The organism is Streptomyces sp. NPDC001222, from assembly GCF_042896945.1.
GTDB lineage: Bacteria > Actinomycetota > Actinomycetes > Streptomycetales > Streptomycetaceae > Streptomyces > Streptomyces gibsoniae.
Map to the genome: position 1 here is coordinate 1 of NZ_JBIAXT010000044.1, position 53,833 is coordinate 53,833.

Below are 53,833 nucleotides of genomic sequence, written 5' to 3' on the forward strand. Positions count from 1 at the left end.
GGTTGTCTTCGATCCGGTCGCGCCACTCGGCTCCCCGGTGCTGGAACTGCACGCGGGTGGCGAGGACGTACCGGCCGTGCTTGCTGTTGGCCAAGTGGGCGAGCGGGGCGGGCAGCTTGATGCTGACCTCGCCGTCCGGCGTGACGCGGATGGTCTCGTTGCCGAAGCGTTTGCCGGACTCGCCGTCGGCGGCGAGGAACCACCGTTCGGCTTCCCACCGCTCACGCCACTGCTCGGCGGTGAGCTGGGCGGCTTGGAGGTTGTGACGGTTGTTGAGGAGGCGCCGGCCGCCGCGCGCGACGTGCACGACACCGGCCTCACGCTCAGCGCGGGCCACGTCCAGGCGGTGTTCCAGGGTCGTTAGACGGCGGGACTTGTGGAACCACTCGCCCCGACTGCGGTATCCGCCGGGTGCCCGCTTGGTGCCCTTCTCCCCGATCGGCTGGGAGAGGCGGTGCATCAGCGTCCGCACACCGGCCTCAAGCCCTTGGATGTGGGCGAGCTGGCAGCGGCGGGACAGCGCCCACTGATCGTGAGTGGCCTTCGTGATCGAACCGGCCCACCGGGACGAGGAGCCTGCCGTCAGGCCCTGTTTCCGGGCGGCCCACGTGTCGCTGGTGTGGTCCAGGCCGTCAGCGCAGCGGTTCTTGAGGTCCAGCGAGGCGAGGCGTCCGAGGTGTTCACCGACCAGCCGCAACACCTTGTCGTCCACGTCGGTGAGGTGCTTGAGGCGGTCGCGTATCGCCACCCCGGACGGCCCGAGCGCGACGAACGGCGCGTCGATGGTGCGGAGCTGCTTCTTCTTCGGCTCACTCATCGGCAGCCGCCGCTTCGAGAGCCTTCCTCGCCCGGTTCTTCGCTGACCGACGGCCGTACAGGCGGGCGCAGAACGACGTCAGCACCTCCACCATGTCTCGGACCAGGTCGTCTTCGGCTTCGCCGTCATCGAGGACGACGAGTTGGCGACCAGTCGCGGACAGGGCGGCCTCGATCAACTCCACGTTCATCCGGCCGAGGCGGTCTTTGTGTTCGACCACGACTGTGGTCACCGCCGGGTCGGCCAGCAGCCGCCTTGCCTTCGCGCGGCAGCCGTTCATGCCCGAGGCGATCTCGGATTCGATCCGCACGACCTTCTGCCCGGCCTTCGCCGCCCATGCCGACAGGCGAGCGGTCTGCCGCTCCAGGTCCGGCTTCTGATCGTGCGAGGAAACACGGGCATACAGACCTACACCACCGGTCACGGAGGGTGAGGTGTTCGCGTCGATGTTCACCAGGATCGTGCGCGGTCCCACGCGTTCCGCAGGTACCGGCAATGTGCCCTCACGGAACCATCGATACGCGGTACGCGGGGCAATTCCCTGCGCACGTGCCCATTCCGTCAGGTTCATGCACAAGATCGTACAACACTCATGACATCTAAAAGACACTCATGGACACTTACCCGAGAGCAGGTTCTGACCCCCTCCCGGGCCCTCCTGGGGGCGTCCGTCCAGGGCTCGTTGCGCACGTGCCAGGGCCCGTCACCACACCCGGTTCATGGGCGCCGGCCTGGGATTACACCCCCGGTCAAGAGGCGCTCCAGTCCCCTCAAGACGCGCTCAAGGCCTGCGCCCATCCCCGTGTCCGAGGGTTGCTGCGAAGGCCCCGAAGCGACAGGGCAGGACAGAGAGGGACCGCAATGGCTCTTCCGGACGCTCCCCAGGCCGTGCTGCCTGACCTCGACGAGACCGACCCCGAGATCACGGCACCGGTGCGCACCGCGACGATGACGGATCTGACCGACGAGCTCACCGCCCGCCGGGCGGAGGCCCACTTCGGCCACGACCCGGAGGCCGACGCCCGTCATCTCTCCAAGGGCAAGCTGCTGGCCCGTCAGCGCATCGACACGCTGCTCGACCCGGGCACGTTCACCGAACTCGGCCTGTTCGCCGAGCACCGGGCGACGGGCTTCGGCATGGAGGACTCCCACCCCGAGGGCGACGGAGTGATCACGGGCTGGGGCGAGGTCGACGGCCGCACGGTCTTCGTCTTCGCCCATGACGCCCGGGTACGCGGCGGCGCGCTGGGCGCGACGTTCGCCGCGAAGATCCACCAGCTCCTTGACCTCGCCGACTCCGTCGGCGCCCCGGTCATCGGGCTCAACGACGGCGGCGGCGCCCGCATCCAGGAGGGCATCGACGCCCTGGCGGGCTTCGGCAAGCTCTTCGCCCGCAACGTCCGCGCCTCGGGCGTGGTGCCGCAGATCAGCGTCGTGCTCGGCTCCTGCGCGGGTGGCGCGGTCTACTCCCCCGCGCTCACCGACTACACGTTCATGGTCGAGGGCATGGCCAACATGTTCATCACCGGGCCCGACGTGGTGCAGGCCGTGACGGGCGAGAAGATCACGCATGAGGAGCTCGGCGGCGCCTACACCCACGGCACGCGAACCGGCGTGGCGAGCTTCGTGGCCCCGGACGAGGAGTCCTGTTTCGAGGGCGTCAGGGAACTGCTCTCCTACCTGCCGTCGAACAACTCCGAGACGGCGCCGTACACGAGGCCCCTGGACGAACCGGAGCGGCGCTGCGAGGAACTGCTGCGCCTGGTGCCGGTCGACGACCGCACGCCGTACGACATCAGGACGGTCATCGGCCACGTCGTCGACGACGGCGACTACCTGGAGGTCCAGGAGAGGTGGGCGCCGAACATCGTGTGCGCCCTGGCCCGCCTGGACGGCCACACGGTGGGCATCGTCGGCAACCAGCCCGCCGCCATGGCGGGGGTGCTCGACATCGACTCCTCGGAGAAGGCCGCACGGTTCGTGCGCACCTGCGACGCGTTCAACATCCCGCTCGTGACGTTGGTCGACGTGCCGGGGTTCATGCCCGGGACCGAGCAGGAGCACAACGCGATCATCCGGCGCGGCGCGAAGCTGCTGTACGCGTACTGCGAGGCGACGGTGCCGCGCGTGCAGGTCATCCTGCGCAAGGCGTTCGGCGGCGCGTACATCGTCATGGACTCCAAGTCGATCGGCTCCGACCTGTCGTTCGCCTGGCCGTCCAACCAGACGGCCGTGATGGGCGCCGACGGCGCGGCCAACATCATCTTCCGCCGGCAGATCAACGCAGCGGCCGAACCTGACAAGGAGAAGGTGCGCCGCGAGCTGGTCGCCGAGTACACCCAGCAGCTGATGAACCCCTTCGTCGCCGCCCGGCGCGGTCATGTGGACGACGTCATCGACCCGGCGGACACCCGGCGGGTGCTGATCAAGTCCCTGGACATGCTGCGCACCAAGCGGTCCAGGCAGCCGCTGCGCAAGCACGGGAACGAGCCGCTGTGAGCACGCCACCGGCCACCCCGCTGTCGGTGCTGCGGGGCAATCCGACGCCGGAGGAACTGGCCGCGGTGCTGGTCGTGCTCACCGCGATGCGCCGTGCCCCCGACCCGCAGGAGACGCCGCAGGCCGCCGGTCGCGGCTGGGGCAGGCCGGCCGCCTGGAACCGCCCCGAGCCGGCCACCGCACCCGACGCGGTCGGCTGGCAGCGCACCCCCGCACCGACTCACGGAAGGAGTACCTGATGACCGGTCGGACCGGCTTCGACGGTCACGGCACGCAGACCGGCTGCCTGGCCATGTTCCCCGGACAGGGCTCGCAACGGCCCGGCATGGCCGCGCACCTGCTCGACGCCTATCCCTCGGCCCGGCAGCTGTTCGCCCGTGCCGACGAGATCCTGGGCCTGCCGCTGTCGCAGATCTGTGTGACCGCAGGCGCCGCGGAACTCGCCCGCACCGAGATCACCCAGCCCGCGATCGCCACGACCAGCCTCGCCGTGTGGGAACTGCTGCGGACGGCCGGCTACCGGCCCGGGGCGACCGCGGGCCACAGCCTCGGCGAGTACCCGGCCCTGGTGGCCGCGGGGGTGCTGTCCCTGGAATCGGCCCTGGAACTGGTGCAGTTGCGTGGCCGGCTGATGGGCGAGGCGGCCGCTGAAGTGCCCGGCGCGATGGCGGCCGTCCTCGGCCTGCCTGCGGACAAGGTGCTGGCCGCCTGCGCCGACGCCGACGGCTTCGGCCTGGTGCAGGTCGCGAACTACAACGAGCCGCTGCAGACCGTCATCTCGGGGCACGCCCGCGCCGTCGAGGAGGCCGGCCGGGTCGCGCTGGACGCCGGCGCCGAGCGGGTCGTGCCGCTGAAGGTGAGCGCCCCCTTCCACTGCTCGCTGATGCGGGCGGTGGAGGAGGAGTTCACCGAGGCGCTCGCCGCCCAGCCGTTCGCCGATCCGGTCCTGCCGGTGATCAGCTCGGTCTCCGGCACCTACGTCCGCTCGGGCGAAGAGGCCAGGGAACTGCTGCGGCGCCAGCTCACCGGCCCCGTCCGCTGGGTCGACGTGCTGCGCACGGCCGCACGGCACCCGGTGAGCGCGTACACCGAGATCGGCCCCGGCCGGGTGCTCAGCGGGCTCGCCCGGCAGACGCTCGAGGAGGTCCGCACCCGCTCCAGCGGGGACCCGCGCCGCCTGACAGCGCTCTTCTCCTCCCTGACCTCGGACACCTGGCAGGAGCCGTTGGCGTCTTGACGCCTCGACAGCCGCCGGCCCGCCTTTCCATCCCTGCCCGCCTATCAGCAACAACTGTTCACGAAGGGTAAGAACACATGTCGTACGAGGGGAAAGACTTCTCCACCATCGTCCAGGACGCCGTCGCCGACGCGCTGGGCATCGACATCGAGGAGGTCGTACCCGAGGCCACCCTGCTGGGTGACCTGGACGCCGAGTCCATCGACCTGCTCGACGTCCTGTTCCGCATCGAGCGGGCCTCGGACGTGAAGATCAAGGTCGCGGACATCGCCGAACTGCTCCAGGGCGGCATACCCGACGAGGAGTTCGCCGACGAGGACGACATCATCAACGAGGTCGGCCTGGCGCAGCTGAAGAAGTCCCTGCCGCAGATCGACGTGCAGGAACTGGCCGGCAAGCTCACGGCGGACGAGGTACTGACCCTGTTCACCGTGCAGAACCTGACGGACCTGGTGGCCGAGCGTGCCTCGCTCGCCGCAGCCGCTGCGTGAGCCGGGCGCGGGGCGGTCACCCGGCCGCCCCGACCCGCCACCCCTGCAGGTGCGGACCGGTATGGACCTGACCGAGGTGGGCCGGGTCGAGGAGCTGATGGCCTCGCAACCCGGTCTGCGGGAGCAGGTGTTCACCCCCCGCGAGCTGGCCTACTGCGACCGCCGTAAACGGGCCGGGGAACACCTCGCGGGCCGCTGGGCCGTCAAGGAGGCCGTCATCAAGTGCCTCGGGACCGGGATGACCCCGCGCATGGAGTGGAGGGACATCGAGGTCGTCAACGACCGCAGCGGACGCCCCCGGGTACGGCTGCACGGCGAGGTGGAGTCCGTCGCCCAGGCCCTCGGCATGCACCACATCGACATCTCCCTGAGCCACAGCGGAGGTTTCGCCGTGGCCCACGCCGTCCTGGTGTGCCTGCCCGACCCGCCCGACCCGGCCCCCGGCTCCCAGCCGCCCCCCCGCACGACGCCGGACACGGCACCCCACAGCACGCACACGGCAGAAGGAGACGATCGGCATGAGGCTTGACGGCCGGACCCCGCAGCTCGGCCTGGGGCGGTTCACCACCGAGGGAGGCCGATGATGCGGTCCCACCTGATCGACCGCTCCGGCAGCCGGCCGGGGGCGGAGGGGCTCCCGATGAACCGCAGAGTGGTCGTCACCGGCATGGGCGCCGTCACGCCACTTGGCAACGACGCCGAGAGCACCTGGCGGGGCCTGGCCAAAGGACGCAGCGGTGTCGGGCAGTTGACCTCGATCGACACCACCGGCCACGACGTGACCATCGCCGGCGAGGTCAAGGACTTCGACCTCGCCGACGCCGTGCCCGCCTGGGTCGGTCTGCGCCATCTGCTGCGGCCGGGCACCTTCGGCGTGGGCGCGGCCTGGGAGGCGCTGCGCAACGCGGGCGTCGGCAAGGACACCTACGACGGCGCGGAGACGGGCGTGGCCATGGGCGGCAGCGTGGACCGCCCGAACCTCCAGTGGCTGGTGGACGTCGGGGCGCTGCGCGAGGAGAGCGGCCGCAGCGACGCGTTCTTCCCGTACGCGCCCTCGGACTCGCTGTCCTACAGCCAGAGCATCCCCACCGCCGCGATGGCCAGGATGCTGGACGCGACCGGCCCGATGCTGGGCGTGTCCACCGCCTGCTCGGGCTCCGCGCACGCCATCGGAGAGGCCTTCCGCACCCTTCAGGAGGGTGACGCAACACTCATGCTCGCGGGCGGCTACGACTCGTTGACGTCCTGGCTCGACCTGGTGGGCTTCAGCCTGCTGGGGGCGCTGACCAAGGAGTACAACGACGACCCCACCCGGGCCAGCCGCCCCTTCGACGCGAAGCGGTCCGGGTTCGTCCTCGGGGAGGGCGGCGTCGCCTTCGTCCTGGAGGACCTGGAGGCGGCCCGCGCCCGCGGGGCGCACATCTTCGCCGAGATCCTGGGCTACGGCACCAGCCTCAACGCCTGGCGGGTCACCGACTCGCCGCCGGACGGCAGCGGGGCCATCGAGTCCATGCAGGCAGCGATCGCGGACGCCGGTCTCCAGCCGGCCGACATCGACTACGTCGCGGCACACGGCACCAGCACCCATGGAAACGACCTGTCGGAGACCACGGCGATCAAGAAGGTGTTCGGCGACCACGCCTACCGGCTGCTGGTCAGCTCGCCCAAGTCGATGGCCGGTCACCTCACCTCGGCGGGCGCCGCGTTGAGCGTGTTCGCCGCGATCGGGGCGATCAACCACGGTCTTGTGCCGCCGACCATCAACCAGGAGGTCCCCGACCGCAAGCTCGGCCTCGACTACGTACCCAACACGGCGCGCAAGCAGGAGGTGCGGCACGCCCTCATCAACGCCTTCGCCTTCGGCGGCACCAACGTCGGGCTGGTCGTGGGGCGTTACCAGGACGAAGCCGCCGAGAAGGCAGAGCGATGACGACCCCACGAGCAGACGGAGGAGCACCGATGAGCGGCACCGGACGCCAGGTCGTCGTCAGCGGCATCGGCCTGCTGACCGCCCTGGGGGAAGGCCCCGAGGCCAACTGGAAGGCGATGGTGGCGGGCGAGTGCGGGATCGGCCCGATCCGGGCCTACGACCCGTCGCCGCTGCAGACCCGGCTGGGCGGCGAGATCCCCGACTTCGACGCCACCCGGTTCGCCAGCAGGCGCCAGCTGCGCACCGTCAACCGCGGCGACCGCCTCGCGCTGGCCGCCGCCCGGCTCGCCCTCGACGACGCGGGCCTGCCGCACAACCAGGCCCAGGGCGAGGAGCTCGGCCACCGGGCCGGCCTCTACCTCGGGGGCAACAAGTCGATCGGCCGCATGGACCAGCTGATCGAGGAACTGAAGGTCATCCGCCGCCCGGACGGCCGGGCCGACCTGGCGCGCCTCGGCCGGCACGCGGACGTCATCATGCCGCCGCTGTTCTTCGTCGAAGGGCTGCAGCCCGGCGCGGTGTTCAACATCTCGCAGACGTACGGCATCCGGGGCGCCAGCGCGTTCTTCGCGGGCGGCGCCGACGCGGGGGCCACCGCGATCGGCCGGGGCATGCGCGCGGTGCGCCGCGGGGACGCGGACGTGGTGATCGCGGGCGGCTACGAGGACGCCACCGACTGGTGGGCGATGACGCTGCTCGACCGGCTCGGCGTGCTGACCACGCGCAACGACCGCGGTCAGGCGGCCTACCGGCCCTTCGACCGGGAGCGCAGCGGAGCGGTCCCCGGCGAGGGTGCCGCGCTGCTGGTACTGGAGGAGAAGCAGGCGGCGCTGCGCCGCGGCGCCCGCATCTACGCCGAGCTGACCGGCTACGGCGCCGGCCACGACTGCGGTACGCCGCCGGCGCCGGACGCCCGGGGCCGGGGCCTGTCCCGGGCGGTGCGGCACGCGCTGCGGGACGCCCGGCTGTCCGCCGACGACCTCGGCTACATCGCCGCCGACGGCTCGGGCACCCGGCTCGGTGACGCCTCGGAGAGCGCAGGACTGCGCACCGCGCTGGGCACGGCCGCCGCGTCCGTGCCGGTGAGCACCGTGAAGCCGCAGACGGGTCACCTCGTCGGCGGCGGCGGTGCGCTGAACGCCGCCGTGTGCGCGCTGGCCCTGCACAACGGGGCGCTGCCCGCGACGCTCAACCTCGACGACCCCGACCCGGCGTGCGCACTGGACCATGTCCGCGGCAGCGCCCGGGAGGCCAGGCCCGCACACGCGATGGCGCTGGCCCGGGGCATCGAGGGCCAGGCCGTGGCCCTCAGCCTGTCCAGGCCCGCGTGAGCGGCCGGACCGGCCTGTCCAGAAAGGGAAGCAGACGCATGAGTGACGTTGCGGACCAGTCCGTCCGCGTCGTGATCGCCGCCGTGGGCGCGATCACCTCGCAGGGCGGTTCTGCCGAGGCCCTGTGGGAGGGGGTACGCGCGGGGCGGGTCGCGATCTCGCCCGTGCGCGGTCTGCCCATGGACGGCTACCAGACCACCGTGGGCGGCGAGATCACCGAACGCCCCTCCCCCGCCTACGACTACGCCCCGGGCTCCGCCGTCCGCGACTCCTGCGTGGACTTCGCGCTGACCGCCGCCGAGGAGGCCATGGCCGCCTCGGGCCTGAAGGTCGGCGCGGACATCCCGGCCGAACGCTGGGGCGTCGCGTACGGCACCTGCCACGGCGGCTGGCGCAGCGCCGAACTCGCCCTGCGCGAGGTGCAGGAGGGCCGCACTCCCGACTGGCACCGGTACACGTTCGTACCGCCGCAGGCCGCCGCGGAGGCGCTGTCGGCCGCCTTCGGCCTCAAGGGTCCGGTGCTCAGCGCCAACACGGCCTGCGCCTCCAGCGCGCACGCGCTCGCCCACGCCCTGGACGTGATCAGGGCGGGCCGCGCGGACGCGATGCTCGTGGGCGGCAGCGACGCCTTCACCGAGTCGGCGTTCGCCGGGTTCAGCAGCCTGGAGTCGCTCTCCGTGCAGCCTGCGGCCCCTTACTCCAAGGGCCGGTCGGGCCTGTCGCTGGGCGAGGGCAGCGGCATGCTCGTGCTGCTGTCGCAGGCGGCGGCCGAGCGGACCGGCGCCCCGGTCGTCGCCGAGGTGCTGGGCTACGGCCTGTCCGCGGACGGCCACCACCCGACGGCGCCGCACCCCGAGGGGGAGGGCGCGGCGCGGGCGATGCGCGCGGCCCTGTCCTCCTCGGGCCTGACCCCCGACGACGTCCGGTACGTCAACGGGCACGGCACCGGCACGCAGAAGAACGACGCGGCGGAGAGCAACGCGGTGCGTGCCGCGTTCGGCGACGCCGCCGAGAAGACCTCACTGTCCAGCACCAAGTCGCTGATCGGCCATCTGCTCGGCGGGGCCGGGGCGGTGGAGGGCATCGTGACGGTGCTGGCGCTGCGCGACCAGGTGGCGCCGCCCACCGCCTCCTTCGCCGGGGAGGATCCGCAGTGCGGTCTCGACCCGGTGGCGGGGACGGGCCGCCCGATGGCGCTGGACACCGCGCTGTCCAACAACTTCGGGTTCGCCGGGGCCAACGCCACGGTCGCCTTCGCCCGCCCCGGCGGCCTCGGTGTGCCGGCTGCGGACTGCGGTCCTGACGACGTCGTGGTCACCGGGTTCGGTGTGATCACCTCGGCGGGCGAGGGCGCCGAGGCGCTCTGGAACGCGTACGCGGCCGGGCGGCGGCAGGGTGTTGTCGAGGACGGACTGCGCCTGGCCCGGGTCGAGTTCGACCCCTCGGCCGCGGGCACCGCCCGGGAGCGCCGGCGCATGGACCGGGTCTCCCAGCTCGCCGTCGCCGCCTGCCGGGCCGCCCTGGGGCACGCGGACGCGCACGGCGACGCGGCTGCCACGGCTGCGACCGGCGTGGTGCTCGGCACCGGGATCGGTCCGATGGAGAGCAGCGAGCGGTTCACCGCCCCGGTGCTGTCCGCGGGCGCGCAGGCCGCGAACCCGGCCGTGTTCCCGGCCACCGTGTACAACGGTGCGGCCGGTCAGGTCGCCATGGCCCTCGGTACCAAGGGACCGACGTCGACGCTGACTTCGGGCCACGCGGCGGGCGCCGCCGCCCTGGGCGCCGCGTACGACATGCTGCGCACCGGTCGCGCCGAGCGCCTGCTGGTGCCCGCGGTGGAGGCCTTCTCGCCGGGCGCGCTGGACGCGTACCGCAGCATCCCGCTGTTCGGTACGGCGGCCGGGCGCCGGTACACGCTCGCCGAGGCCGGCATCACGCTGGTGTTGGAGCGCCGGGAGAGCGCCGAGCGGCGCGGTGCCCCGATCCACGCCGTGGTCCTGGGCCACGCGACCGTCTCGGACGCCTGCGGCATCGGCCGCTGGGACCCGTCGGGCGAGGGCGTGGAGCGGGCGATGCGCGCGGCGCTGGACGGCGCCGGGCTGCGCCCCGAGGACGTCGGGGCCGTCTGGGCGAACGCGGCGGGTCTCGCCGCCGCCGACCGTCCCGAACGGGCCGCCGTGGAGCGGGTGTTCGACCTGGACCGGGTGCGGTTGGAGACCCCGAAGCGGGTGCTCGGCGAGCCGGCCGGCGCGGGTGCGCACCTGTCTGCGGTCCTCGCCGTCGGCGCCTGGCGCGACGGCCGCACCCACCGCCCCGTCGTGGTCAACAGCTCGTCCCTCGGCGGCACCCACACCTCGCTCGTCCTTTCCCCCGGCCCCCTGCACGGAACGGAGCCCGGCCGATGACCACCGCGTACGACGTGAAGATCCTCTCCACCGGCGGCTATGTGCCCGGTGATCCGCTGGACAACGCCGCGCTGGAGAAGTACGTCGGGCCGCTGCCGGACGACGTCCTCGACGGCATCCAGGTCAAGACCCGGTACTGGATGATCGACCCGGCCACGGGCGAGCACGTGATCAACAACAGCCGGATGGCCGAGCGTGCCTCCCGGCAGGCCCTGGAACGGGCCGGTGTGGAGCCCGGCGAGGTCGACCTGATCGTGGTGTGCACGGCGACGCCGGAGTACACGCTGCCCAATGTCGCCACCACCCTGCAGCACTACCTGGGCCTGGAGAGCATCGCCGCGATCGAGATCCGCGGGGCCTGCGCGGGCTGGGTGCAGGCACTCGACCTGGCCAGGCGGCAGCTGTCCGACGGGACGGCCCGCACCGCTCTCGTGGTGGGCAGCGAGTGCGTCTCGCCGCTGATGGCGCCGCTGTTCCTGGACAAGGACCCGGCGCGCGTGCGGATGCGGGACCGGCTGACGCTGTACACGTTCGGCGACGGCGCGGGGGCCGTGGTGCTGCGGGCCGAGGCCACGGATGACCCGGCCGGCCCGCAGGCGGACGCGTCCACCTTCGTCAACGCCTGCGTGGGCGGCCTGCGCAAGCCGGGGATGGAGATCATCGGCGGCGGTACGGACGTGTCGCAGGCGGAGCAGCTGCGCCGCCGCCAGCTGATCCAGATGAAGATCGACGTGCCGGGCACCTCGTCCTTCGGGCCGCAGGTGTTCGTCCGCGCGATCCAGGAGCTGACACGCAAGGAGGGCCGCCCGCTCTCGGAGTTCGACGCGATCGTGCTGCCGGAGGGCAACGCCGACTACTTCGCCGGCGAGTACGAGTCCGCCGGTCTGTCCGCCGAGGAGAACCAGGCGCTCACCGGGCGGATCGTGGAGAACCTGGCCGATGTGGGGGCCACCGGTTCCGCCGCGGTGCCGCTGTCGCTGGACGCGGGCTGGACCTCGGGACGCATCCGCCCCGGCCACCGCATCGTGCTGCTCGGCATCGAGGCCAGCCGGTACGTCTACACCGGCCTCTCGGTGACCTGGCAGGCACCGGTCCCGGCCTGAACGGTCCTCAGCAAGGCACTGCGGCCCACCACGGCCCTCGCCCCAGTCCATCAGACGTAATGCGTGATTCCAAGGAGAGACATCGCATGGCAATCGGACACCGCACGCTGGGAAGGCCCGGCCTTGACGTCTCCGCCCAGGGGCTCGGCTGCATGGGCATGACGATCGGCTACGGCGCAACGGACGCGACGGAAGCACTCGCCACCATCCACCGGGCGCTGGAGCTCGGCGTCACCCTGCTCGACACCGCCGACATGTACGGCCCCCACGCCAACGAGGAGCTGATCGGCCGCGCCGTCGCCGGGCGCCGCGACGAGGTCGTGCTCTCCTCCAAGGTGGGCAGCGAGATCGGCGCCGACGGCCAGCTGACGTGGCGGGTCAACGGCCGCCCCGACTACATCCGCCGGGCGATCGAGGGCACCCTGCGCCGCCTGGGCACCGACCACCTCGACCTCTACTACCTGCACCGGGTCGACCCCGATGTCCCCGTGGAGGAGTCCTTCGGCGCGCTCGCCGAGCTCGTCGAGGCCGGACTCGTCCGGCACCTGGGGATCTCCGAGGCGGGACCCCAGAGCATCCGGCGCGCCCACGCGGTGCATCCGCTGACCGCCGTACAGACCGAGTACTCGCTGTTCACCCGCGACGTCGAGGTGAACGGCGTGCTGGAGACCACGCGCGAGTTGGGCATCGGCTTCGTGGCCTACAGCCCGCTGGGCCGCGGCTTCTTGACCGGCACCATCCGCGGCACCTCCGACATCGCCGACGGCGGCTTCGACTTCCGGCGCATCGCGCCCCGCTTCGAGGACGAGAACATCCGCCGGAACCTGCCCGTGGTCGACCAGCTCAGCGACCTCGCCGCCGCGGCCGACACCACCCTCACCCGCCTGGCGCTCGCCTGGGTGCTCTCCCGCGGCCAGGACGTGGTCGCCATCCCCGGCACCAAGCGCCGCACCTATCTGGAGGAGAACGTCTCCGCGAGCGACGTGCGGCTCACCGACGACGTCCTGGCGGCGATCGACTCCATCGCCCCGTACGGCATCACGGCCGGCGATCGCTACCCGGCCAAGGAGATGCCCCAGCTGAGCCGCTGACGCCCCGTTCGCACGCAAGCCATCCGCCCCCACTCCCGGGAGAAAGACATGTCCGCACAAGCACCCCGGCCCATCCGCCGGGTCCTCATCGCCGGCGGCGGGCTCGGCGGTCTCGCCACCGCGCTGGCCCTGCAGCAGCAGGGCATCGAGTCCGTCGTCTTCGAGCGCGCGCCCGAACTGCGCGACGGCGGCGCGGGACTGCACATCTTCACCAACGGCATGCTCGCCCTGGCCCACCTCGGGCTCGCCGAGCAGGTCACCGAGATCGCCCCCGTCCAGTCCGTGTGCCGCTTCGCGACCTCGACCGGCCGAGCCATCGGCACCTACCCGGTGGGCGAGTTCATCGAGCGCTACGGGCAGCCCACGGTCGCCATCGGCCGCTCCGACCTGCACGGCATCCTGCGCGACGCCGTGGACGCGCCCATCGTCACCGGCGCCGAGGTCACCGGGTACACCGAGCACGCCGACGGGGTCAGCCTGCACTTCGCCGACGGCACCTCCGAGGACGGGGACCTGCTGATCGGCGCCGACGGCGTCCACTCCGCCGTACGCGCCGGACTGCTCGGCCCCCAGCCGCCCGACTACACCGGCTACATCGCCTGGCGCGGTCACGCGAAGATGACCCCCGAGGAGTTCGAACCCGGCAGCTTCCAGGCCCTGTTCGGCCCCGGGACCCGCTTCACGTACTACGACATCGCTCCCGGCGTCGTGCACTGGATGAGCGTCGCCAACGGCCCCGCGGGCGGCCGCGACGAGGGCACACCCGAGCAGACCCTGGACATGCTGCGTGCCCGGCACGCCGGCTGGGTCGACCCGGTGCAGCAGATCCTCGACGCCACCGTGCCGGAGAGCATCCTCCGCGGCGACGTGGTGGACCGCAAACCCGACCCGGTCTGGGGACGGGGCCGGGTCACCCTGCTCGGCGACGCCGCGCACGCCGTCAGCTTCAACATCGGGCAGGGCGCCTGTCTGGCCGTCGAGGACGCCCTCGTGCTGGCCGAACACCTCGCCGCGCCCGGTGCCACCGTCACCGAGGCGCTGCGCGGCTACGAGGCCGAGCGGCAGCAGCGCACCCGGCCGATGCAGCTGCTCGCCCACCGCATCGGTGTGATGGGCGCGTTGCAGAACCCGGCCGCCATCTGGCTCCGCGACCGGGTGCTGAAACTCGGCTGGGCCCGCACCTTGCGCACCACGGAACACGAACACGTCGCCTATGCCACGCGGTGGGCCTCGGACGCCGCCGCCGCGGCGTGAGCGCTGGCAGACGCCCAGGATGAGGAGAGGACTGCTGCTGTGACCACTGCGACCACCACGAACCCCGCGCTGACGGCGTGGGAGAGCACACAGGAACGCAACAAGGCGAGCATCCGGCGCGTCTTCGCCGAGTTCGTCAACCAGGGCGACTTCTCGGTCGTGGACGAGCTCTACCGGCCGGACGTCGTCGACCACGAGGGCCTGCCCGGGGCGCCCCAGGGCAGGGAGGGCGTGAAGTACACCATCGGCGGACTGCGTGAGGCCTTCCCCGACTTCCACGTCACCATCGAGGACATCAGCGCACACGGCGACATGGTCGTCATCCACAACACCTGGCGCGGCACCCACCTCGGCGAGCTGCTGGGCGTCGCGCCCACCGGCCGCTCGTTCGTCTCCGTCGGCATCGTCATCTGGCGGTTCGACGAGGAGGGCAAGATCGCCGAGCGCTGGGCGCACGGGGTGGCGTCCAACCTGTTCTCCGCACTCGGCATGCGGATGCTGGCGCCCCGCAAGGGCGGACGGCGCAGCGCGCAGGGCGCCCAGTCCGTGTTGCGCACCGTGCCGCTGCGCAACGGCAAGCCCATGGCCTGGCACCGGCTCGTCCAGGAGCTGCAAGGGCCGCGCCTGCGCGAGTACGAGGCCTCCCGGCGGCGGCTCGGCATCACCCACGAGGTGCTGCGCATCGACCCGCGGCCGGACCGGGACCACGTGATCGTGGAGTTCGAGACCGCGGACCCGGAGCGGACCAGGAAGCGCTGGGCGGAGTCGAAGGACCCCTTCGACCTGTGGCTGCGCGAGCAGATCCTCGACATCCACGGCGAGGACCCCTGGGCCGGACCCGCCAGTTCCTGCGAGTCGATCGGCCTCACCTGGACGGCGCCGCAGCGGCTCGTCCCGGACCGCCCTGACGGGCCCCGCTGAGCGGGGCACGGTCTGCCCACCGCTGTTCGAGCCGTTTTCCAGAGCCGGTCGGCAGACTGGGGTCCTTGCCCGGCCGCCCGGAGAGAGGCGTCCTGCCCGCCGCACCGGCGTCGGCCGCAGGCCGGGCAGGCCCGCCCGCAGGGCATCCGGACCGACGGGTCCGCGCCGCACATCCCCCGACGGCGCGGGCCCGTCACACCTGCTCTCCCCCGCCCCACGTCAGCGCACAAGCGCCTCGATGTCCGGGACGAGGTCCGCGGGCTGCGGCATGCGGGCGATGGTCAGGCCCAGGCGGGCCGCCTCGGGCAGCACACGGCCTCCATTGACCAGCTCGGCGATGTGGAAGCGCAGCCGCAGCATGCTGGGGTCGCCCGCCAGCTCGTCGTCGGAGAGACAGCGGCCGATGCCGGCCTCCTCCAGGCGCGCTGCGGCCCGCCGCTCGTTCTCCCCCGCGGGCAGCACCAGCTGGGAGATGCCGAACCGGGCCGCCGCGTACACGACCCCCTCGTCGCCGCCGTGCACGACGGCGACGCAGCCGGGCAGCAGCAGGCTCCAGGGATGGTCGTCGCCGGTCAGTTCGAGGAGTTGCAGGCCGAGGCTCTCGACGCCCTCGGCGGCCCGCCGGAAGAGCCGCGCGCGGCGCCGGTCCTGCGGCCGGGACCCGGCCGCAGGACCGGTGACGCAGACGCGCGGGATCAGCGCAGGACCCGTGAGCCGTGGCGCCGGCTTTACCGGCAGTTCGTAGGCGTCGCAGCGCACCTGCCAGGCGCCGGGCTCCGGCCACTGCCGCAGCGGCGGCGGGCAGGGGTCGATCCAGACGGTCGGCCGCGGCGACAACGGCGGGTGGGCGTACGGAAGGTAGCCGATGGTGGGCACCCCGGACATGGCCGCCGTGGCGGTCGAGTCGGGGCACAGCGGATCGTGGACCACCAGGTCGGGGCGCCAGGCCCGGCCGAACTGCTGCGGCCCGGCCAGGACCGGTACGAGTCCGGCCCGGGCCACACGGTGGCGGGCCCGGGCCGGACAGCAGAAGCGGACCTCGTTGCCGGCCGCCTGGACTGCCCTGGCGAGCAGGACGAGTCGCAGCACGGCCGGCATGCCGAGGCCTGCTGAGAACAGTACGCGCACGGTTCCTCCTTACGGAGTCACCCGGTGAAGCGGTCGAGCAGCCGCCCGGTCCCGGGGTCGATGTCCAGCGCCGGATCGCTGCCGAGCACGGCCCGTTGCAGACGCTGCAGACGCTGTGAGGGTTCGATGCCCAGTTCCTCCACAAGGTGGCCGCGCAGGTTCTGGTAGACCTGCAGAGCGGCGGAGGGGCGCCCCGCCCGGTAGAAGGCCACCATGGACTGGGCGTGCAGACCCTCGTGGAAGGGGTGCCGGGCGGTCAGCGCGGTGAGTTCGGTGAGCAGTTCGGCGTGGCGGCCGAGCCGTAGTTCGACGTCGTTGCGCCGCTCCATCACCCCGAGGCGGCTCTCCTCCAACCGCATCGCCTCGATTTCGAGCAACGGCCCGGTGCGCACGTCGACCAGGGCGGGGCCCCGCCAGAGGCCGAGGGCCTCCCGGAAGAGCTCCGCGGCCTTGTGGTTGTCGCCGCGGTCGTAGGCGCGCTGACCGAGGGAGGACAGCCGGTCGTACTCGTGTACGTCGATGCTGCCGGGCTCCGCGTGCAGGAGGTATCCCCCCTGCCTGGTCAGCAGCACTTCCTTGGAGCCACCGGGTTCGCCCTGCAGCGCTTTCTCCATGCAGCGCCGGAGCTGGAGGATGTACGTCTGCAGCGTGGTGAGCGCGCTGCGCGGCGGGGCGTCGCCCCAGATCTCCTCCATCAGTGCGGACACCGGCAGGACCTGGTTGGCGTAGATGGCGAGCAGTGTCAGGATCTGCCGCGGCTTCGCCGCTGTGGGCAGGATCGGAACGCCCCTGAGCTTGGCGTCCAAAGACCCCAGAACGAAGATTCGCATGGGTCCCCCTTGTCTCTGTCGTAGGACCTCGAACCTCCCATGCGGCCCGCTGGGCGGACAGTGCGTCACTCCTCCTCTACCGGGTGTCTTCGTCCTGCTCGGAGTGTGACCGATTCATGGTCCGTCCGCCCATGCGGGGCCTGGGGTCCGGCAGGGGGGAGCCGGACCCTCGGTGATTCAGTCGGTGGCGCGTACGGAACGGCCGTACAGCGCGAGGCAGTCCTCGTAGGCCGGCAGGAGCCCTCTGGCGAGCGCCTCCTGCGCGGTGGGCGCGGCCAGGTCGTCGTCGGTCATCACCGGCGCCTGGGTGAGCCCCCATGGCAGGGCGAGAGCCGGGTCGAGTGCGCTGACCGTGTAGGCGGCGCCCTCGGTGTACGGCCGGGAGCTGTGACAGGCGACGACCGTGTCGTCCTCGAGGGCGAGCCAGGCGTGGCCGAGACCCTCCGGGACGAACACCCCGGACGCGTTGCGGTGATCCAGCCAGACCGTGTCGTACCGGCCGTAGTCCGGGGACCCGACGCGCAGGTCCACCACGACATGGACGGCGGCGCCCCGCACACAGCCGAACAGCCTGGCGCGGCCGTCCGGGCCTGTGGTGCCGTGGATGCCGCACAGCACCCGGCGCCGCGCGACCGACAGATCGCTGTACCGGATCGCGAAGGGTCGTCCGATCGCTTCCTCGACGTAGTCCTGGCGGAACGCCTCGTAGCGGAGCACGACGTCGTCCTCGACGGCCCGGGGCGAGACCAGGAACACGTCCGGGAGGGCGAGTTCGCTGATTTCCAGGCTGCGCAAGTCCATGCCGGCGACGGTAGGCGGCGCTGCTCAAGACCGGCTGGAGCGCTGCGGGCGCCGTCCGCGTCCATCCCTTGTTCTTCGCTGGGAATCCCGGCCTTCAGGCCGGGCGGGAATGCGATCCTCGGCCGGGAGGCGCGAAGCGCCGGAGATCTCTGCGTTTGCGTGGTGCCGGTCAGGCTGGGCGCTTCTGGTTCTCGATGTAGTCCTTGACGACGCTCAGCGGTGCGCCGCCGCAGGACCCCACGAAGTAGGACGGGGACCAGAACACCGGGCCGGTCCCGGTCCGGTTGATCCGGCCGGTGTACTCCGCGCGCAGGTACCGGGAGCTGACGCCTTTGAGGCTGTTGACGAGTTTGGACAGGGCGACCTTCGGCGGGTAGTGCACGAGAAGGTGGACGTGATCGTCTTCGCCATTGAACTCCCGCAGTTCCGCGCCGAAGCTCTCGCACACGTCGCGCATGATCTCCTCGCAGCGTGTCAGCATCTCGCCGTTGAAGACTTCACGCCGGTACTTCGTGACAAACACCAAGTGCGCGTGGAGGTTGCAGACAACGTGGTTTCCACGTCTGATACCGGGGTCTGGTTCCCATCGTGGTGACATGCGCCAAGTGTCGTAGGATCGAACGGAATCAACCGGAGGGGGTGGGCTGAGGTGATCCGTGCGTACAAGTTCCTCATGCGGCCCACCGTCCGGCAGGGTCAGGCGCTCGGCGAGATGCTGCGGGACCACTGCTCCCTCTACAATGCGGCGTTGCAGGAACGCCGCGACGCCTACCGGCACGTGTCGAAGACCACCGTCAAGTACGGGGTGCAGTCCGCGCAGCTCAAGGAGATCCGGGCGTTCGACCCGGAGCGGCAGGGCCGCTGGTCGTTCAGTTCGCAGCAGGCTACCTTGCGCCGTCTCGACAAGGCGTTCGCCGCGTTCTTCCGCCGGGTCAAGTCCGGCGACACCCCGGGCTACCCGCGTTTTCGCGGGGTGAACTGGTTCGACACGGTGGACTTCCCCAAGGACGGGGACGGCTGCCGGTGGAACTCCACCCCGCACGACCCCGTCACCCGCGTCCGCTTCCAGGGCGTGGGCCACGTCAAGGTCAACCAGCACCGCGCCGTGGTCGGCAGGATCAAAACCGTGTCGGTGAAACGCGAGGGCCGTAAGTGGTTCGTCCTGCTCAGTGCCGAGCAGGACCAGCCCGAACCGCTGCCCGCGACCGGCTCCGTGGCCGGCATCGACCTGGGCATCGCGAACTTCCTCGCCGACTCAGGCGGCGAGTTCGTGCCCAACCCGCGCCACGGCCGCCGTGCGGCTGAGAAGCTCGCGGCGGCGCAGCAGGCCCTGTCCCGGTTCCCGCGCCGCAAGGCGAAGGACCGGACCGCCAACCACCAGCGCGCGGTGGAGAAGGTTGCCCAGCTTCACGCAAAGGTGCGTCGCCAGCGGCTCGATCACGCACACAAGACCGCGCTCGGCCTGGTCCGCGCACACGACTTCATCGCGCACGAAGACCTCAAGATCCGCAACATGAGCAAGGCCCCTGCACCGACACCCGCCCCTGGCCAGCCGGGCACCTTCCTGCCCAACGGGGCCGTAGCCAAAGCCGGGCTCAACAAGTCGATCAGCGATGCCGGATGGGGGGTGTTCCTGACGATCCTGCACGCCAAGGCTGAAAGCGCCGGACGGGAAGTGATCGCCGTGGACCCCCGCAACACCTCCCGCACCTGCCCCGCATGCGGGCACACCGCGAAGGAGAACCGGCCCACACAGGAAAAGTTCCACTGCGTCTCGTGCGGCCACAACGCACACGCTGACACGGTGGGCGCTCTCAACATTCTACGGGCCGGGCTGGTCCGTCGCGACGCCAACCCGGCATAACGAGAAGCCCCCGGCTTCAGCCGGGGGAGGAGTCACGTCTCAAGGCTCTCTCCAGCCGCAGGCGATCGGGGTGCAGGAGGGTCGTGGTCCCGACCCCACGCACGAGCCCACGCGAAGGAGCCTGTCCATGACGATTGCCGCGACCTCAGGGGTGCCCTCCGAGACGACCGCGGACCTCGCCCTGCGCTTCACCCTGTCCGCACAGGCACACGACAGCGCCATCACGCCCAACGCCGAGTTCCGCCGCTGGTTCACCGCCCAGCGCCGCGCCAAGCGGTACGACGTACGGCGCATCCCCTTCTCCGAGCTCGCCGGATGGCACTTCCAGGACGACACCGGCAACCTCGTGCACAAGAGCGGACGGTTCTTCTCGATCGAGGGGCTGGACGTGCGCACGTCCTGGAACGGGCGGGAGAGCAGCTGGACGCAGCCGATCATCAACCAGCCCGAGATCGGCATCCTGGGCATCGTGGTCAAGGAGTTCGACGGCGTCCTGCACTGCCTGATGCAGGCCAAGATGGAGCCGGGCAATCTCGACACGGTGCAGCTGTCACCTACCGTCCAGGCCACCCGCAGCAACTACACGGGGGTGCACGGAGGTTCGGCGGTCCGCTACATCGAGTACTTCGTGCCGCCGCGCCGGGGCAGCCGGGTGCTGTTCGACTCGCTGCAGTCGGAGCAGGGGGCCTGGTTCCTGCGCAAGCGCAACCGGAACGTGGTCGTGGAGGCGGTCGGCGAGGTACCCGGGCACGAGGACTTCGTGTGGCTGACCCTCGGGCAGCTGTACGGACTGCTGCACGAGGACAACGTGCTGAACATGGACGCCCGCACCGTGCTGTCGCAGATTCCCTCGTTCGTCGGCGGCGGGTCCCCGCTGCACTCGCTGCAGGAGGTCCTGGGCCGGCTCACCGAGGTGAAGTCACGACGCGAACTGGTGCAGCGGTCCATACCGTTGGCGGACGTCTCCCACTGGCGGCGTACCGACGACGAGATCGCCCACGAGTCCGGAGATCACTTCACGCTGCTCGCCGCGGAGATACGAGCCACCAACCGTGAGGTGACCCACTGGTCCCAGCCGCTGCTCGCACCTGCCGAGCAGGGGCTGGCCGCGTTCCTGGTGCGCCGTGTCGCCGGCGTGCCCCATCTGCTGGCGCACGCCAGGTCTGAGGCTGGGGTGCTGAACGTGGCGGAGCTCGCGCCGACGGTGCAGTGCCAGCCGGGCCATGCGCAGTCGCTGCCGGCCGAGGCGCGGCCGCGCTATCTGGACCTGGTCCTCGGCGCGCCGCGGGAACGGATCCTGTTCGACTCGGTGCAGTCCGAGGAGGGCGGCCGCTTCCACCATGCCGACAACCGCTACGTGCTGGTGGAGGTCGGCGACGAGTTCCCGCTCGATGTGCCGGAGGAGTTCATCTGGGTGACCGAGGAACAACTCGGCGGCCTGCTGCTGCACAGCAACTACGTGAACATCGAGGCGCGCACCCTGATCGCCGCCCTGCGCGCGACCGGGGCGGTACGGGGAGAGCTCGCACGGTAGCCGCACGGTCGGGCGCGCGGGCATCCGCCGGTTCGCCCGACCACGTCGGCCACGTCATCCCGCGTCCTTCGCCTAGGACTGGGCGACGGCCGCCGGGTCGACCCCCAGCTGCCGGAAGATGTCGCCCATGTCCAGCTGATCCCAGTGCTCGGCGAGCAGCCCGTCCTCCACCCTCCAGATGTCGATGGACTGGAAGCTCACCGTGCGCCCGGTCGCCGGTATGCCGAGGAACGTGCCCTGGTGGGTCGCGGTGTACTCGAAGCGGCCGGCCACCTTGTCCCCTTCCGCGACGATGTCGTGCGCCACGGCCTTCATGTCGGGGAAGGCGGTGAACACCTGAGTCCAGAAGGCCTGGTTGGCCTCGATGCCGTCGGCCACCACCGGGTTGTGGTCGATGTGGCCGGGCGCCGTGTGCTCCGGCATGGTGCTGACGTCATGGTTGTTGATCATGTCCACGAAGTGCTGGATCAGAGCGTGGTGGTTCTTCGACATGGTGGCCTCTTTCGGCTGGGTCGGAAACCAACGGTTGGTCAGAGCATCGCCACATGCGGTCGAGCCGCCCTGGAGCAGGCTCCTCGCCACGGCCTGACGCCCCGGTACGCACCGCGCCCCGCGCTCAAGGCGAGCTCGGGGCGCGGTGCGTACCGGGCCGGTCAGCGGACGAACTCGGGGAACCTTGCGACCGTCTCGGCCGGCTCGGGCATGGCCGCCATCTCGCGGGCGACACCGCGGGCGGCCTCCCGGTGGGCACCGTCGCTCAGCAGGGTACGCATCTGGGCCTCCACCGCCTCGGCGGACACGTCCGGGGCAGGCAGCAGGATGCCCGCCCCGGTGTCACGCACCGCGGCCGCGTTGTCGGGGCCGTCGTCCCCCGGCTGCGGCAGGATCAGGGCGGGCAGGCCCGCGGCCAGCACGGCCAGCGTGGTGCCCGCGCCGCCATGGTGGATGGCGGCGGTGGCGTGCCGCAGCGCCTGGGCCTGCGGCACCCAGGGAAGCACGACGACCCGGTCCGGCAGCTCGCCCAGCGCGGCCGGATCCACAACAGGGGTCGCGACGAGGACCCGCACATCCAGCGGCAGCAGGCCGTCGATCGCGGTGCGCAGCAGCTCCGCGGAGCCGAGCACGGTGCCGAGGCTGAGATAGACCAGTGGGCCCTCGCCCTGGGTGACACGCGCGGGCAGTTCGCCCGGTTCGGCGAAGGGGACGGACCGCTGCGGGATCCGCTGGACACCCGAGGCCAGAAAGTCCTGGTTCTGCACGGCGGGAGGGCAGATGTCGATGTACGGGTTGCCCAGAGTACGGCTCTGGCCGATCTTGTCGGCCACCCCCAGGTCGCTCGCCGTGGCGTACAGCTCCTGCTGGATCAGCGGGTCCAGGGTGGCGTCGTAGGAGACCCGGCCGATGCCGTGGCTCACGGCGGGCACGCCCGCCGCCACGGCCGCGAAGGCCGCGCCGGCGTTGGTGATCTCGTACACGACCAGGTCGGGCCGGACGGAGTCGAAGACAGGGGCGAGGTCCGCGGCCACGCTGCGCGGCAGCACCGAGCCGAACGCCTTCACGCCCAGGCCCGCCAGTACCTCGGGCGGAATGTCACTGGCCTGTACGGCACCGCCGTTGGCGTCCAGGAAGGCCTGGCCGCCGGCCGCGTCGATGAACGCCTCGGGGACGGTGAGCCCCGCGGTGACCGGCCGCAGGCCCGCCTTCTCGAGGATCGGGTGGAACGGCTCACTGGTGGCGAACCAGACCTCGTGCCCGGCCTCCTGTGCTGCCTGGGCGAGCGGGACCAGGGGGAATATGTGTCCGTAGTTTCCGAGGCTTGCGAAGAGAACCCTCATGTCTGGCACGGCCTTTCTGCCGGTGGCGTGATGACGGATGACGTGATGACGGATGGTGGGTGACGTGGTGACGGAATTGCCGCGCCCCACGCGACGCCGTCGCGTGGGGCCGCGGATCGGCCTATGAGGTGTCAGCGGGTGGCCGCTGGGGCCGGTTCGACCGCGTCCCGGGCCGGTTCGGCACTGTCCGGTTCGGCACTGTCCGGTTCGGCACTGTCCGGTTCGGCACTGTCCGGTTCGGCACTGTCCGGTTCGGCACTGTCCGGTTCGGCACTGTGCTGCTCCGCCGTGCCGGCGGGCCGGGTGGCGAAGAGCATCACGACCGCACCCAGTGCCATGGCCGCCGCACCGACCCACAGGGCGGGCACGAAGCCGTCGACGAAGTTCTGGGCCGAGGCGTAACCACCGTTGTGGCTGAAGACGCTGGCCAGGGAGGCCACGCCGAGCGCCGCGCCCAGTTCCTGGGTGGCCGAAGTCGAGCCGGAGGCGATGCCCTGCTCGGAGACGGCGACGGAGCTCATCGTCAGGTTGAGGAGCGGGGCGAAGAAGCAGGCGACGCCCACGCCGCCCAGAAGAAAGCCGGGCAGTTGCTCAGCGTAGGACACGTGCGGGCTCATCACCATCGCCCAGTAGGCGAACCCGGCGGCCATCAGCGCGAGTCCGAAGACCACCACGGGCCGTCCGCCGATCCGGTCCGACAGGGTGCCCGCGACGGGCGCCACCAGGAGCGGCATCGCCGTCCACGCCAGCATCCGCACGCCCGCCTCCGCCGGCGACATGTGCTGGATGGTCTGCATGAACTGCGTGATGAGGAAGACCACGCCGTACATGCCGACGGACATCAGCAGACCGCCGGCGTTGACGGCGCTGAAGGCCCGGTTGCGGAACATGCCCATGGGCAGCATCGGCGCGCTGCTGCGCCGCTCCCACAGGACGAACACGGCGAGCACCCCAACGCCGGCCACCAGGGGGCCCACGACCTGCGGGGCGCCCCAGCCGCCGTGGCCGCCCGCCCGGATCAGGCCGTAGATGAGAGCGAGGATGCCGAGGCTGACCAGGAGCGTGCCCGGCACGTCCAGGCGGTTGTTCGGTCCGCGGCTCTCGGCCAGAGCGCGCCAGGCGGCCGGGGCGAGCAGCAGGCCCACCGGCACGTTGATCCAGAAGATCCACTGCCAGGACATGTGCTCCACCACGACGCCGCCCACCAGCGGGCCGCCCGCGATGGCCAGCCCGTTGAGCGCACCGTAGATGCCGAGGGCGGCACCCCGTTTCGCGGCGGGCACGGCGCTGGTGAGGATGGTGAGCGAGAGCGGCATGATGATGGCCGCACCGGCGCCCTGGACCGCGCGCGCGGCGATCAGTTCGCCGATGCCCGGTGCCAGGGCGGCCGCGGCCGACGCCGCCGTGAACAGCAGCAGACCGGCGGTGAACACCCGGCGGCGGCCGAACCGGTCGCCGAGGGCGGCACCGAACATCATCAGCACGGCGAACGACAGCGTGTAGGCGTTCACCGTCCATTCCAGGTCCTGCAGGCTGCCACCGAGCTTCTCCCTGATGGTGGGCAGCGCGGTGACGACCACCAGGTTGTCGAGCCCTGCCATGAAGGCGGTCAGGCCCGTGATCAGCGTGGTGGTGCCCGGCGACTTCCCCACCCCGGCCGCACCGTCGCCGACGGCGGCTTTGTCAGTACTCATTCAGGGATTTCCTTCCGACTTCACCATGGAGGGGCAACGGTTTGCGTCGCGCGGTCGGTGACGAGGCGCCGGTTTGATACGGACGGCGCAAGACATCGCGCCGAGGCTAGGAAGTCGGTCTCAAGCACCGGTCGAGCCGCGGTCCGCGTCGTCCGGGCCATGGCTGCCTCCAGTGCTTCTCCGCCCGCACCCGATCGGACGGCAGCAGCATCGGGCCAGCGGAACTCGGGCAGGCCCTGGGGCCCGCCCCGCCACAGGCGCCCTCGTGTCCCGGCCGCACCGCATCCACCCGCCCGCCCTGGGAGGCACCCGCATGACAACGGAACCGACCGACCGGCCCCTGGTGGCTGTGCTCGGCGCCACCGGCTTCGTGGGCTCGGCCGTGCTCACCGCGCTGGCCGGCCGCGAGCTGCGCCTGCGCGCAGTGGCCCGGCGCCCCGCCGCCGTGCCGGACGGCGCCCGCGCGGAGGTCGAGGTGGTCACCGCCGACCTCACCGACCGGGACGCCCTGGCCGCCACCGTCAAGGACGCGGACGCCGTGATCCACGTGCTGCTGTGCGAGGGCGGTTGGCGGGCCTCGGCCGAACCGGGCGGAGAGCGGGTCAACGTCGGGGTGCTGCGCGACCTGCTGGACGTGGCCGCGAACCCCGACCGGCCACCGCTGGTGGTCTACGCGGGAACCACCGGGCAGGTCGGCGCCCCGCCGCGGGAACCGCTCGACGGCAGCGAACCGGACCGGCCGGCCACGGTGTACGACGAGCAGAAGCTGACCGCGGAAGGGCTGCTGCTCGCGGCGAGCGAGGCCGGCCTGATCCGCGGAGTCAGCCTCAGGCTGCCCACGGTGTACGGCGAGGGCACCGTGCCGGGCACCGCGGACCGCGGGGTGGTCGCCGCGATGGCCCGCCGGGCGCTGTCCGGCCAGGAGATCACCCTGTGGCACGACGGCACCGTCCGCCGGGACCTGCTCCACATCACCGACGTCGCCGCGGCGTTCGCCGCCGCCCTGGACCATCCCGCCGAGCTGGCCGGCCGCGCCTGGCTCCTGGGCGCCGGACGCGGCGACGCGCTCGGCGACGTCTTCCGCACGGTGGCCCGGCACGCGGCGGCCCGTACCGGTGCCCCCGCCGTCCCGGTCGTCTCGGTGAAGCCGCCCGCGCACGCCCCGGAGACCGACTTCCTGAGCGTGACCGTCGACTCCAGCCCGTTCCGCTCGGTGACCGGATGGCGTCCGCTGGTCTCTCTCGACGAGGGCCTGGAACGCACGGTGGCCGCCCTGAGTCACGCCGTACCGCACGACCACCGCTGAACTCCCCGCGCCCGCAGGACCAGAACGACGACAGGAGAAGGAACGCGCATGACCACCTACGTATGGGACTACCTGCCCGAGTACCACAGCGAGCGCGAGGACATCCTCGACGCCGTCAACAAGGTCTTCTCCTCCGGCACGCTGGTGCTCGGCGACAGCGTCAAGGGATTCGAGGAGGAGTTCGCCGCGTACCACGGTGCCGCCCACTGCGTCGGTGTCGACAACGGGACCAACGCGCTCAAGCTGGCCCTCCAGGCCCTCGGGGTCGGTCCGGGCGACGAGGTGATCACGGTGTCCAACACCGCGGCGCCCACGGTCGTCGCGATCGACGGCACCGGTGCCACGCCCGTCTTCGTCGACGTCAACGAGGATGACTTCCTGATGGACGTCGGCCAGGTCGAGGCGGCGATCACGGAGCGCACCAAGGCCCTGCTGCCGGTCCATCTCTACGGCCAGTGTGTGGACCTCGAGCCGCTGAGGGCCCTGGCCGACCGGTACGGCCTGGCGCTCCTGGAGGACTGCGCGCAGGCTCACGGCGCCACCCGGGGGGGCAGGCTCGCGGGTACCACCGGCGACGCCGCCGCGTTCTCCTTCTACCCGACGAAGGTTCTCGGCGCGTACGGCGACGGCGGAGCCGTGGTCACCTCGCGCGGGGACGTGGAAGCCGAGCTGCGCAAGCTGCGCTACTACGGCATGGAGAAGGTCTACTACACGGTCCAGACGCCGGCCCACAACAGCCGCCTGGACGAGGTGCAGGCCGAGATCCTGCGCCGCAAGCTGACCCGGCTCGACGCCTACGTGGCCGGCCGCCAGGAGGTCGCCCGCCGCTACCAGGAGGCTCTGGGCGACACCGAGTTGGTTCTGCCGAAGGTCAACGAGGGCAACACGCACGTCTATTACGTCTACGTGGTCCGCCACCCCGAGCGCGACCGGATCATCGAGGCTCTCAAGGCCTACGACATCAGCCTCAACATCAGCTACCCGTGGCCGGTGCACACCATGACCGGCTTCGCCCATCTCGGGTACGCGAAGGGCTCGTTGCCGGTGACGGAGAAGCTGGCGGGCGAGATCTTCTCGCTGCCGATGTACCCGTCGCTGCCGGCCGGCCTGCAGGACAAGGTCATCACCGCCCTGAAGGAGGTGCTGTGATGAAGGTCCGCGAACTGGCCGTCGCCGGAGCACTGGAGTTCACCCCCACCGTCTTCCCCGACGAGCGCGGGCTGTTCCTCTCCCCGTTCCAGGGACCGGCCTGGGCCGAGGCCACCGGGAACACGCGCTTCCCGGTCGCCCAGACCAACCACAGCCGGTCCAAGCGCGGTGTGGTGCGCGGCGTGCACTACACGCTGACCCCGCCCGGATGCGCCAAGTACGTCTACTGCCCGAAGGGTTCGGCCCTGGACATCGTGGTGGACATCAGGGTCGGCTCGCCCACCTTCGGGAAGTGGGACGTGGTGCTGATGGACCAGAACGACTTCCGGGCCACGTATTTCCCGGTCGGTCTGGGCCACGCGTTCATCGCGCTGGAGGACGACACGGTGATGTCGTACATGGTCACCGCCAGCTATGTGCCCGAGCACGAACTGGCGATCTCGGTCACCGACCCGGCGCTCGGCCTGCCGATCCCCGAGGACATCACGCCGGTCTACTCCGAGCGGGACACCGTGGCGCCCACGCTGGCCGAGGCCGCGGAGCAGGGCCTGCTGCCGCAGTACGACGTGAGCACCCGGCTCGAACGGCAGTGGAAGGACATCTGAGATGAAGGGCATCATCCTCGCAGGCGGCAGCGGCACCCGCCTGCGCCCGCTGACCGGTGCGCTGTCCAAACAGATCCTGCCGGTCTACGACAAGCCCATGATCTACTACCCGCTCTCCGTGCTGATGCTGGCGGGCATCCGGGACATCCTGCTGATCTCGTCCAAGGACCACTCGGACAGCTTCCGCACCCTCCTCGGGGACGGCTCCCGGCTCGGCCTGAACATCTCCTACGCCGAGCAGGACCAGCCGCGCGGCATCGCCGAAGCGCTGCTCATCGGCGCCGACTTCATCGACGGCGAGCAGGTCGCGCTGGTGCTCGGCGACAACATCTTCCACGGGCCACGTTTCTCGGAGCTCCTCGACGACGCGGTGCGCCGGCTCGACGGCGCGGCGCTGTTCGGCTACCGGGTGCGCGACCCGCAGCGCTACGGGATCGGGGAGATCGACGAGGAGGGCCGGCTGCTGTCGCTGGAGGAGAAGCCGCGCCACCCACGCTCCAACCTCGCGGTGACCGGGCTGTACCTCTACGACAACGACGTGGTCGGGATCGCCAAGAACCTCTCCCCCTCGGCCCGGGGCGAGCTGGAGATCACCGACGTCAACCTGGCCTACCTGGCGCAGGGCCGGGCCCAGCTCGCCCCGCTCGGCCGCGGCTTCGCCTGGCTGGACATGGGCACCCACGACTCGCTGCTGCAGGCGGCGCAGTACGTCCAGCTGATCGAGCAGCGGCAGGGCGAGTTCATCGCCTGCGTCGAGGAACTGGCGCTCAACCGCGGCTTCATCACCCCCGAGCAGTGCCTGCGCCTCGGCGAGGAGATGCGGGGTACGGACTACGGCGCCTATGTCACCGAGGTGGCGTCCCGCCGCATCCCGCAGCCGGCCGTGCGCGCCGCCTGACCAAAGTCCCCCTGCCGACCGAGGAGTCCGCCCCATGCACCCGACCCGAGCGGCCGCGCCGGCCACGACCCGCATCCTGGTGACCGGGGGCGCCGGCTTCATCGGCTCCCACTACGTCCGTACGCTGCTCGGCCCCGAGGGCCCCGGCGACGTCTCGGTCACCGTCCTGGACAAGCTGACGTACGCGGGCAATCCCGCCAACCTCGACGAGGTACGGGCGCATCCGCGGTTCTCCTTCGTGGAGGGGGACATCTGCTCCCCCGAGCTGGTCGGGAAGCTGATGGCCGAGCACGACCAGGTGGTGCACTTCGCCGCCGAGTCGCACGTCGACCGGTCGATCGACGGCGGCGCCGAGTTCGTGCGCACGAACGTGGTCGGCACGCACACGCTCGTCGACGCGGCGCACCGGGCCGGCGTGGAGGTCTTCGTGCACATCTCCACCGACGAGGTGTACGGCTCGATCGACGAGGGCTCCTGGCCCGAGAGCCACCCGGTGCAGCCCAACTCGCCGTACTCCTCGGCGAAGGCCTCCAGCGACCTGATCGCGCTGTCGTACCACCGCACCCACGGTCTCGACGTCCGGGTGACCCGCTGTTCCAACAATTACGGCCACCACCAGTTCCCCGAGAAGGTCATCCCGCTGTTCGTGACCAACCTCCTCGACGGCAGGAAGGTCCCGCTGTACGGGGACGGCGGCAACGTCCGCGACTGGCTGCACATCGACGACCACGTGCAGGGCATCGAACTGGTCCGCACTCGGGGCCGCGCGGGCGAGACCTACAACATCGGGGGCGGCACCGAACTCTCCAACAAGGAGCTGACCGGCGCGCTGCTCGCGGCGTGCGGCGCCACCTGGGAGGGCAGCGTCGAACACGTCGAGGACCGCAAGGGACACGACCGCCGCTACTCCGTCGATTGCACGAAGATCCGCGAGGAGCTGGGCTACGCACCCCGCAGGAGCTTCGAGGAGGGCCTGGCCGAAACCGTGCGCTGGTACCGGGAGAACCGCAACTGGTGGGAACCGCTCAGGGAGCGGCTGATGGAGGTGGAGCCTCCACTTGAGTGAGAACTTCACCCGTCGCCGATGATCCGGACACTGTCCGTCAGGCGCCGCCCCCGCGAAGAATTCCGGCCATTGGAGCACCAGCCGACCACGTCAGTCAGGACCTTCTCCGATGAGCCACGCCACCATCACTTCCGTCGATCTCGTCTCCCCACGCTCGACGCGCGTCACCGGAACGGCTACCGCCCGCCCGCTCCTGGTGGTCGAGACCCTCGACCACTGCGCTGGCTCCACCGTGCAGTTCACCTACACCTACGCCATGGACGCCGCACCCGACGGCGGCACCCCCCTGTTCACGTTCTGCGCCCAGGCCGCTCCGACCGACACCCCCCTGTTCACGTTCTGCGCCCAGGCCGCGTCCGCCGACGCCTCCGGTGCATGGACCGCGGCTTGCGTGGCCGTCGAGGGGGACGCGGTCGCGGGGGCCTGGATATGACTTCCGGATCGCCACACCTTTGGACATCCGGACCGGCCGCCCTACAGGACGGCTCAACTCTCGTGGGGTTCAGGCACCACCTACGTCCCGCGAACGTCCCCGGCGAGGCGACCTACCTGGTCTCTCGCCGGGGCGTCACCGCCCTGCGCGGCGCCCTGGCCGAGGTGCTCGTCCCGCTGCTCGACGGCACCCGGTCACTGGCAGAGATCCTGCACGCCGCCGCGCCCGCACTGACCGCCGAGGAGACACAGGCCGGGCTGCACCTGCTCAGCGAGGCCGGGCTGCTCCGCTTCGAGCGCCTCGCCCCGGCCGCGACGGACACCGACCCGGTCGCCGAGGCGTACTGGGACCTTGCCGGCCTGGACGGCGCCCAGGCGGTGGCGGGGCTCGCCGGCTCCCGGCTGCGCGTCCTGCCGCTCGCCGGTGTGGACGCAGGGCCGGTGCTCGCCGCGGGCGCCGGCTCCGGCATCACGGTGACCGAGGCGGACGCGGACCTCACGCTGGTCCTGTGCGACGACTACCTCTGCCCGGAGCTGAAGCGCATCGACGTCGAGCACCGGGCGGCGGGCAAGCCGTGGCTGCTCGCCCGGCTGTGCGGCTACGAACCGTGGATCGGCCCGTTCTTCCAGCCGGACGGGGGACCCTGCTGGTCGTGTCTGGCCGCCCGGCTCGCACAGCACCGCGGGTACGAGGCACCGCTCCAGCAGGCGCTGGGGCTCGACCGCCCGCTCGGCCGGCCGGCCGCCTCGCTGCCGGCGGGACGCGCCCTGGCCGCACAGAGCGTGGTCCTTGAGGCCGCCAAGTGGCTGGCCGGGCTGCGCTACGCCGACCAGGGCTCCGTCCGTACGATCGACACCCTCCACCTGCAGACCCGGGTCCACGCCGTGTCCCGTGTCCCCCAGTGCCCCTCCTGCGGGGACCCCGGGCTGACGGCGCGGCGCGTGTCCGCACCGTTCGTCCCCGTGTCGCGGCCCAAGGCAGGACAGGGCGGCAGCGGCCACCGGGCACTGAGTCCCGAGCAGCTGCTGAAGCGCTACGGGCACCTGGTGAGCCCGGTCACCGGCATCGTTGCGGTGCTCGAACCCTCCCCCGGCGCACCGGAGTTCGCCACCACCTACGTGTCGGGGCGCAATCTCGCGATGCGGGAGAACGGCCTGGCCGGGCTGCGCTCGCTCAGCGGCGGCAAGGGCCTGACCGACACCGAGGCCCGCACGAGTGCGCTGTGCGAGGCGGTGGAGCGCTACAGCGGCACACGGCACGGCGACGAACCGGTCGTGGTGGACACCCTGCGCGCGCTCGGCGACGAGGCCGTCCACCCCAACTCCTGCCAGCTGTACGCGGACCGGCAGTTTCGCGAGCGGGACCGCTGGAACCGCTCGGGATCGCCCTTCCACCACGTGCCCGAGCCCTTCGACGAGAACCGGCCGGTGGAGTGGACCCCGGTGTGGTCCCTGACCGAGCGGCGCAGGCGGCTCCTGCCCACGTCGATGCTCTACTTCCCGTCCGGCACCCCGGCTCCGCACGGGCCCTACGCCGACTCCAACGGCAACGCGGCGGGCAGCAGTCCGGAGGACGCCCTGCTGCAGGGATTCCTGGAGCTGGTGGAGCGGGACGCCGTGGCCCTGTGGTGGTACAACCGCACCCGGCAGCCGGCGGTCGACCTGGACGCGTTCGACGAGCCGTACATCGGGCGGCTGCGCGACGGATACCGCAAGCTGGGCCGGGAGCTGTGGGCGCTGGACCTCACCTCGGATCTCGGCATCCCCGCGATGGTGGGCCTCTCCCGGCGTACCGACGGGCCCACCGAGGACATCGTCTTCGGCTTCGGCGCCCACTTCGATCCCGCCATCGCGCTGCGCAGGGCGCTCACCGAGATGGGACAGCTGCTGCCGGCCGTGGGCGCGGGCCGCCCCGGCGAGGGTTACGGCATCACCAGCCCCCTCCCGGTCCGCTGGTGGCGCGAGGCGACGCTCGCCAACCAGCCGTATCTGGCGCCCGATCCGGTCACCCGCCCGCGTACTCCGGGCCACTGGACCTACGTGGTGCGCACCGATCTGCTCGACGACGTCCGAGCCGTCACCGAACTCGTCCGCGCCAAGGGCCTGGAGCTGCTCGTCCTGGGCCAGACCCGGCCGGACATCGGAATGCCGGTGGTCAAGGTGATGGTGCCGGGGCTCAGGCACTTCTGGGCCCGGTACGCGCCGGGCAGGCTCTTCGACGTACCGGTCACGCTCGGACGTCTCTCCAGCCCTACACCGTACGAGCAGCTGAACCCGATCCCGCTCTTCGTGTGACTGAATATTTTCGGACAGTTGGACGAGGGCCGGGTAGACGAAATGTGCCAGCCGTTGACCGTACTCTGCCTAAAATGACGCCGGTTTCAACTTGAACTGGAGTTGAGAGACGGGCGGGGGGCTCGGACGAGCGATGAACGGTACGGATCCGAACGGACGTGCAGCGCATTCCGGTCAGACGTTCACAAGAACCGCCCGGGGCATTCTGTTGGCCGCGCTCGCATGTTATTTGGTCATCACCTTCCTCAACATCCTGTCCCAGCCGCTCGGTCCCTCCAACCTGGCCCTCGCCGTCGTCTGCCTGATGCTGGTGTTCCTGCTGCAGCTCGTGCACTCGGCACCCGGCGCCTCCGCGGCACGGCCGCGCACCAAGCTGCTCACCCTGGCCGCGCAGGGTGTCCTCTCGTACCTGCCGCTGATCTGGTTCGGGGTGCCCTGGGGTGCGATGGCGGGCTTCTTCGCCGGATCCCTGCTGCTGCTCCTGCCGGCCAGGGCGGGCTGGACGCTGTACGGACTGACGACGCTCAGCCTGCTCGTCCCCGGTGTTCTGCACGACCTGGGGGTCGTCGACATGGTGTACATGTGCCAGACCACCGCGCTCACCGGTCTCGTGGTGTACGGCCTGAGCCGGCTGACCGGCCTGGTCGAGCAGTTGCACCGGGCCCGCACCGACCTCGCCCGACTCGCCGTCAGCAACGAGCAGTTGAGGTTCTCCCGGGATCTGCACGACCTGCTCGGGTACAGCCTCTCCGCGATCACCCTCAAGAACGAGCTGATCCACCGCCTCATCCCGGCCAGCCCCCTCAGGGCCCGCGAGGAGGTCGACGAGGTACTCGTCATCTCCCGCCAGGCGCTGGCCGATGTGCGCCGGGTCGCCCGCGGCTACCGGGAGATGTACCTCAACTCCGAACTCCCCTCCGCCGAGTCGGTGCTGGCCGCCGCCGGGGTCTCGGTCACAGTCGAGACCCATGACGCCATCGGGCGGCTGGGACCGGCGACGTCCACCGTGCTGGCCACGGTGCTGCGGGAGGGCGTCACAAACCTGCTGCGGCACTCCAAGGCCTCGTACTGCCGGATCTCCGCGCGGGTCGAGGACGGCCTCGTCCGCCTCACGATCGTCAACGACGGTCTGGTGACCGGTCACCAGGTCTCCTCGCCGCACAGCGGCAGCGGCCTGGGCAACCTCCAGCGGCGGCTGGAGGACATCGGAGGACGGCTGATCGTCCGGCGCCTGCTCGACGGTTCCGGCACGGACATCTTCCGGATCACCGCCGAGGCACCGCTCCAGGCGGCGAGGCCCGGCGAGCCGTGTCCGGGTCAGAGCACAGCCGACAAGGATGCATATGGCCGGGCCGGCAATATCGCGTGAGCAACCTTGGCTCGATCTTGGCGGATTGACGGAAAAGCGACGGCGGATGCGCTTGGGTGGCATCAGCGAATGCAGTCCGCGGGGGAACGGGGAAAAGCGACGATGATACGGATTCTGCTGGCCGAGGACATGCACATGGTCCGCGGCGCGCTGGTGGCTCTGCTCGATCTGGAGGACGACTTGAAGGTGGTCTCCGAGCTCGAACGCGGCGACGAGATCCTGGGCGCGGCGCGCGAACACCGGCCGGACGTGGCCATCATCGACATCGACCTGCCCGGCCTCGACGGCCTCAGTGCGGCCGAACTCCTGCACGAGCGTCTCCCCGAGTGCCGGGCCCTGATCCTCACCAGCCTGGGCCGCCCCGGCACCCTGCGCCGGGCGATGTCCGCGCACGTCGCGGGATTCCTCCTCAAGGACGCCCCGCCCGGCGAACTCGCCCAGGCCGTGCGCCGCGTCGCCGCCGGCCAGCGGGTGGTCGACCCTCAACTGGCCCTGGCCGCCTGGGGCGGCACGGAGAGCCCGCTGACCACCCGCGAGACCGAGGTGCTGCAACTGGCCGCGCAGGGCACGGAACCGCAAGAGATCGCCGCACACCTCCGGCTCTCCGTGGGCACGGTACGCAACTACCTCACCACCACCGTGACCAAGCTCAACGCGCGTAACCGGGTCGACGCGATCCGCATCGCCCGCGACTCGGGCTGGCTGCTGTGAGCGGCCCCGCCGCCTCCTGGCCGCACGCCCCGCGGCGCTACCGTCAGGCCGCGGCCACGGTCAGCCCGGCCCCCGCCAGATAGCCGAGGATCTCCAGGGTCAGCTCGGCGGGCAGCGGAAGCACGTCGACCATCGCCTGAGGCGTCATGGGCCAGGCCAGCAGCGACACCACCCACATCGCCTCCGGGCGGTGGATCTCCACCCGGTGACCCAGGGTGTGGCACTGCACCAGGAAGGTGTCCCCTCGCACGGTGATCGTCACGGTGGGCCGCAGCCGCACCCTGCGCCACGCCGGCAGCCGGACGGTGGCGAAGCGGGCGCTCGGGCCCACCGGCACCACGGACAGCACCGGCCCCCTGAGATCGTCCAGGGACAGCGTCCTGATGACCACGTGGGCGATTCCGCGGAGCACCGACAGGACCACCGTAAAGGTCTCGTGCTCGGGGACCGTCCGGCCCTCGGGCGGCGGCAGGTTGGCGAGCAGCACGGGACCGAGTTCCATCCGGCGCAGCGCCTCGGCCACCGCGGGACCGGGGTCCTCGACCCGCTCCGTGCCCTGCGGACCGCTGAGCAACAGCGTCCGTCCTTCATCGTCCCAGCCGACCACCGTGTCCTCGCGCAGAGACCACAGGTGGTGGATGCGCAGGGGGGCGTCTTCCGCGTGGGGAGTCACGGTCAACTACCTCCTCGAAGCGGCGGGACCGGCGGAGGTGCGGCTCCGCCCACTGGTCCGCTCGCGTCCTTGAGTATGAAACCGCGTACGGCGGTCCCGGCAGCGAACAGATCACACCGAAAGCATGAAGAAATCACGGTCTTCACCGCAGCGCCCGAGATGTGCTCCGGCTCGCGCGATCCAGTCCTTCTTGAGGCCGCTCTGGCCCAATGGTCAGCGTCCGGGCACCCGTGACGAAAAACCGTCAAGGACGGTGCCGAACAACCCGCCAGGAGGGGGACCCATGCCAAGGCTCCAGTTCACCGAGGACGACCTCAAACGCATCCTGTACGCCGCGGCAGGCACCGAGGAGGAGGACGTCGCCGGCGGCGACTTCTCCGACACCGAGTTCCAGTTGCTCGGCTACGAGTCGCTCGCGCTGCTGGAGACCTGCGGCCGCATCGAGCGCGAGTACGGCGTCGCGCTCGCCGACCACACGCTCGCCGAGGCGGTCACCCCGCGCCTGCTGGTCGAGGCCGTGAACCGGTACCTCGGCGAGCAGACCGTGGCCGCCACCCGCTGACGGACGCCCCAGGAGGCGAGCATGACCCAGCACACGACGCAGGAGAGCCGGACCGCGCTGGTCACAGGCGCGACGAGCGGCATCGGACGTGCCGTCGCGCGGCTGCTGGCGAGCCAGGGGCACCGGGTGTACATCGGTGCGCGCGACGCCGGGAACGTGGCCGCGACGGTCAAGGAGCTCCAGCAGCAGGGCCTGGACGTGGACGGCTCGACGCTCGACGTGCGGTCCGCGGACAGCGTGACAGCATTCGTGCAGGCGGCCGTCGACCGGTTCGGCACCGTCGACGTCCTGGTCAACAACGCGGGCCGGTCCGGCGGCGGCGTCACCGCCGACCTGACCGACGAGCTGTGGGAGGACGTGATCGACACCAACCTGAACAGCGTCTTCCGGATGACCCGTGCGGTGCTGAACGCCGGCGGCATGCGGGACAGGCCGCGCGGACGGATCATCAACATCGCGTCCACCGCGGGCAAGCAAGGCGTGGTGCTCGGCGCCCCGTACTCCGCCTCCAAGCACGGCGTGGTCGGTTTCACCAAGGCGCTCGGCAACGAGCTGGCGCCGACCGGCATCACCGTGAACGCGGTCTGCCCCGGCTATGTCGAGACCCCGATGGCCCAGCGGGTACGGGCCGGATACGCGGCGGCGTACGACACCACCGAGGACAAGATCCTGGAGAAGTTCCAGGCGAAGATCCCGCTCGGCCGCTACTCCACCCCCGAGGAGGTCGCGGGTCTCGTCGGCTATCTCGCCTCCGACACCGCCGCCTCCATCACCGCGCAGGCCCTCAACGTCTGCGGCGGCCTCGGCAACTTCTGACCCGCACCCCCGACAGGAGAGACGACGATGACCATCCGTGAAGTGGCGCACGAGATCACGGTCTCGGCGCCGGCCGATGTGGTCTACCGGCTGCTCGCCGAGGTGGAGAACTGGCCCCGGATCTTCCCGCCCACCATCCACGTCGACCACGTCGAACGCGGCGGGCGCGAGGAGCGGATCCGGATCTGGGCCACCGCCAACGGCGAGGCCAGGAACTGGACCTCGCACCGCACCCTGGACCCCGGGGCGCGCCGCATCACCTTCCGCCAGGAGGTCACCGCGCCTCCGGTCGCCGCCATGGGAGGCACCTGGATCATCGAAGCACTGTCCGAAACCCGGGCCCGCGTCCAACTGCTGCACGACTACCGGGCGATCGACGACGACCCGGCCGGCCTGCGGTGGATCGACGAGGCGGTCGACCGCAACTCCCGCTCCGAACTGGCCGCCCTCAAGGAGAACGTGGAACTGGCCTACTCGACCGAGGACGTGACGTTCTCCTTCGAGGACGCCGTACTCGTCCAGGGCGCCGCCAAGGACGTCTACGACTTCGTCAACGAGGCGCACCTGTGGAGCGAGCGGCTGCCGCACGTGGCGAGCGTCCGGCTCACCGAGGACACGCCGGGCCTGCAGACCCTGGAGATGGACACCAGGGCCAAGGACGGCTCGACGCACACCACCAAGTCGTACCGGGTGACCTTCCCGCCGGGCAAGATCGCCTACAAGCAGGTAACCCTGCCCGCGCTGATGACCGTGCACACCGGCATCTGGACGTTCACCGAAACACCGGAGGGGGTGCGGGCCGCCTCGCAGCACACCGTGACCCTCAACACGGCCAACATCGAGCGCATCCTCGGCCCCGAGGCCACCGTCGCCAGCGCACGCTCCTACGTGCACGCGGCGCTCAGCACCAACAGCCTCGCCACGCTGGGCCAAGCCAAGGCCTACGCGGAGGCCGGGCGCTGACGGCCACGCTCCCGGCCCGCCCGCCCGAGGCGGCGCGGGCCGTCGCCGTGCGCCCTCAGAGCTCCGGACGAAATGGGAGTCCGATCAGCTCGCGGCGTCTGGTGCGTGCGATCGCAAGGCACCGGAAGGTCCTTGTGGCGCAGCTGCCAGGGCGTTTCGGCAACGCCGCGAGCGTGCGTGGCAGACGCCGCGAGCCGGGCGCCCATTTTGTCCGGAGCTCTAAGGAGACGCCGGCTGCGGCCGCCTCGCCCTGCCGTTCGGTGTGACGGGCAGGCCACGACGCCGCCCTCGTCCGGGGAGCGGCGCAACCCCGTGCCGGTGACGACGAGCCCCGGCTGGGTCGGCCCTCCAGCACGGTTTGAGTCCCCCGGTGCACCGTCGAGTTGCTTGCGGGATCCGCCGGGGCACACCCAGGACTCCGCGCCCGCACGCCCATCCCGGCAAACGGAGGAGTCACATGGAACGACGCGTAGTCATCACCGGGATCGGGGTGATCGCGCCGGGCGGCATCGGGCTGAAGGAGTTCTGGTCACTGCTGACGTCCGGCCGCACGGCCACCCGGTCGATCACCCGCTTCGACACGTCCCAGTTCCGCTCGCGGATCGCCGCGGAGGCCGATTTCGACCCGGAGCAGGCGGGCCTGTCGCCCCAGGAGACGAGCCGGATGGACCGCGCGGCGCAGTTCGCGGTCGTGTGCGCCCGGGAGGCCATGGCCGACAGCGGCCTGGACTTCGCGGGGCTCGACCCGCACCGCGTCGGCGTCACCGTCGGCAGTGCGGTGGGTGCCACGACGTCCCTGGACACCGAGTACAACGTGGTCAGCGACGGCGGCCGTAAGTGGCTGGTCGACCACCAGTACACGAGCAGGCACCTCTTCGGTCACTTCGTGCCGAGCTCGTTCGCCTCCGAGGTGGCCTGGGCTGTGGGCGCCCAGGGCCCGGCCGCCGTGGTCTCCACCGGCTGCACCTCGGGCCTGGACTCCGTCGGGCATGCCGCCGAGCTGATCCGTGAGGGCTCGGCCGACATCATGGTGGCCGGAGCCACCGAGGCCCCCGTCTCCCCCATCACCGTGGCCTGCTTCGACGCCATCAAGGCGACGTCGCCGCGCAACGACGACCCCGAGCACGCCTCGCGCCCCTTCGACGCCTCCCGCAACGGCTTCGTGCTCGGCGAGGGTGCCGCCGTGTTCGTCCTGGAGGAACTGGGCCGGGCCAGGGCCCGCGACGCCCGTCTGTACGCCGAGATCTCCGGCTTCGCCTCGCGCTGCAACGCGTACCACATGACGGGCCTGCGGCCGGACGGCAAGGAGATGGCGGAGGCCATCCGGGTCGCCCTGGACCAGGCCCGCCTCGATCCGACGGCCATCGACTACGTCAACGCGCACGGTTCGGGAACCAAGCAGAACGACCGCCACGAGACCGCCGCGTTCAAGAAGAGCCTCGGCGCGCACGCCTACGAGACCCCGGTCAGCTCCATCAAGTCGATGATCGGCCACTCGCTGGGGGCCATCGGCGCGCTGGAGATAGCCGCGAGCACGCTCGCCATCGAGCACGGGGTGATCCCGCCCACGGCCAACCTGCACGAACCCGACCCCGAATGCGACCTGGACTACACGCCGCTGACGGCACGCGAACTGAACACCGAACGGGTCCTGACCGTCGGGAGCGGCTTCGGCGGCTTCCAGAGCGCGATGGTGCTGACCAGGCCCGACGGCACACGGAAAGGCAGTGTCCGATGAGCACGCCGACGAGCACCCAAGCCAGAGGGACGACTGCCCCGCAGCCCTCCGCAGGCGACGCCCACCCGGTGTTCACCGGGGTGGGCGTCGCCGCGCCCAACGGCCTCGGCCGCGACCGCTGGTGGCAGGCCACCCTGGCCGCACAGAGCGGCATCGGGCCGGTGTCCCGGTTCGACGCCCGTGGGTATCCGGCACAGCTCGCCGGAGAGGTCCCCGGCTTCGAGGCGGCCGAGCACATCCCCGGCCGGCTGCTGCCGCAGACCGACCACATGACACGGCTCGCGCTCACCGCCGCGGACGAGGCGATCGCCGACAGCGGTCTCGACCCGCAGAGCGAGCCGGAGTTCGCATCCGGAGTGGTGACCGCCGCGTCCGCGGGCGGGTTCGAGTTCGGCCAGCGAGAGCTGCAGGCCCTGTGGGGCAAGGGCAGCCGCCACGTCAGCGCCTACCAGTCCTTCGCCTGGTTCTACGCCGTCAACACCGGCCAGATCTCCATCAGGCACGGCCTGCGCGGGCCCAGCGGCGTCATCGTCAGCGAACAGGCCGGGGGGCTCGACGCGGTCGCCCAGGCCCGCCGGCAGCTACGCAAGGGCAGCCGGCGCATCGTCACCGGCGGGGTGGACGGGGCGATCTGCCCCTGGGGCTGGGCCGCGCTGCTCGCCGGCGGCCACATGAGCACCGTCTCCGACGCCGCCCGCGCGTTCGTGCCCTTCGACGCGGCCGCCAGCGGTCAGGTGGCCGGTGAGGGCGGTGCGATCCTCGTCCTGGAGGACGCGGCCACCGCCCGGGACCGCGGCGCCCGGCCCTACGGGGCGCTCGCGGGGTACGCGGCCACCTTCGACCCGCGGCCCGGCAGCGGGGGCGAACCGGGCCTCCGGCGAGCCGCGCAAGGCGCCCTCGCCGACGCGGGCCTGACCGCGGACGCGGTCGACGTGGTGTTCGCGGACGCCGCCGGGGTGCCGGAACTCGACCGGGCCGAAGCCGAGGCGATCTGCGCGCTGTTCGGACCGCGCGGCGTGCCCGTCTCCGTGCCCAAGACCATGACGGGCCGACTCGCCGCGGGCGGCGGTTCACTGGATCTGGCCGCCGCCCTGCTGGCGCTGCGCGACGGCGTGGTCCCGCCCTCGGCGCACATCACCGGCGACGGCCTGCCGGAGCACCTCGCCCTGGACCTCGTCACGGGCGCCCCCCGCGCATTGCCGCTGCGCACCGCGCTGGTGCTGGCCCGGGGACAGGGCGGCTTCAACGCGGCCACCGTGGTGACGGCTCTGTGAGCCGCGCCGGGGCGCGGCCCCGGCACGCCGGAGGGCCTGTGCGGGCGACGCCCGCACAGGCCCTCCGGCGTGCCCACCCTCTCAGTGTTGTGTCAGGTGGTGTCCCGTGCCCTCACACCAGGTCGTCGCGGCTGACGTCACGCCGCCGCACCGCCGGCCCGTCCGGGCCGAGTTCCAGGACGTCCTCGCACGTGGCACTGCACAGGATCGTCGCCTGACCGCCGCGCGGGGTCTCGATGAGCAGGACGTAGGAGCGTACGGTCACCGTCGTGCCCTCCTGTCCGGTCACCGACACCATGCCCAGCCAGTGGCGGCGCTGGATGCCCTGCGCGGCGAAGTGGCCGGTCGCCTTGCGGGCGGCCGCCCCGATCGCCTCGCGGCCGACCGTCGGCTCGGGCTGGGCGTTCGCCGCGAGGACGCCGTCCTCGGTGAAGGTGTGCATCCACGCGTCCACCTCGCCGTTGTCCAGCAGTTGCATCTGCCGCGCGTAGAACTGCTGGACCTGCTGGTACAGCTCCACCGAGGACTGCTGTCCCCGCAGGGGGGTCTCCTGCACGCTCATCGGGACTCCTCATCGCTTCCTGGCGTCGGTCCGGGCCCGGGGCCCGGGTCCGCTCCCCACCTTCCAGGCGGTCCCTCGTGCGCCCCTCAACAACCGATCGACCACCCGGGGCGCACGGCCGGCTCCGTCTCAAGCCGCCGCCGACAGCCTGGGCACCAGGGCGTTCCCACGACAGAGCCGGATCCTTGCCGATCTCGTCTGCTCCACGCTGTGGGAACACTCACCTCTCTGGGAGGAAACCATGACCACAGCCCTCTCGCCCGAGGCCCCCCACCTTGCGCCGCCCGTCATGGCGGAGATCACCGACCGGGTGTACGCCTGCGTCCGGCCGCCGGGCGGCTGTTGCCTCGACCACGCCGGCCTGGTGGTCGGCGGCGACGCCAGGGTCCTTGCGGACACCGCGGCCGGCGAGCACCGGGCTCATGCCCTGCGCGCGACGGTGCAGCGCCACCTCCCCGACGGCGCCACCTCCCCGACGGCCCCGACTGCGATGTTCCGCGTCCTGGTTGTTCGAGGAGTCCTTGGTGGACGGGTGGTCCCAGGCGTGAGCGGGTGACGTCGACCGAGGGCTCGTCGGCGGGCAGGTACTCGTTCAGATCCACGGACGCGGAACACCTTCTCGGGGTGCGGCCCCGCCCCCAGGGCATCTCCCCCATCGGCTCGCCCCTCACGGCAGCGGGCGGACGCCGCCGTCGCGGGCGAGATCTCGGCCTCCACCTCGAACTCGGCGGACGCGAACTGCCCGGTGGACGACAGCCGGGGGCGAGGAACCCGTCGACCCTGGAAGGGGACGGTGCCGTGCAGGGCGCAGCCGCTGCCGAGCACGCTCACGCCTCTACAGTTGCTGTGTCATACGTCGACCTGCTCGAAGATGTGCGGGTACGACACGATGTCGTCGGGGAAGTCGGCCGCCATGCGCTGGAACTCCGGGCTGCCGAACGCCGTGGCGAGAGCCTCGGTCGACTCCCAGACCGCGACGTTCATCAGAAGCTGACTGTCCGCCGTTCCCTTGTGCATCTGCAGGGAGACGAATCCCGGCTGAGCCTTCATGAACTGCGCCTGCCTCCGAAAGAGGGGCAGGAACGCTTCAGTCCGCTCCTTCGGAACGAAGAAGGTGTTGGCCAGGACGACGGGCCCGGTCTTCTCCTTGAACTGCGCGAACATCGGCGTCATCGGGTCCAGGCTCTGCAGCTTGGCCATCTTCGGTACGTCCTCTCGCTGTCGGCTGTTCCACGGCACCGAGGCCGGCCACCGCCGTTTGGGATCCGGCGACACTCACGACGCTCGCTTGTCCGTACGGGTACCGCTTGTTGCGGACCGTTCCATCGTCCCGGCGTGAGCGGGCCGTGAAGTCAGCCGCAGTTCCCGTTCCGATGGGCGACTTCGGTCGGAGCGCGCGAAGCGGTGCCATACCTGGGGATGACACCGGACCCTGAGGGGCGCGGGCTCGCGGCCGGCACGGGCGGAGGTGAAATTCCGTGTGCGCAGGTGCTGTGCTTGCGTTGGGCGACTTCGGTCGGAGCGCGCGAAGCGGTGCCATACCTGGGGATGACACCGGACCCTGAGGGGCGCGGCTCGCGGCCGGCACGGGCGGAGGTGAAATTCCGTGTGCGCAGGTGCTGTGCTTGCGTTCACCCAGGTGGCCCGCTGCGACAAGCCCGCCCGCCGTGCACGCGGCCCGGTTGAGGTTCTCAAAGAACCCTGCGCCCTCGGGCACGACGGCGCAGGGCGTCTGACCCCGACCAGGACGGAGGCCGGCACGGCTCGCGCCGGGGGGGCAGTCAACAAGAGCCAGTGCCAACCGTGTCCGGACCGCCTGGCGGTGCACCCGCTCCCGCGAGAGCACCCGCAACGTGGGCTTTCCCACGAGAACTCCGCGACCTGCACGTTCGTGTCCGCACCGAGCAGCAGACGCCCGAGTGGAAGGCCCGCTACGCGGGGCCGCTGCGGGGTGGAGGGCACCGTCAAGGAGTTCGCCCACGGACACGGTATGCGCCGCTGCCGCTACCGAGGACAGCCGAAAGCCCCATCTGCGACACGTGCTCACGGCCATCGCCGTGAACTTCGAACGCCTCGGCAGGCTGTCACCGGCCGGGAAAACCCTCTGAACCGCGCTCACCGACCGCCTTTCAGACCTTCCTCGCCCAGCATGAGATCGCCTGGCCGAAATCCTGGCGGTTCACGGGCGGTTGACGTCGGCCATCCCAAGGATCCCGACACAGTCAAGGTCTGCGTCGGCGCCGTGAGAGCTGTCCGGCCGCCGCCCGCTGTGACCTCGTGCGCCACCACGCAGGACGGATGAGAGAACGCCGCGGAGAACGTCGAGAACACGCGGCAGTCAGACGAACGGCCGTGCCTGCAGGTGGCTGTGACGCCGTGTCACCGCCACCTGGGAAGTGGATTACAACCGCTTGCCATGGCCGCCGTCAGGTCAGTCCTCTGCGAGGCGGATGGCCTGGGCGGGGCAGGCCGACCGGGCCTCCTCGAGGGCGCCCTCGTTTGGTCCCTGCCCGGATCCGGCGCCGGCCCGGACCCGGCTCAGCCCCTGATCGTCCTGTTCGAAGACCTCGGGTGCGTTCCAGGCGCAGAGCCCCGCGCCGATGCACGCCTGGCGATCGACCTCGATCCTCGTCATCTGCCTCATCCCTCCTCACCGTTGTTCTTCGCCGGGATCCGTCACCATACGACCGGAAACTCGATCAGGCCCTGGATGGTGTTCCCCGGCTTGATCGGCAGCTCGTCCGCATCGACGGCCGACCGCAGCCGCGGCAGCCGCCGGAACAGGGTTGCGAGCGCCACTTCGAGTTCCAGCCGCGCCAGGTTCTGCCCCAGGCACTGGTGCACCCCGAATCCGAACGCCAGATGGTGCTGCCCACTCCGGTCCAGGCGCAGCGCATCCGGCTCCGGGAAGTGGCTTTCGTCCCGGTTGATCGTCGAGGTGTTGAAGACCACGCCCTCGCCCGCCCGGATCACCTGCGCGCCGCAGGGGATGTCCTCGGTGGCCACCCGCAACAGCTCGTCCACGACCGACAGATGGCGCAGCAGCTCATCGACCGTCTGCGGCAGCAGGCCCGGATCGGCGCGCAGTGCGGCCAGTTGGTCCGGACGCTTCAGCAGCAGCAGGGTCCCGAGCGAGATCATGTTGGTGGTGGTCTCGTGCCCGGCCACCAGCAGGTTGAACGCCAGCCTGGCTATCTCCTCGCGATTGGTCTGGCCGGTAAGCAGCCGGTCCCGCACGAGTTCGTCCAACAGCCCGCAGTGCGGGCCGGGTTCGGGCCCCTGACGCTGATGCTGCTCCTTGTCCAGGAGAAGCCCCTCCAGGTATCCCAGCATCTTGGCCCGTGCGGCCGCGGACTCCTGCGGCCCGGAGCCGCGCATGACCAGCCGCGACAGCTCCTCGAAGGAGATGTGGTCCTCGTAGGGCACCCCGAGCAGCAGGCTGATCGCCATCGACGGCACGGGCAGCGCGAACGCCGAGACCAGTTCGGCGGGCGGGCCCTGCTCGACCATCGCGTCCAGCAGCTGATCGACGATCTGCTGGATCCGGGGCCGCAGCGCCCTGATGCGCGGCACGCCGAATCCGGGGATCAGCATCCGGCGCTGCCGGCCGTGCTCCGGTTCGTCCGCGTTGAACAGCAAGGGGGGCAAGTGGCGCAGCGCCGTCAGCACATGGCTCGTCATGGGGAAGCCGGGCCTGCGCCGGTCGGCCGACAACCGCGGGTCGCCGAGCAGTCTGCGGGCCTCGGCGTGGCCGGTCACCGCCCAGGCGGTGCTGCCGTCGTAGAGCGTGATGCGGGCCAGCGGGCCCTCCCGCCGCAGGGACTGGTAGCCGGCGGGCGGTTCATAGGGGCAGGAGCGGTCCTGAGGGAAGGGGGTCGGACGGGTCACCGGGCCTCCTGTGGTGTGGTGGTGGGTTCTTCGTCGTCAGTCGGCGGGGACGGGACGGCGATACCGGTCGGCAGGCCCCTCAGCGCCCGCAATGCGCGCCGAACCTAACCGCCGCCGGTTCGGCCGCCCGGCCCGGCGTGGCGCATCTGCTCGGGTCGTTTCGGATAACACGGTTACCTGGGGACCCCTCTTCGTGTCATCGTGTATTCGAATGGCGGCGGGCGATGAATGGAGTTGCGCGCATTCCATAATTCGGACCCCCAGGATGCCCGGCGGCGGTTGTGGCGCGCTTGAGGCGAAATAGAGGCGCGGTGGAGAATTGCCGGACAAAAACGGGGAGTTGACATCGTGACAGGCGCGGTGGCACGGTAATTCGCAGCGAAACAGCTGCGCCTGATGCCTTCGAATTCCTCTCATGGGCGGTCCGGTCCTTCGGCGATTTCCCCGCCGCGCATCGCTGTTCACACCACCGCCCTTTTCTGTCCGCGGCTGCCTGCCGCGATCTCCCGCCTGTCAAGGAGGCCCCATGGACGCTCCGGTGATCATCGTCGGCGCGGGCCCCGCGGGGCTCGTGCTGGCCGCGGAACTGCGCCTGGGCGGCGTGGAGGCCCTCGTCCTGGACCGGCTGGAGAAGCCCTCGCAGGAGTCGCGGAGCCTGGGCTTCACCGCCCGGGCGGTGGAGCTGTTCGACCAGCGCGGGCTGCTGCCCCGCTTCGGGGACCTGGGGATCAGCGCCTCGGGGCACTTCGGCGGACTGCCGCTGGACTACAGCGTCCTGCTGGATGCCCACTTCGGGGCGCGGAGCATCCCGCAGGCCACCACCGAGCGGGTGCTCGGCGATCGGGCGGCGGAGCTCGGCGCCGACATCCGGCGCGGCTGGAGCGTGGTCGGCCTGCACGACGACGGCGACGGCGTGCAAGTCGAGGCCCAGACCCCCGGCGGGCCGCGCCTGCTGCGCTGCCGCTACCTGGTCGGCTGCGACGGCGGGCACAGCTTTGTGCGCGCTGCCGCCGGGTTCGACTTCCCCGGGACCCCCTCGACCCGCGAGATGTTCGTGGCCGACATCGGCGGATGCGCGCTCAGGCCGCGTCCGATCGGCGAACGGCTGCCGTCCGGCATGGTGATGGCCACCCCGCTCGGCGGCGGCGTCGACCGCATCATCGTCGTCGAGCACGGCGTCCGGCCCCGACGGCGCACCAGGCCCCCGGAGTTCGCCGAGGTGGCGGACGCCTGGGAGCGCCTGACGGGGGAGGACATACATGGCGGCACCGCGCACTGGATCAGCTCCTTCGGCGATGCGACGCGCCAGGTCACCCAATACCGGCGGGGTTCGGTACTGCTGGCCGGCGACGCCGCCCACACCCATCTCCCGGTGGGCGGCCAGGGCCTGAGCGTCGGCGTGCAGGACGCGGTCAACCTCGGTTGGAAGCTCGCCGCGGTGGTACGCGGGTCCGCGCCGCCGGACCTGCTCGACTCCTACCACGCCGAACGCCACCCCGTCGGCGCCCGACTGCTGGTCAACACGCTGGCCCAGGGCATGCTCTTCCTGACCGGATCGCAGGCCGAGCCGCTGCGCGAGGTGGTCGCGGACCTGATGGAGCTTGCCGAGGTCCGCCGCCATCTGGCCGGGATGGTCAGCGGGCTGGACATCCGCTACGACGTCGGCCCCGGCACGCATCCGCTGCTCGGTGCCCGCATCCCCAAGCGGGACCTGCGCGGACCGTGCGGAGCGACGACCACCATCGCGCATCTGCGCACCGCCCGCGGCGTGCTGCTGGACCTGGCGGACGATCCGCAGCTGCGCCGCGCCGCCGAACCCTGGGCCGACCGGGTCGAGGTGGTGACGGCGGCCCCGCACCACCTTCCGCACGGGTGCCCGCTGGCCGGGACAGCCGCCGTGCTGCTGCGCCCCGACGGCTATGTCGCCTGGACGGACCCCGGATGCGCGTCGCTGCCCGACGCGCTGGCCCGCTGGTTCGGGACGAGTCCTTTGGCGACCTCCCATCAGTAACCGCAGTCACATGAGGAGAGACCGATGCACAGCACCTTGATCGTTGCTCGTATGGACCCCGCGTCGCAGGGCGAGGTCTCCCGCATCTTCGGCAAGTTCGACAGCACCGAGATGCCGGACCTGATGGGCACCCGCCGCCGTCAGCTGTTCAGCTATCGCGGCCTCTACTTCCACCTCCAGGACTTCGACTCCGACGAGGGCGGCGTGGCCATCGAGGAGGCCAGGAACCACCCGCTGTTCGTGAACGTCAGCGCCGATCTGAAGCCGTTCATCGACGCCTACGACCCGGCCACCTGGCGGTCGCCCGCTGACGCGATGGCGCAGCGCTTCTACCACTGGAACGCCCGGTGAACGAGCGGCGCGTCGTGATCACCGGCATCGGGGGCATCACGCCCGGCGGGATCGGCATCAAGGGCTTCAGAAGCCCGCGGGGCGAGGGCCGCACCGCGACGCGCGAGAGGAGCCTCTTCGATGCGAGCGCGTCCCGGTCCCCGGCGGCGGCGCAGGCGACGGCCGACAGCGGCCTGGAGCCGTACCGGACGGGCGTCACCGCCGCCGGCGCCGTGGGCGCCGGCGCGGCGTACGTCAGGAACGCCCTGAGCGGCCACAGCCGCGCCCCCCTGAGGCACGCCGAGGACCACACCGAAGGCCGGTGCTGACATGGACAGTCGGGTCATCGTCGTCGGTGCCGGGCCCGTCGGGCTGGCGCTCGCCGGTGAACTGCGCGTCGGCGGGGCCGAGGTGACGGTGCTGGAGCGGCTGGCCGCACCGACGACCCAGTCCAGGGCCACCACCCTGGACGCCCGCACCATGGAGCTCCTGGACGAGCGCGGCCTGCTGGCGCCCCTGGGCACCGTGCCCCGCGAACCCCGGGGGCACTTCGCCGGCCTGCCCCTCGACCTGGACAGCCAGCCCTCCCCGTTCGCGGGCCAGTGGAAGGTGCCGCAGGCGCGGGTCGAGGCACTGCTCGGCGACCGGGCGCGCGAGCTCGGCGCGGACATCCGCCGGGAGCACGAAGTCTGCGCACTGCATCCGGCTGCGGACGGCGTGGCCGTCGACGCCGTCGTGCGGGACGGGCCCGGCCGGCAGCGGCGCGTGCGCCTGACCGCCGGGTACCTGGTCGGCTGCGACGGCGAGGAGAGCACCGTGGCAGCCCTGGCCGGCTTCGAGTTCCCCGGCCAAGACGCCCGCCGCGAGCTGCTGCGCTGCGACGTCCGCGGGGTGGACATCCCCGACCGCCGCTTCCAGCGGCTGCCCGGCGGCTTCGCGGTCGCCGCGACCCGGGAGGGACTGACCCGGGTCATGGTGCACGAGTACGGGCGCACGCCCGCGGTGCGTACCGCCGCACCCGGCTTCGACGAGGTCGCGGCGGCGTGGTCGCGGGTGACCGGGGAGGACATCAGCGGCGGCACCCCGGTGTGGGTGAACGCCTTCGGCGATGTCAGCCGCCAGGCCGCGCACTACCGCCGGGGGCGGGTGCTGCTGGCCGGGGATGCCGCCCACCGCCACCTGCCGGTCGGCGGACAGGCCATCAACCTCGGCCTGCAGGACGCCTTCGACCTCGGCTGGAAGCTCGCCGCCGAGGTCGCGGGCACCGCGCCGGCCGGGCTGCTGGACTCCTACCACCAGGAGCGGCACCGGGCCGGCCACCGCGCCATGGCGATCATCGACACCCAGGCCCTCCTCATGCTCGGCGGCCCGGAGATCGAGCCGGTGCGCTCCTTGTTCGGCGAACTGATCGGCCACCGGGCGGTGCGCGAGCTGCTGGCCTGCCGACTCGGCGCTCTGGACGCCGGCATCAAGGGCCTGCCCACGAAGGCCCCGTCATGATCACCCGTCGGGCGCTGCCCGGGGCCGGCGCGGCGGGGACCGCCGCCACCCGTGCCCCGGGTCCGGGCACTGTCGCCTGGAGCCGACCGGGCGAGCACCTGACCGGGGACCTGGTGCTCCCCTGCGATGCCCGGTACGCGACCGCCAAGCAACTGCACCTGATGCAGTTCGACGCCCTCACCCCGCAGGCCGTCGCCTACTGCGCAGATGCGCGGGACGCGGCGCTGTGCCTCGCCTTCGCGCAGCAGTACGCACTGGCCCCGGCGGTGCGCAGCGGCGGCCACAGCGCCGCGGGACACTCCACCGGCTCCGGCCTGGTGGTGGACGTGTCCCGGCTGGACTCGGTGCGCATCGGCGGCGGTTCGGTGACGCTGGGCCCCGGCGCACAGAACATCGACGTGCTGAACACGCTGGCCGGCTCGGGTCTGGCCCTCACCGGCGGCGCGTGCCCGACCGTCGCCGCCGGCGGGTTCGTCCAGGGCGGCGGCCTGGGGTTCCTCACCCGGACGCTCGGTATGGCCTGCGACGCACTGACCTCCGCGACGGTGGTGCTGGCGAGCGGACAGATCGTCACGGCCTGCGCGCAGGAGCACCCGGACCTGTTCTGGGCGCTGCGCGGGGGCGCAGGCGGCAACTTCGGCATCGTCACCTCCTACACGCTGACGCCGACCGCCCTGTCGCAGGTGGCCACGGCGCAACTCGGCTACACCTACGACCAGGCGCTCGACATGCTCGACGGCTACTGCCGATGGCTGGCCAACTGCCCCCGCACGATCGGCTCGGCAGCGGTGATCACCCTCGCTGACACGGCACCGGGCAATGTCCCCACCCCCGCGGTCATCGCGGTCTCCACCGGAACCCGGGCCGAACTCGACGCGGAGCTGGCCCGGTTGGACTCGCTGACCGGCAAGCCGGCCTCCCGGCAGACCTCGGTGCTGCCCTACCGCGACCTGATGACGCAGATCTTCGACTGCGCGGGCAAGACCACCGAGGAATGCCACCGATCGGGTGCCTTCCCGCGGGGACGGCTTCCCCGGACCGCGTTCGCGCTGGAGCGCAGCCGCCTGATCCGTGACGCCGTGCCCCGGGACGGCTGGGCGCGCATCCTGGCGCTCTTCGACGACGAGCGGGTCTGCGGCGGCCAGACGCACGGGCTCCAGGTGCTGCCCATCGACGGCGCCGCCCGGGACCTGGACCGCACCGCGACGGCGTTCGTGCACCGCGACAGCCGCTTCTGCGTGAACGTCCACAGCTTCATGGCGCACGGCCCGGTCACCGACGAACACCGGACCGCCGCGAAGGCCTGGACCGACGCGGGCTTCGCGGCCATCGACCCGCTCTCCTCGGGCGAGTCCTACCAAAACTTCATCGACCCGGAACTGGCAGATTGGAAGACCTCCTATTACGCCGAGAACTATCCGCGGCTGGTGAATACCAAGAACAGCTACGACCCGAACGGCCTCTTCCGATTCGCGCAAGGCATAGGCGGACCGAAAACAGCCTGACGGGGCGTCAGCAAATCAAGACCGAGAGGAAGAGCCGAAAATGGCCAAGCTGGAGAACCTGGACCCGACCACACCGTTGTTCGCGCAGTTCAGCAAGAAGACCGGGCCCATCGTCCTGGCCAACACCTTCATCGTCCCGACGGACAAGTCCCAGTCGTTCCTCGCCCACTGGAAGAAGCAGGCCGAGTTCATGAAGGCGCAGCCGGGATTCGTCTCCCTGCAGATGCACCAGGGCACGGCCGGGAGCCAGCTGTTCATGAACGTCGCGATCTGGGAGTCGACCGAAGCCCTCGCCAAGGCGCTCGGCAACCCGCAGTTCCAGGCCATGTCCGCCCAGGTCCCCGACGACATCGTGTCGTACGCCCACATCTTCGAGAAAATCGCCGTCGAGGGCCTCTGCGAAGCCTGACCCGGGGATCTCGCACCGCACAAATCCCGGCGAGCCCGGCACCTCCCGCCGCAGGTGCCGGGCTCGCCCTCTTCACCGGCGGGGCAAGAAGGACGCCCGACGTGCCCGCCTCTGAAATACGCCGCACCGGAGCCGAGACGCCCGGAGCCCACCTAGGGATCTACACCGTCCGATTCGGCGCCGACCCAGACCAAGGAAGCGTTCCCGGCCCACAAGAGAAGCACATCCCCGCCACCCCCTCCCCCCCGGCCGGGGGGGGCGCCGTACGCCAGAAAACTGCCACAGCCCGTCAAACCCACTCCAGGAACGAGGACTTCACCATGGACGTAGGACTTCTCTTCGACCTGCGCAACCCCAAGGACTGGAAACGCCCCTGGGCCGACCACTATGCGCGGAGCCTGGAATTCTGCGAGGAAGCGGACCGGCGAGGCGCGGGCGGACTGTGGTTCACCGAACACCACCTCTTCGAGGACGGCTACCTGCCGCAGCCGCTGACCTTCGCCGCCGCCGCCGCCGCCCGAACCCGCCGCGCCCGGATCGGCACCTCGGTGGTACTCCCCGCACTGCGCAAGCCCGCCCAACTCGCCGAAGAGGCCGCGATCGTCGACCTCGTCAGCGGCGGACGCCTCGAGCTGGGCATGGGCGCCGGCTACCGGGTCCCCGAATACGACCTCATGAACACGGACTTCACACGACGTTTCCGGCGCACCGAGGAACACATCCGCGAAGTCCGCCGACTCTGGGAGGAAGACGGCGTCACCCCGGGCCCGATCCAGAACCCCGTGCCGCTGTGGGGCGGCTTCTACGGACCCCGCGGCGCACGCATCGCCGGCCGGCTCGGCATCGGACTGCTGCACATCTCCCACGAACTGTTCCCGCACTACCGCCAAGGACTGACCGAGGGCGGCCACGACCCGGCCACCGCCCGAGTCTCCGGCCTGCTACCGATCATCCTCGCCGACGACCCGGAGAAAGCCTGGACACACGTCGCGCCCTGCCTCGCCCACCAGATGAACAGCTACCGCCAGTCGTCCGTCGAGGGCACCGACAAACCCCGGCCACCGATCATCCACCCCGACGAATTCCGCAACCGCACCTCCAACACCCCCTGGGGAGCACTGAAGATCCTCACCCCCGCACAAGCCGCCACCCAGATCAAGGAAACAGTCAAGGAACTGCCAGTGCAACACCTGATCTTCTGGGCAAGCATCGCCGGCATGCCCGACGACCTGACCACCCGGAACATCCAACTGATCACCGAGGAACTGCCACCCCTGCTCAACCCACCACAACCACCCACCCCCAACCACCCACCCACACCATGACAACCACCAACACCACCTCCACAACACCCCAGGCCCCTCCCCGGAAGGGCGGGGCGTCCTGCGCGGCCAGCACCCGGCGCAACCAGCGACGCTCCACACCGGCGAGGTGCCGCAGCAGCCCGAGCAGCGAGAGGGTGGACGGCGCGGCGGACCGCTGCGCCAGCCGTGCACCCACGCCCGCGCACTTCAGTTCCAGCGTGGCGCGCCGGCGGCGAGGAAAACGACCAGCAAAGTGCGTTCGTCGCCGGTGGCGGGACCGAGGCCACGCGGGTCCCGCTCGGCGGGGACGAACATCTCGGCTCTTGCGCCCGAAGAGGTCATGGACCCATCATCGGGCGGCTTCAGCCCGTACACCGACCCCTGCCGCCCGTGTAGCGATCGACGAGATCACACCATCCCGCCTCCACCCGCTCCAGGGACATCCCCAGGACGGTGAGCAGATGGTCGACGAGCACCGTCTCCAGACAGCCCAGCAGCAGATGGGCGGTGAGTTCGCTGTCGCCGTCCGCACGTGCCTCGCGCAGCAGCAGGCGGACATGAGCGAGCCGCAGGTGATACGCCGGGCTGGTGCGGCGGCGGCCCGGTTCTATGTGGGCCTCCAGGTAGAAGTCCCGGTGGGCATGCTCATGGAGGATGACGGCCGAGCCGAACGCGTACAGCCGCTCCACCGGGCACACGCCCGGCCCGAGCGGCGGCGGCCCGCAGAGGAAGGCGGCCTGAAGCTGCTTCTCGTGGTGGCTGAGCAGCTCCACGAGCAGGCCCGTACGGTCCCCGAAGCGCCGGAAGACAGTGCCCTTGCCGACTCCCGCCCCCAACGCGACGTCCTCCATGGTCACGTTGGCGATGCCACGCTCGGCCGCCAGCCGGACGGCGACCTCCAGCAACCGGGCGCGGTTGCGCGCCGCATCCGCACGCAACCGGGGCCCCTCACCCGCCGACAACAAGGCAAGATCCACAAAACCCGCCACGACGTCCCGGTCCTCAGGCACGGAGAAAGACGCTAACGGCTCAGTCATAACTTCACATTAGCCTGCGCGTTCCACTCGCCGCAGTGTCCCGATCTTGACCCGAAACACGAAAGCACCCCCCGAGTCCGGAAAACGAGCCCCGCCGAAGGTCTCTGTCGTCCCAGCAGGAAGACACCTTCTCCGTACACGTGCGACACGACGTCGCGTGTGCTGAGTGGATGCTCCTGGAGAGAGGGCCGGCGATCGCGCCGACGCCAAGGCAGCCCCGGATCCGTGTCCGACGGCCCATCCCCACCCAGACGTGCATCGCTGACAACGGCGGGGTACGGGACTCCGGGAAGAAGCCCAAGCGCCGCCGTTCCACCCGGAGGCAACAACCTTGCCTGAGCGTTCCCCCGACGAGAGGCAGGGGACGGGTCCCCACCCTGGTGCCGGGCCGCCCCACCCCTCCCCCACACGGCCCGGCACCAGGCCCCACCACCAGCCAGCCGTCCGACACCTGCTTGCCGCCACGTCCCCGTACCCGCGCGAGCCTTCGAACAATTTCTCCATGCCGGCCGCTGCGCCTGCCACACCGCCAATGCCAAGCACACCGGGCCCAATTTCTTCCACCTGCGCGGGAGTGTCTAATCAACGGCGGATCCGATGATCAAGGAGACGCCTGATGAGCGAGGCCATCACCGAGCACGGGACCGTGGAAGAGCCGGTCGTCG

Annotated in this window: 52 protein-coding genes and 1 pseudogene; 36 read left to right on the plus strand and 17 right to left on the minus strand. The window is 71.2% G+C overall.

The features are described 5' to 3' along the window. Positions 1-817: pseudogene (locus ACFY2Z_RS36790) on the minus strand (IS200/IS605 family accessory protein TnpB-related protein); the annotation flags it as partial. Then, positions 810-1,388: an IS607 family transposase gene (locus ACFY2Z_RS36795; RefSeq protein ID WP_390748343.1), complete on the minus strand. Its 579-nt coding sequence runs from the start codon at positions 1,386-1,388 to the stop codon at positions 810-812. The gene ACFY2Z_RS36795 and the pseudogene ACFY2Z_RS36790, both read right to left, overlap by 8 nt. 377 nt (positions 1,389-1,765) lie before the next feature. Here ACFY2Z_RS36795 and ACFY2Z_RS36800 point away from each other — a divergent pair, with 377 nt between their 5' ends. The 12 genes from ACFY2Z_RS36800 to ACFY2Z_RS36855 all read left to right on the plus strand — a co-directional run bounded on the left by ACFY2Z_RS36800 (position 1,766) and on the right by ACFY2Z_RS36855 (position 15,079). After that, positions 1,766-3,316 (plus strand): acyl-CoA carboxylase subunit beta, encoded by a 1,551-nt coding sequence (locus tag ACFY2Z_RS36800; RefSeq protein WP_390748393.1) that lies wholly within the window; start codon positions 1,766-1,768, stop codon positions 3,314-3,316. Beyond that, positions 3,313-3,555, plus strand: a complete 243-nt coding sequence (locus tag ACFY2Z_RS36805) for an acyl-CoA carboxylase subunit epsilon (protein WP_390748344.1) — start codon at positions 3,313-3,315, stop codon at positions 3,553-3,555. The genes ACFY2Z_RS36800 and ACFY2Z_RS36805 overlap by 4 nt, the downstream gene beginning before the upstream one ends. Beyond that, the gene (gene fabD / locus ACFY2Z_RS36810) at positions 3,555-4,553 is read left to right on the plus strand and encodes an ACP S-malonyltransferase (RefSeq protein WP_390748345.1); all 999 of its coding nucleotides are present in this window, start codon (positions 3,555-3,557) and stop codon (positions 4,551-4,553) included. The genes ACFY2Z_RS36805 and fabD overlap by 1 nt, the downstream gene beginning before the upstream one ends. A gap of 77 nt (positions 4,554-4,630) precedes the next feature. After that, positions 4,631-5,044, plus strand: coding sequence for an acyl carrier protein (locus ACFY2Z_RS36815; RefSeq protein ID WP_390748346.1), 414 nt, complete (start codon positions 4,631-4,633; stop codon positions 5,042-5,044). Positions 5,045-5,105: 61 nt separating this feature from the next. Beyond that, on the plus strand, positions 5,106-5,573 hold the full coding sequence (acpS, locus tag ACFY2Z_RS36820; RefSeq protein WP_390748347.1) for a holo-ACP synthase: 468 nt from the start codon (positions 5,106-5,108) through the stop codon (positions 5,571-5,573). Between the two features lie 111 nt (positions 5,574-5,684). After that, positions 5,685-6,974 carry a beta-ketoacyl-[acyl-carrier-protein] synthase family protein gene (locus tag ACFY2Z_RS36825; protein ID WP_390748348.1) on the plus strand — a complete coding sequence of 430 codons (1,290 nt, stop codon included), beginning with the start codon at positions 5,685-5,687 and terminating at the stop codon, positions 6,972-6,974. Positions 6,975-7,003: 29 nt separating this feature from the next. Continuing rightward, a complete protein-coding gene (locus ACFY2Z_RS36830; protein ID WP_390748349.1) occupies positions 7,004-8,305 on the plus strand; it encodes a beta-ketoacyl-[acyl-carrier-protein] synthase family protein in 1,302 nt (433 codons plus the stop codon). Positions 8,306-8,343: 38 nt separating this feature from the next. Next, positions 8,344-10,710: a beta-ketoacyl synthase N-terminal-like domain-containing protein gene (locus tag ACFY2Z_RS36835; RefSeq protein ID WP_390748350.1), complete on the plus strand. Its 2,367-nt coding sequence runs from the start codon at positions 8,344-8,346 to the stop codon at positions 10,708-10,710. Beyond that, positions 10,707-11,813, plus strand: a complete 1,107-nt coding sequence (locus ACFY2Z_RS36840) for a 3-oxoacyl-ACP synthase III family protein (RefSeq protein ID WP_390748351.1) — start codon at positions 10,707-10,709, stop codon at positions 11,811-11,813. Before ACFY2Z_RS36835 ends, ACFY2Z_RS36840 begins: the two co-directional genes overlap by 4 nt. An 86-nt stretch (positions 11,814-11,899) precedes the next feature. After that, positions 11,900-12,904, plus strand: coding sequence for an aldo/keto reductase (locus tag ACFY2Z_RS36845; protein WP_390748352.1), 1,005 nt, complete (start codon positions 11,900-11,902; stop codon positions 12,902-12,904). Between the two features lie 48 nt (positions 12,905-12,952). Next, complete coding sequence (locus tag ACFY2Z_RS36850) at positions 12,953-14,158, plus strand: FAD-dependent monooxygenase (protein ID WP_390748353.1); 1,206 nt, start codon at positions 12,953-12,955, stop codon at positions 14,156-14,158. Positions 14,159-14,197: 39 nt separating this feature from the next. Then, positions 14,198-15,079 carry an ester cyclase gene (locus ACFY2Z_RS36855; RefSeq protein ID WP_390748354.1) on the plus strand — a complete coding sequence of 294 codons (882 nt, stop codon included), beginning with the start codon at positions 14,198-14,200 and terminating at the stop codon, positions 15,077-15,079. A gap of 219 nt (positions 15,080-15,298) precedes the next feature. On the opposite strand, the gene ACFY2Z_RS36860 is transcribed toward ACFY2Z_RS36855, so the two are convergent. The 4 genes from ACFY2Z_RS36860 to tnpA form a co-directional block, all read right to left on the minus strand. Then, positions 15,299-16,207 carry a glycosyltransferase gene (locus ACFY2Z_RS36860; protein ID WP_390748355.1) on the minus strand — a complete coding sequence of 303 codons (909 nt, stop codon included), beginning with the start codon at positions 16,205-16,207 and terminating at the stop codon, positions 15,299-15,301. Positions 16,208-16,224: 17 nt separating this feature from the next. Then, positions 16,225-17,037 (minus strand): BTAD domain-containing putative transcriptional regulator, encoded by an 813-nt coding sequence (locus tag ACFY2Z_RS36865; protein WP_390748356.1) that lies wholly within the window; start codon positions 17,035-17,037, stop codon positions 16,225-16,227. A 177-nt stretch (positions 17,038-17,214) separates the two neighbouring features. Then, positions 17,215-17,838 (minus strand): dTDP-4-dehydrorhamnose 3,5-epimerase family protein, encoded by a 624-nt coding sequence (locus ACFY2Z_RS36870; protein ID WP_390748357.1) that lies wholly within the window; start codon positions 17,836-17,838, stop codon positions 17,215-17,217. 169 nt (positions 17,839-18,007) lie between these two features. Next, positions 18,008-18,436, minus strand: a complete 429-nt coding sequence (gene tnpA / locus ACFY2Z_RS36875) for an IS200/IS605 family transposase (RefSeq protein WP_390748358.1) — start codon at positions 18,434-18,436, stop codon at positions 18,008-18,010. 51 nt (positions 18,437-18,487) lie between these two features. Here tnpA and ACFY2Z_RS36880 point away from each other — a divergent pair, with 51 nt between their 5' ends. Both ACFY2Z_RS36880 and ACFY2Z_RS36885 read left to right on the plus strand, forming a co-directional pair. Continuing rightward, positions 18,488-19,702, plus strand: coding sequence for an RNA-guided endonuclease InsQ/TnpB family protein (locus tag ACFY2Z_RS36880; RefSeq protein WP_390748359.1), 1,215 nt, complete (start codon positions 18,488-18,490; stop codon positions 19,700-19,702). Between the two features lie 127 nt (positions 19,703-19,829). Next, a complete protein-coding gene (locus ACFY2Z_RS36885) occupies positions 19,830-21,236 on the plus strand; it encodes an NDP-hexose 2,3-dehydratase family protein (protein ID WP_390748360.1) in 1,407 nt (468 codons plus the stop codon). Positions 21,237-21,308: 72 nt separating this feature from the next. Here the strand turns inward: ACFY2Z_RS36885 and ACFY2Z_RS36890 are convergent, their stop codons facing one another. The 3 genes from ACFY2Z_RS36890 to ACFY2Z_RS36900 all read right to left on the minus strand — a co-directional run bounded on the left by ACFY2Z_RS36890 (position 21,309) and on the right by ACFY2Z_RS36900 (position 24,672). Next, on the minus strand, positions 21,309-21,728 hold the full coding sequence (locus ACFY2Z_RS36890; RefSeq protein WP_390748361.1) for an ester cyclase: 420 nt from the start codon (positions 21,726-21,728) through the stop codon (positions 21,309-21,311). A 161-nt stretch (positions 21,729-21,889) separates the two neighbouring features. Further along, on the minus strand, positions 21,890-23,071 hold the full coding sequence (locus ACFY2Z_RS36895) for a glycosyltransferase (protein ID WP_390748362.1): 1,182 nt from the start codon (positions 23,069-23,071) through the stop codon (positions 21,890-21,892). Between the two features lie 131 nt (positions 23,072-23,202). Continuing rightward, on the minus strand, positions 23,203-24,672 hold the full coding sequence (locus ACFY2Z_RS36900; protein WP_390748394.1) for a DHA2 family efflux MFS transporter permease subunit: 1,470 nt from the start codon (positions 24,670-24,672) through the stop codon (positions 23,203-23,205). 406 nt (positions 24,673-25,078) lie between these two features. Between ACFY2Z_RS36900 and ACFY2Z_RS36905 the strand changes: the two genes are divergently transcribed. The 9 genes from ACFY2Z_RS36905 to ACFY2Z_RS36945 all read left to right on the plus strand — a co-directional run bounded on the left by ACFY2Z_RS36905 (position 25,079) and on the right by ACFY2Z_RS36945 (position 34,596). Further along, on the plus strand, positions 25,079-26,071 hold the full coding sequence (locus tag ACFY2Z_RS36905) for an NAD-dependent epimerase/dehydratase family protein (protein WP_390748363.1): 993 nt from the start codon (positions 25,079-25,081) through the stop codon (positions 26,069-26,071). A 48-nt stretch (positions 26,072-26,119) separates the two neighbouring features. Next, the gene (locus ACFY2Z_RS36910; RefSeq protein WP_390748364.1) at positions 26,120-27,220 is read left to right on the plus strand and encodes a DegT/DnrJ/EryC1/StrS family aminotransferase; all 1,101 of its coding nucleotides are present in this window, start codon (positions 26,120-26,122) and stop codon (positions 27,218-27,220) included. Beyond that, complete coding sequence (locus ACFY2Z_RS36915) at positions 27,220-27,825, plus strand: dTDP-4-dehydrorhamnose 3,5-epimerase family protein (protein ID WP_390748365.1); 606 nt, start codon at positions 27,220-27,222, stop codon at positions 27,823-27,825. The genes ACFY2Z_RS36910 and ACFY2Z_RS36915 overlap by 1 nt, the downstream gene beginning before the upstream one ends. Position 27,826: 1 nt before the next feature. Beyond that, positions 27,827-28,723 (plus strand): glucose-1-phosphate thymidylyltransferase RfbA, encoded by an 897-nt coding sequence (gene rfbA / locus ACFY2Z_RS36920; RefSeq protein ID WP_390748366.1) that lies wholly within the window; start codon positions 27,827-27,829, stop codon positions 28,721-28,723. A gap of 34 nt (positions 28,724-28,757) precedes the next feature. Next, a complete protein-coding gene (gene rfbB / locus ACFY2Z_RS36925) occupies positions 28,758-29,789 on the plus strand; it encodes a dTDP-glucose 4,6-dehydratase (RefSeq protein WP_390748367.1) in 1,032 nt (343 codons plus the stop codon). A 109-nt stretch (positions 29,790-29,898) separates the two neighbouring features. Continuing rightward, positions 29,899-30,222: a hypothetical protein gene (locus ACFY2Z_RS36930; RefSeq protein ID WP_390748368.1), complete on the plus strand. Its 324-nt coding sequence runs from the start codon at positions 29,899-29,901 to the stop codon at positions 30,220-30,222. Beyond that, positions 30,219-32,516 (plus strand): TOMM precursor leader peptide-binding protein, encoded by a 2,298-nt coding sequence (locus ACFY2Z_RS36935; RefSeq protein ID WP_390748369.1) that lies wholly within the window; start codon positions 30,219-30,221, stop codon positions 32,514-32,516. The genes ACFY2Z_RS36930 and ACFY2Z_RS36935 overlap by 4 nt, the downstream gene beginning before the upstream one ends. A 208-nt stretch (positions 32,517-32,724) precedes the next feature. Continuing rightward, positions 32,725-33,885, plus strand: coding sequence for a sensor histidine kinase (locus ACFY2Z_RS36940; protein ID WP_390748370.1), 1,161 nt, complete (start codon positions 32,725-32,727; stop codon positions 33,883-33,885). 102 nt (positions 33,886-33,987) lie between these two features. Then, positions 33,988-34,596, plus strand: coding sequence for a DNA-binding response regulator (locus tag ACFY2Z_RS36945; RefSeq protein WP_390748371.1), 609 nt, complete (start codon positions 33,988-33,990; stop codon positions 34,594-34,596). 43 nt (positions 34,597-34,639) lie between these two features. Here the strand turns inward: ACFY2Z_RS36945 and ACFY2Z_RS36950 are convergent, their stop codons facing one another. Further along, positions 34,640-35,269: an NADH oxidase gene (locus ACFY2Z_RS36950; RefSeq protein ID WP_390748372.1), complete on the minus strand. Its 630-nt coding sequence runs from the start codon at positions 35,267-35,269 to the stop codon at positions 34,640-34,642. 283 nt (positions 35,270-35,552) lie between these two features. Between ACFY2Z_RS36950 and ACFY2Z_RS36955 the strand changes: the two genes are divergently transcribed. From ACFY2Z_RS36955 to ACFY2Z_RS36975, 5 genes are all read left to right on the plus strand, one after another. Then, complete coding sequence (locus tag ACFY2Z_RS36955; RefSeq protein WP_390748373.1) at positions 35,553-35,831, plus strand: acyl carrier protein; 279 nt, start codon at positions 35,553-35,555, stop codon at positions 35,829-35,831. Between the two features lie 21 nt (positions 35,832-35,852). Then, positions 35,853-36,647, plus strand: a complete 795-nt coding sequence (gene fabG / locus ACFY2Z_RS36960) for a 3-oxoacyl-ACP reductase FabG (RefSeq protein WP_390748374.1) — start codon at positions 35,853-35,855, stop codon at positions 36,645-36,647. 27 nt (positions 36,648-36,674) lie between these two features. Then, on the plus strand, positions 36,675-37,610 hold the full coding sequence (locus ACFY2Z_RS36965) for an aromatase/cyclase (protein ID WP_390748375.1): 936 nt from the start codon (positions 36,675-36,677) through the stop codon (positions 37,608-37,610). 457 nt (positions 37,611-38,067) lie between these two features. Further along, positions 38,068-39,348: a beta-ketoacyl-[acyl-carrier-protein] synthase family protein gene (locus ACFY2Z_RS36970; protein ID WP_390748376.1), complete on the plus strand. Its 1,281-nt coding sequence runs from the start codon at positions 38,068-38,070 to the stop codon at positions 39,346-39,348. Beyond that, positions 39,345-40,622, plus strand: coding sequence for a ketosynthase chain-length factor (locus ACFY2Z_RS36975; protein ID WP_390748377.1), 1,278 nt, complete (start codon positions 39,345-39,347; stop codon positions 40,620-40,622). The genes ACFY2Z_RS36970 and ACFY2Z_RS36975 overlap by 4 nt, the downstream gene beginning before the upstream one ends. A gap of 112 nt (positions 40,623-40,734) precedes the next feature. Here ACFY2Z_RS36975 and ACFY2Z_RS36980 read toward each other — a convergent pair whose 3' ends face one another. Then, positions 40,735-41,184 carry a nuclear transport factor 2 family protein gene (locus ACFY2Z_RS36980; protein WP_390748378.1) on the minus strand — a complete coding sequence of 150 codons (450 nt, stop codon included), beginning with the start codon at positions 41,182-41,184 and terminating at the stop codon, positions 40,735-40,737. 241 nt (positions 41,185-41,425) lie between these two features. Between ACFY2Z_RS36980 and ACFY2Z_RS36985 the strand changes: the two genes are divergently transcribed. Continuing rightward, complete coding sequence (locus ACFY2Z_RS36985) at positions 41,426-41,740, plus strand: hypothetical protein (protein WP_390748379.1); 315 nt, start codon at positions 41,426-41,428, stop codon at positions 41,738-41,740. A 293-nt stretch (positions 41,741-42,033) separates the two neighbouring features. Here ACFY2Z_RS36985 and ACFY2Z_RS36990 read toward each other — a convergent pair whose 3' ends face one another. The 3 genes from ACFY2Z_RS36990 to ACFY2Z_RS37000 form a co-directional block, all read right to left on the minus strand. After that, positions 42,034-42,384 (minus strand): antibiotic biosynthesis monooxygenase family protein, encoded by a 351-nt coding sequence (locus ACFY2Z_RS36990; protein ID WP_390748380.1) that lies wholly within the window; start codon positions 42,382-42,384, stop codon positions 42,034-42,036. Positions 42,385-43,615: 1,231 nt separating this feature from the next. Beyond that, positions 43,616-43,819 carry a ferredoxin gene (locus ACFY2Z_RS36995; protein ID WP_390748381.1) on the minus strand — a complete coding sequence of 68 codons (204 nt, stop codon included), beginning with the start codon at positions 43,817-43,819 and terminating at the stop codon, positions 43,616-43,618. Positions 43,820-43,860: 41 nt separating this feature from the next. Beyond that, positions 43,861-45,072, minus strand: coding sequence for a cytochrome P450 (locus tag ACFY2Z_RS37000; RefSeq protein WP_390748382.1), 1,212 nt, complete (start codon positions 45,070-45,072; stop codon positions 43,861-43,863). Positions 45,073-45,598: 526 nt separating this feature from the next. On the opposite strand from ACFY2Z_RS37000, the gene ACFY2Z_RS37005 reads away from it, so the two are divergent. From ACFY2Z_RS37005 to ACFY2Z_RS37035, 7 genes are all read left to right on the plus strand, one after another. Next, complete coding sequence (locus tag ACFY2Z_RS37005; RefSeq protein WP_390748383.1) at positions 45,599-47,083, plus strand: FAD-dependent monooxygenase; 1,485 nt, start codon at positions 45,599-45,601, stop codon at positions 47,081-47,083. Positions 47,084-47,107: 24 nt separating this feature from the next. Beyond that, the gene (locus ACFY2Z_RS37010; RefSeq protein WP_390748384.1) at positions 47,108-47,434 is read left to right on the plus strand and encodes a TcmI family type II polyketide cyclase; all 327 of its coding nucleotides are present in this window, start codon (positions 47,108-47,110) and stop codon (positions 47,432-47,434) included. Next, complete coding sequence (locus tag ACFY2Z_RS37015; protein WP_390748385.1) at positions 47,431-47,742, plus strand: hypothetical protein; 312 nt, start codon at positions 47,431-47,433, stop codon at positions 47,740-47,742. The genes ACFY2Z_RS37010 and ACFY2Z_RS37015 overlap by 4 nt, the downstream gene beginning before the upstream one ends. A gap of 1 nt (position 47,743) precedes the next feature. Further along, positions 47,744-48,913: an FAD-dependent monooxygenase gene (locus tag ACFY2Z_RS37020; RefSeq protein ID WP_390748386.1), complete on the plus strand. Its 1,170-nt coding sequence runs from the start codon at positions 47,744-47,746 to the stop codon at positions 48,911-48,913. Further along, positions 48,910-50,418, plus strand: a complete 1,509-nt coding sequence (locus ACFY2Z_RS37025; RefSeq protein ID WP_390748387.1) for an FAD-binding oxidoreductase — start codon at positions 48,910-48,912, stop codon at positions 50,416-50,418. The genes ACFY2Z_RS37020 and ACFY2Z_RS37025 overlap by 4 nt, the downstream gene beginning before the upstream one ends. A gap of 40 nt (positions 50,419-50,458) precedes the next feature. Beyond that, positions 50,459-50,827, plus strand: coding sequence for an antibiotic biosynthesis monooxygenase family protein (locus tag ACFY2Z_RS37030; RefSeq protein WP_390748388.1), 369 nt, complete (start codon positions 50,459-50,461; stop codon positions 50,825-50,827). Positions 50,828-51,147: 320 nt separating this feature from the next. Continuing rightward, positions 51,148-52,152, plus strand: coding sequence for an LLM class flavin-dependent oxidoreductase (locus tag ACFY2Z_RS37035; RefSeq protein WP_390748389.1), 1,005 nt, complete (start codon positions 51,148-51,150; stop codon positions 52,150-52,152). Here the strand turns inward: ACFY2Z_RS37035 and ACFY2Z_RS37040 are convergent. From ACFY2Z_RS37040 to ACFY2Z_RS37050, 3 genes are read right to left on the minus strand one after another with little or no spacing between them, the layout of a single operon-like run. Next, entirely contained in the window at positions 52,106-52,327 is a 222-nt protein-coding gene (locus ACFY2Z_RS37040; RefSeq protein ID WP_390748390.1) for a DUF664 domain-containing protein, read from the minus strand. The two genes, ACFY2Z_RS37035 and ACFY2Z_RS37040, sit on opposite strands and share 47 nt — an antisense overlap. 11 nt (positions 52,328-52,338) lie before the next feature. Next, complete coding sequence (locus ACFY2Z_RS37045) at positions 52,339-52,473, minus strand: hypothetical protein (RefSeq protein WP_390748391.1); 135 nt, start codon at positions 52,471-52,473, stop codon at positions 52,339-52,341. A 20-nt stretch (positions 52,474-52,493) separates the two neighbouring features. Then, positions 52,494-53,168 (minus strand): TetR/AcrR family transcriptional regulator, encoded by a 675-nt coding sequence (locus tag ACFY2Z_RS37050; RefSeq protein WP_390748392.1) that lies wholly within the window; start codon positions 53,166-53,168, stop codon positions 52,494-52,496. Between the last annotated feature and the right edge of the window lie 665 nt (positions 53,169-53,833).

Coding starts and splice junctions, on each gene's coding strand:
- ACFY2Z_RS36845 (WP_390748352.1), top strand. CDS start 11,900: ATGGCAATCGGACACCGCACGCTGGGAAGGCCCGGCCTTGACGTCTCC.
- tnpA (WP_390748358.1), bottom strand. CDS start 18,436: ATGTCACCACGATGGGAACCAGACCCCGGTATCAGACGTGGAAACCAC.
- ACFY2Z_RS36965 (WP_390748375.1), top strand. CDS start 36,675: ATGACCATCCGTGAAGTGGCGCACGAGATCACGGTCTCGGCGCCGGCC.
- ACFY2Z_RS36990 (WP_390748380.1), bottom strand. CDS start 42,384: ATGGCCAAGCTGCAGAGCCTGGACCCGATGACGCCGATGTTCGCGCAG.
- ACFY2Z_RS36930 (WP_390748368.1), top strand. CDS start 29,899: ATGAGCCACGCCACCATCACTTCCGTCGATCTCGTCTCCCCACGCTCG.
- ACFY2Z_RS36970 (WP_390748376.1), top strand. CDS start 38,068: ATGGAACGACGCGTAGTCATCACCGGGATCGGGGTGATCGCGCCGGGC.
- ACFY2Z_RS36995 (WP_390748381.1), bottom strand. CDS start 43,819: ATGACGAGGATCGAGGTCGATCGCCAGGCGTGCATCGGCGCGGGGCTC.
- ACFY2Z_RS37010 (WP_390748384.1), top strand. CDS start 47,108: ATGCACAGCACCTTGATCGTTGCTCGTATGGACCCCGCGTCGCAGGGC.
- ACFY2Z_RS36815 (WP_390748346.1), top strand. CDS start 4,631: ATGTCGTACGAGGGGAAAGACTTCTCCACCATCGTCCAGGACGCCGTC.
- ACFY2Z_RS36905 (WP_390748363.1), top strand. CDS start 25,079: ATGACAACGGAACCGACCGACCGGCCCCTGGTGGCTGTGCTCGGCGCC.
- ACFY2Z_RS37035 (WP_390748389.1), top strand. CDS start 51,148: ATGGACGTAGGACTTCTCTTCGACCTGCGCAACCCCAAGGACTGGAAA.
- ACFY2Z_RS36890 (WP_390748361.1), bottom strand. CDS start 21,728: ATGTCGAAGAACCACCACGCTCTGATCCAGCACTTCGTGGACATGATC.
- rfbA (WP_390748366.1), top strand. CDS start 27,827: ATGAAGGGCATCATCCTCGCAGGCGGCAGCGGCACCCGCCTGCGCCCG.
- fabD (WP_390748345.1), top strand. CDS start 3,555: ATGACCGGTCGGACCGGCTTCGACGGTCACGGCACGCAGACCGGCTGC.
- ACFY2Z_RS36885 (WP_390748360.1), top strand. CDS start 19,830: ATGACGATTGCCGCGACCTCAGGGGTGCCCTCCGAGACGACCGCGGAC.
- ACFY2Z_RS36840 (WP_390748351.1), top strand. CDS start 10,707: ATGACCACCGCGTACGACGTGAAGATCCTCTCCACCGGCGGCTATGTG.
- ACFY2Z_RS36835 (WP_390748350.1), top strand. CDS start 8,344: ATGAGTGACGTTGCGGACCAGTCCGTCCGCGTCGTGATCGCCGCCGTG.
- ACFY2Z_RS37045 (WP_390748391.1), bottom strand. CDS start 52,473: ATGACCTCTTCGGGCGCAAGAGCCGAGATGTTCGTCCCCGCCGAGCGG.
- ACFY2Z_RS36865 (WP_390748356.1), bottom strand. CDS start 17,037: ATGCGAATCTTCGTTCTGGGGTCTTTGGACGCCAAGCTCAGGGGCGTT.
- ACFY2Z_RS37025 (WP_390748387.1), top strand. CDS start 48,910: ATGATCACCCGTCGGGCGCTGCCCGGGGCCGGCGCGGCGGGGACCGCC.
- ACFY2Z_RS36895 (WP_390748362.1), bottom strand. CDS start 23,071: ATGAGGGTTCTCTTCGCAAGCCTCGGAAACTACGGACACATATTCCCC.
- ACFY2Z_RS37005 (WP_390748383.1), top strand. CDS start 45,599: ATGGACGCTCCGGTGATCATCGTCGGCGCGGGCCCCGCGGGGCTCGTG.
- fabG (WP_390748374.1), top strand. CDS start 35,853: ATGACCCAGCACACGACGCAGGAGAGCCGGACCGCGCTGGTCACAGGC.
- ACFY2Z_RS36850 (WP_390748353.1), top strand. CDS start 12,953: ATGTCCGCACAAGCACCCCGGCCCATCCGCCGGGTCCTCATCGCCGGC.
- ACFY2Z_RS36975 (WP_390748377.1), top strand. CDS start 39,345: ATGAGCACGCCGACGAGCACCCAAGCCAGAGGGACGACTGCCCCGCAG.
- ACFY2Z_RS36985 (WP_390748379.1), top strand. CDS start 41,426: ATGACCACAGCCCTCTCGCCCGAGGCCCCCCACCTTGCGCCGCCCGTC.
- ACFY2Z_RS37030 (WP_390748388.1), top strand. CDS start 50,459: ATGGCCAAGCTGGAGAACCTGGACCCGACCACACCGTTGTTCGCGCAG.
- ACFY2Z_RS36980 (WP_390748378.1), bottom strand. CDS start 41,184: ATGAGCGTGCAGGAGACCCCCCTGCGGGGACAGCAGTCCTCGGTGGAG.
- ACFY2Z_RS36945 (WP_390748371.1), top strand. CDS start 33,988: ATGATACGGATTCTGCTGGCCGAGGACATGCACATGGTCCGCGGCGCG.
- ACFY2Z_RS36915 (WP_390748365.1), top strand. CDS start 27,220: ATGAAGGTCCGCGAACTGGCCGTCGCCGGAGCACTGGAGTTCACCCCC.
- ACFY2Z_RS36795 (WP_390748343.1), bottom strand. CDS start 1,388: ATGAACCTGACGGAATGGGCACGTGCGCAGGGAATTGCCCCGCGTACC.
- ACFY2Z_RS37050 (WP_390748392.1), bottom strand. CDS start 53,168: ATGACTGAGCCGTTAGCGTCTTTCTCCGTGCCTGAGGACCGGGACGTC.
- ACFY2Z_RS36825 (WP_390748348.1), top strand. CDS start 5,685: ATGAACCGCAGAGTGGTCGTCACCGGCATGGGCGCCGTCACGCCACTT.
- ACFY2Z_RS36870 (WP_390748357.1), bottom strand. CDS start 17,838: ATGGACTTGCGCAGCCTGGAAATCAGCGAACTCGCCCTCCCGGACGTG.
- ACFY2Z_RS37020 (WP_390748386.1), top strand. CDS start 47,744: ATGGACAGTCGGGTCATCGTCGTCGGTGCCGGGCCCGTCGGGCTGGCG.
- ACFY2Z_RS36900 (WP_390748394.1), bottom strand. CDS start 24,672: ATGGCAGGGCTCGACAACCTGGTGGTCGTCACCGCGCTGCCCACCATC.
- ACFY2Z_RS36935 (WP_390748369.1), top strand. CDS start 30,219: ATGACTTCCGGATCGCCACACCTTTGGACATCCGGACCGGCCGCCCTA.
- ACFY2Z_RS36955 (WP_390748373.1), top strand. CDS start 35,553: ATGCCAAGGCTCCAGTTCACCGAGGACGACCTCAAACGCATCCTGTAC.
- acpS (WP_390748347.1), top strand. CDS start 5,106: ATGGACCTGACCGAGGTGGGCCGGGTCGAGGAGCTGATGGCCTCGCAA.
- rfbB (WP_390748367.1), top strand. CDS start 28,758: ATGCACCCGACCCGAGCGGCCGCGCCGGCCACGACCCGCATCCTGGTG.
- ACFY2Z_RS36910 (WP_390748364.1), top strand. CDS start 26,120: ATGACCACCTACGTATGGGACTACCTGCCCGAGTACCACAGCGAGCGC.
- ACFY2Z_RS36800 (WP_390748393.1), top strand. CDS start 1,766: ATGACGGATCTGACCGACGAGCTCACCGCCCGCCGGGCGGAGGCCCAC.
- ACFY2Z_RS36830 (WP_390748349.1), top strand. CDS start 7,004: ATGAGCGGCACCGGACGCCAGGTCGTCGTCAGCGGCATCGGCCTGCTG.